We start from the raw sequence: 57,671 nt of genomic DNA, 5'->3' as shown, positions 1-57,671 counted from the left end.
GTCCGCGCCGTAGAGGGCCGCCCCGATCGGGACACCGCCCTCGGCGAGCCCGGCGCGCGCCTCCGCCACCGCGGTGGCGAGCCACTGCGCGTACGGGTCCGTGGCGGGCGGGGAGCCGGGGGCGGTCACGCGCGGGGCTTGTCCGGGTCGTCCTTGTCCACGGCCTCGCCCGCCGGGTCCGGACGGCCGTCGCGCCCGGTCCGGCCGTCGCCTGTGCCGGGCGCGCTGTCCTTCGGCGTGTCGCCGTCCGCGTCCGGGCCCCGGGCCGGGCGGTCCTGGCCGAGGGACTTCAGGAAGTCGGGGTTGTCGTCCGGAGCGACCCAGCGCTGCCGGCCGGCGGGCCGCTGGAGCGCTGCCCGGTCCTTGCCCACGATGAGCCAGGAGATCGACCCCACCAGCGGGAACAGCAGCACCAGGATCGCCCACAGGGGCTTCGGGATGTGCTTGATGTCCTTCTCGTCCGTGGTGATGCAGTCGATGAACGCGTAGATGCTGAGCGCCAGCGGCACCAGAATCATCAGCACCCGAAGCATGGACCGACCCCCTGCACACAGAGCTCGGGGCCGAGGTGACGGCCCCCGTGACAGCCCCAGCGTAGTGCGTACCGGATACTGGACCGCATGGCTTACGACGATCTTCGCTCCCTGCTGCGGGCCCTGGAGCGCGAGGGAGACCTCAAGCGCATCAAGGCCGAGGTCGATCCCCACCTGGAGGTCGGGGAGATCGTCGACCGGGTGAACAAGGCCGGCGGCCCCGCTCTCCTCTTCGAGAACGTGCGCGGCTCGTCCATGCCGCTCGCGATGAACGTCTTCGGCACCGACCGCCGCCTGCTGAAGGCCCTCGGCCTGAAGTCCTACGCGGAGATCGGCGAGAAGATCGGCGGCCTGCTCCGGCCGGAGCTGCCGCAGGGCTTCGTCGGCGTGCGCGAGGCCTTCGGCAAGCTGGGCTCGATGGTCCACGTGCCGCCGAAGAAGGTGAAGGACGCGCCCGTGCAGGAGGTCGTCCTCACCGGCGACGACGTCGACCTGGACGCCCTGCCCGCGCTGTTCACCTGGCCCGAGGACGGCGGCTCCTTCTTCAACCTGGGCCTGACCCACACCAAGGACCCCGAGACCGGCATCCGCAACCTCGGCCTCTACCGGCTCCAGCGGCACGACCGGCGCACCATCGGCATGCACTGGCAGATCCACAAGGACAGCCGCAACCACTACCAGGTCGCCGCCCGGCGCGGGGAGCGGCTGCCGGTGGCCATCGCCTTCGGCTGCCCGCCGGCCGTGACGTACGCCTCCACCGCGCCGCTGCCCGGTGACATCGACGAGTACCTCTTCGCCGGCTTCGTCGCGGGCAAGCGGACCGAGATGGTCGACTGCAAGACCGTGCCGCTCCAGGTCCCGGCCAACGCCGAAGTCGTCCTGGAGGGCTGGCTGGAGCCGGGGAAGATGCTCCCCGAGGGGCCGTTCGGCGACCACACGGGCTTCTACACGCCGCAGGAGCCGTTCCCCGCGCTGACCATCGACTGCGTCACCATGCGCAGGCGGCCGCTGCTCCAGTCGATCGTGGTGGGCCGGCCGCCCACCGAGGACGGACCGCTGGGCCGTGCCACCGAGCGCTTCTTCCTCCCCCTGCTGAAGATCATCATTCCGGACATCGTGGACTACCACCTGCCCGAGTCGGGCGGCTTCCACAACTGCGCGATCGTCTCGATCGACAAGAAGTACCCGAAGCACGCGCAGAAGGTGATGCACGCCATCTGGGGCGCGCACATGATGTCCCTGACCAAGCTGATCGTGGTCGTGGACGCCGACTGCGATGTGCACGACCTGCACGAGGTCTCCTGGCGCGCGCTCGGCAACACCGACTACGCCCGCGACCTCACCGTCGTCGAGGGTCCGGTCGACCATCTCGACCACGCCTCCTACCAGCAGTTCTGGGGCGGCAAGGCGGGCATCGACGCGACCCGGAAGCTGCCCGAGGAGGGCTACACCCGGGACGGCGGCTGGCCCGAGATGGTCCTCTCGGACCCGGAGACGGCGGCGAAGGTCGACCGCCGCTGGAAGGAGTACGGCCTGTGAGCCCCGCCGTGGGCGGACCGGCCCTCTTCATCGGCGGGGACGACGCCTATGTGGCCTTCGTCCGCCCCGAACTGGACCCGGCCGACCCGGGGGTGCGCCGGGCCGCCGAGGAGGCGGGCGTCGACCCGGAGGAGTTCGCGGGCCCCGGGGACCTCTGGGCGGTCCTGGTCGAGCAGGACGGCGCGGGCGACGGCTTCGAGCTGCCCGGGGTGCGCGACGCGGAGCCGGCCGGCTTCGCCGAGCGGCTGCGCGCCGGACTGGCCGGGGCGGCCGGGCCTTTCACGGTCGACGGGGGCGCGGTGCTGAGCCTGGCGGCCCGCCCGGCCGGGGAGGACGCCGTCGCCTTCACGGCGCATGTCACCCCGCCCGGCGACGAGGCCGTGCCCCTCGTGGTGGAGACCGGCCCGCTGTCCGTCGCCGCTCTGCTGGACGACCTCGACGCGTTCCTCGGGAGCCTCGCATGATGACGACCGCCGACGGGGTGGTGAGCCCGGGGCCGGCGCCCCGCCCGGCCGGGAAGGTGAGGGCCTTCCTGCGCCTGGTGATGATCGAGCACTCGGTCTTCGCGCTGCCCTTCGCGTACATCGCCGCGCTGACCGCGATGTTCCGGGCGGACGGGACCGTGCACTGGGTCGAGCTGCTGCTCGTCACGGTGGCGATGGTCGGCCTGCGCACCTTCGCGATGGCGTGCAACCGGATCATCGACCGGGAGATCGATGCGCGGAACCCGCGCACGGCCTCCCGCGAGCTGGTGACCGGCGCGGTCTCGGTGCGCTCGGCATGGACCGGCGCGGGGATCGCCCTGGTGGTCTTCCTCGGGGCCGCGGCCCTGCTCAACCCGCTGTGCCTGGCCCTGGCGCCGGTCGCCGTGGTGCCGATGGTGCTCTACCCCTACGGCAAGCGGTTCACGAACTACCCGCACGCGATCCTGGGCCTGGCACAGGCCATGGGGCCGGTCGGTGCGTGGATCGCGGTGACCGGGGCCTGGTCCTGGGAGGCCGTGATCCTGGGCCTCGCCGTCGGGGTGTGGATCGGCGGCTTCGACCTGATCTTCGCCTGCCAGGACGTCCGGGCGGACCGCGCCCACGGCGTGAAGTCGGTGCCGGCGCGCTTCGGCATCCCGGCCGCCCTGTACGGGGCGCGGGCCTGCCACGCCGTCACCATGGCGCTCTTCGTCTGGTACGCCCTCGCGACCGGCGCGGGCGTGCTGCTGTGGGTGGGTCTGGTGATCGTGGCGGCGGCCTTCCTCTACGAGCACTCGATCGTGCGCCCGCACGATCTGTCCCGGCTGAACCGGGCCTTCTTCACGGTGAACGGCTTCATCGGCATCGCGCTGTTCGTCTGCGCGCTGCTGGACCTGGTGATGCGGGGTCTGACGGTCTGACGACGGTCCGCGCGGCGGCCGGACGCGGCACCGGGCCCCGGCTCACCCGCGGACCCGGCCCGGCCCGCGGGACCGGAACCCCGCGGACCCGGCCCGGCCCGCGCACCCGGCCCACTCCGCGGCACCCGTACCCCGCCCGGCAGAGCCCGGCCCGGCAGCCCGGCCCGGCGCCCGGCAGCCCCGCCCGGCGCGTGCCGGTCAGACGCTCGCGCGCCCCCGCACCCGGAAGACGAAGGCCGCGGCCACACCCGCCAGCAGGCCGAAGAGATGGCCCTGCCAGCTCACGCCCGTCGCCGACGGGGAGAGGCCCGCGACGATCGACCCGCCCCACACCGCGGCTATCAGCAGACCCACCACCACGTCGACCGCCTTGCGCTCCACGAAGCCGCGTGCGACGAGGTAGCCGAACAGGCCGAAGACCAGGCCCGAGGCCCCCGCGGTGTTCGTCCCGGAGGGGGAGACCAGCCAGACGGCGACGCCGTCGACCACGACGATCAGCAGGGCCACGGCCAGGAACCTGCGTATCCCGCCGAGGGCGGCCAGGAAGCCCAGCACCAGCAGCGGGATCGTGTTCGACGCGACATGGCCGAAGCCGAAGTGGAGGAAGGCCGAGGGGACGACGTCGGCCAGCTCGGCGGGCTCGCGCGGCACGACCCCGTACGCGTCGAGCGCGTGGCCCGTGAGCACGTCGACCACTTCGAGCGCCCAGAGCAGGGCGACCCAGGCCAGCATGAGCTTGGCCGCGGACCGGACGCGGTCCGTGCCGCTCCGGTCGAGCTGGATGTCCGTCATCGCGGCCCCCCGATCTGTCGTGCCGCCGTCTTCGGCCCTGTGTCCGTCTTCGGTCCTGTGCCCGTCTGCTGCCCGTCTGCTGTCCGTCCGCCCGCGTCCGCCGGCAGAGGTGTCCGACATCGGGGGAACGTCCGGCACGCCCCGGCGGTTCCGCCCCGGCGTGTCGCGCCGCGGAAGGTGCTTCCGGAACGCGCAAAGGTGCTTCCGGAAGGTACGCCCGCGAGGGCCTTCCGGCCGCCGGATAGGCTCACGGGTGTGGAGCCGCAGGAAGTGAAGAGTCGCCGGCCGTGGGTCGTGGGGGTGTCGGGTGCCTCCGGCACGCCGTACGCCGCCGCCGTGCTGCGGGCGTTGCTCGCCGCCGGCGAGAGCGTGGACCTCGTCGTCAGCCGGGCCTCCCGGCTGACGCTGCTCGACGAGACGGGGATCGCGTTCCGTGACGCGCACTGGCGGGACGACCTGCGCCAGTGGCTGGCGCGGGGCGCCGACGGGAAGCCGGACACCTTCGAGGTCGACACCAGGACGGCGGACCTGCGCCACTGGGCGGCCGGGGACCTGGCGGCCGGGCCGTCCTCGGGGTCGTACCCCGTGAAGGGGATGCTGATCGTGCCCGCGTCCACCGCCTGTGTGGCGGGGGTGGCGCTCGGGCTGTCGAAGGACCTGCTCCAGCGGGTGGCGAGCGTCACGCTCAAGGAGCGCCGCCCGCTGGTGGTCGCGGTCCGGGAGACCCCGCTGAACGGCCAGACCCTGAAGCACCTGGTGGCGCTGGACGAGGCGGGCGCCGTGGTGCTGCCCGCCTCACCGGCGTTCTACGCGGGGGCGACGCACATCCAGGACCTGGTGGACTTCGTCGCGGGGCGGGTGCTCGACGCGGCGGGTGTGCCGCACCGGCTGTACCGCCGCTGGGAGGGGGAGCTGGGTGGCGGCTCCGCGGGGGACTAGCGCTTCTTGCCGCTGCGCGGGGCGCGGGCCCGGCCGGCCTTCTGCGCGGCGGAGGGCTGGTGGGCACGCGAGCGGTTGGCCAGCTCCTGGAGCTGTCGCATGTGGGCGTAGGCCATCTCGATCGTGTACACGGTGAGTGTCATCTCCTGTATGGATCGTGATCCTGTGGGATCAACTGTGATCGTTTGAGTGAATCGCAGGGTGTCGGCCCTGCATGCCTTAGATTCTACACGTAAACTTGCAGAATCGCTGAATAATGGAAGGCTCAGGCTTATGGACGCCGTGGATAGGCAGCTCATCCAGGCCCTTCGTGAGAACGGCAGGGCCTCGTACGCCGAGCTCGGCCGCCTGGTGGGGCTCTCCGGCCCCTCCGTGACCGACCGCATCAACCGCCTGGAGGCGGCCGGGGTGATCACCGGCTACCGCGCCACGGTGGACGCCGCCTCGCTCGGTCTCGGCGTCACCGCGCTCATCGGCATCTCGCTCTCCGACGCGGCCGACCACGAGGACGTGGCGCGCCGGCTGAAGGACCTGGCCGAGATCGAGGACTGCTGGTTCATCGCGGGCGACGACTCGTACATGCTCAAGGTCCGGGCCAACGACGTGGACGGCCTGGAGAAGACCATCCGCCGGCTCTCCGGCACCCGCGGGGTCTCCCGCACCCGCACCACCATCGTGCTCTCCACCAAGTGGGAGAACCGCGTCGGGGACCTCCCCGAGGAGGTCTGACCCTCCCCTCCCGGGCTCCGCCCGCCGCCGGGGCCCGGGAGAGCACCGTCCGCCCCGCCGGAGCGCGGCCGGGGCGCGCCATCCGCCCCGCCGGAGAGCACCGTCCGCCCCGCCGGAGCGCGGCCGGGGCGCGCCACCCGCCCCGCCGGTGAAGAGCCCGGGAGGCGGGGGAGTACCGTGGGCGGAGCCTGTTTACGTGGAGATCTGGGAGGCGGCCGCATGGACGCGGGGCTCAAGCGCGAGCTGGAGGAGAAGGTCCGGGCCGGTGAGCGGCTGACCCGCGAGGACGGCATCGCGCTCTACGCGTCGGACGACCTGGCCTGGCTCGGCGGCCTCGCCCACGAGGTCCGTACGCGCAAGAACGGCGACGTCGTCCACTTCAACGTCAACCGCCACCTCAACATGACCAACGTGTGCACGGCGTCGTGCGCCTACTGCTCGTTCCAGCGCAAGCCGGGCGAGAAGGACGCGTACACCATGCGCATCGAGGAGGCCGTCCGCCTCGCCAAGGCGATGGAGAACGAGAACCTCACCGAGCTGCACATCGTCAACGGCCTGCACCCCAACCTGCCGTGGCGCTACTACCCCCGCTCGCTCTCCGAGCTGAAGAAGGCCCTGCCGAACGTCTCCCTCAAGGCGTTCACCGCCACCGAGATCCACCACTTCGAGACGATCTCCGGGATGTCCGCCTCCGACATCCTCGACGAGCTGATCGAGGCCGGTCTCGAATCGCTGACCGGCGGCGGCGCGGAGATCTTCGACTGGGAGGTCCGCCAGCACATCGTCGACCACCGCACCCACTGGGAGGACTGGTCGCGCATCCACCGCCTGGCGCACTCCAAGGGCCTGAAGACCCCGAGCACCATGCTCTACGGGCACATCGAGGAGCCCCGCCACCGCGTCGACCACGTGCTGCGCCTGCGTGAACTCCAGGACGAGACCGGCGGTTTCCAGGTCTTCATCCCGCTGCGCTACCAGCACGACTTCGTGGACATGCAGGACGGCAAGGTCCGCAACCGCCTCCAGGCGCGTACCACCATGGCCACGGGCGCCGAGGCGCTCAAGACCTTCGCCGTCTCCCGGTTGCTGTTCGACAACGTCCCGCACGTCAAGGTCTTCTGGGTGATGCACGGCGTGCAGACCGCGCAGCTCGCCCTCCAGCACGGCGCGGACGACATGGACGGCTCGGTCGTCGAGTACAAGATCACGCACGACGCGGACAACTACGGCACCCCCAACAAGCTGTCCCGCGACGACCTGCTGGACCTCATCCGCGACGCCGGCTTCCGCCCGGTCGAGCGGAACACCCGCTACGAGGTCATCCGCGAGTACCCGGGCCCGGACCCGGACCGCCGCGAGTCGCCGCAGCCCATGCGCGTCTGACGCGGTACGGTCCGGCCCGGCCGACGCCGTTCGTACGCGCCCCCGGGGCCCTCCGCAGGGCCCCGGGGGCGCGCGTGCTTCACTGGACGGGAATGTCCGGTCACGGGCGCGCCCCGTCCGGGGCCCGTCCGCCCAGCACAGGAAGAAGGCCCGCCGTGTCCGCAGGAAAGTCGAGCGCCGCGATCCGGTACACCGCCATGCGGCTCGCCGTCTTCGTCGGCTGCCTCCTCGTCGTCGGCGGGCTCGTCCAGATCGGCGTGGTGCCCAAGGGGCTCGGGGACGCCAACTTCGCCTGGGTGATCCTCCTCGCACTGGTGCTCTCCGCGCCGCTCAGCTTCGTCCTGCTGCGCAAGCAGCGCGACGCCATGGCCGCGCAGATCGCCGGCAAGGTCGACCAGGCCAAGTCCCGTCTGGACGCGAACCGTTCGCGGGAGGACGCGGTCTGAGACGGCGCCCCCGGGGAAGCCCGGGGCGGGGACGGCGCGCGGGGCACCGCGCGCCGGACGGGACGCGTGACCGCCGAGGAAGACCGGAACGCGCCCTTGACCCAAAGGGGAGCTTTGAGGTTCTCAAAGTTCAAGTGTTAACGTGTCCGGCATGACGACAGCAGTGCGCCACCACGACGCCGCGAGCATCCCGCTCGTGGCGCGCCTGCATGTCGACCTGTGCCGCTGTACCTCCGCGGTCTGTTGTCGCTGAGCGGCGCGGTGCTCCCCGTGAGCGCGCCCCTCCGGTCCGACCCGGCACCCCTTGCAGCGGCGCCGCGCCACGCGCCGCATCCCGTCCCCGCCGTCCCCTGATACGCCCCACTGGAGTGCGTCCGTGTCCGCGAACACCGCGTCCACCCCTGCCGGAGAACAGTCCGGCAACGGAAGCCGGATATCCCTTCCCAAGGTCCCCTTCTGGGCCCAGATCGCCGCCGGTCTCGTCCTCGGCGTGCTGCTCGGCTGGCTCGCCCGCAGCCAGGACGTGTCCTGGCTGAAGGACACCCTCGACCAGATCGGCTCGATCTTCGTCCAGCTGCTGAAGCTGGCCGTCGCGCCGCTCGTCTTCTTCGCGATCCTGGTGTCCATCACCAATCTGCGGAAGGTCAACAACGCCGCCCGGCTGGCCGGCCGCACCCTGCTGTGGTTCCTGGTCACCTCCCTGATCGCGGTGGCCATCGGCATCACCATCGGCCTGGTCACCAACCCGGGCGCCGGCACCGGACTGACCCCGGCGGACGGCCGGAAGCCCGAGAACTCCGGCTCCTGGATCGACTTCCTCACCGGCATCGTCCCGACCGACGTCATCACGCCGTTCACCGAGCTGAACGTCCTCCAGATCGTCTTCATGGCCGCCGTCGCCGGTATCGCCGCCCTCAAGCTGGGCGATCGCGCCAAGCCGGTCCTGGCGCTGAGCGAGGCCGTCCTCGAACTGCTCCAGAAGGCCCTGTGGTGGGTCATCCGCCTCGCCCCGATCGGCACCGTCGGCCTCATCGGCTACGCGATCGCCGACTACGGCTGGGACCTGCTCGGCAAGTACGCGACCTTCACCGCCGACGTCTACATCGGCTGCGCCATCGTGCTGTTCGGCGTGTACCCGCTGCTGCTCGCCGTCGCCGCCAAGGTGAACCCGGTCCAGTTCTTCAAGGGCGCCTGGCCCGCGATCCAGCTGGCCTTCGTCTCCCGCTCCTCGGTCGGCACGATGCCGGTCACCCAGAAGGTCACCGAGCGCCTCGGCGTCCCGAAGGACTACACCAGCTTCGCCGTGCCGTTCGGCGCGACGACCAAGATGGACGGCTGCGCCGCGATCTACCCGGCGCTCGCCGCGATCTTCATCGCGCAGATCTTCGACGTGCAGCTCGGCGTCCAGGACTACCTGCTGATCGCCTTCGTCTCGGTCGTCGGCTCCGCGGCCACCGCCGGCCTCACCGGCGCCACCGTGATGCTGACCCTGACGCTGTCGACGCTGGGCCTCCCGCTGGAGGGCGTGGGCCTGCTGCTGGCGATCGACCCGATCCTGGACATGATCCGCACCGCCACCAACGTGGCCGGTCAGGCGCTGGTCCCGGTGATCGTCGCGGCCCGCGAGAACATCCTCGACCGGGACGCCTACGACCACGCCTCGGCCTCCCCGATCGACGACCTCGCGGACGCCGGTGACGCCGGTGCCGCCGACGCTGCGCAGGGCGGACGCGGCCGCGAGGCCGCCGTCCCCGCCTGACGGCCGCCGGGCATCTGCCGCCGTACCGCCGTACCGCCGTCGCGCCCCCGGGCCCCGAGAGGGTCCGGGGGCGGGGCGTGTCCCGGGCCGGTGCGGGCGGGCCGGACCTGCCCGGGCCGGTGCGGGCGGGCCCGGTGCGGGCGGGCCCGGGGTGGCGCGGGACGGGTTGCGCGCGGGCGCGCGGGGCCGGCCGCGCGCCGTACTCTTACCGCGGAGTAAGGGCACGGGGTGGGAGGACGTCGAGGATGAGTGCGGTGAAGGGCGTGCGGGCCAAGCGCATGCCGCGGGCGGTGCGCGAGCAGCAGATGATGGACGCGGCCGTGGAGACCTTCGGGCAGCGCGGCTACCGTGCCGCCTCCATGGACGAGATCGCGGAGCTCGCGGGCGTCTCCAAGCCGCTGGTGTACCTCTACCTGAACTCCAAGGAGGAGCTCTTCACCGCGTGCATCCGCCGTGAGGCGGCCCGCCTCACCGAGGCCGTGCAGGCGGCGATCGACCCGGGGCTGAGCGCCGACGGGCAGCTGTGGGCGGGGCTGGAGGCGTTCTTCCGGCACACGGCCGAGAACCCGGACGGCTGGTCGGTGCTGCACCGCCAGGCCCGGACGCACGGAGAGCCGTTCGCCGCCGAGGTCGCCACCATGCGGGAGGAGATCGTCGCCTTCGTGACCGTCCTGATCGGGGCGGCGGCGCGCGCGGGCGCTCCGCCGGCCCCTGGGACCGCGGGCGCGGGCCGGGGCGGGGAGCTGGCGGACCGGGACATCGAGGGCCTGGCCCAGGCACTGGTGGGGGCCGCCGAGTCGCTGGCCGGGTGGGCCAACGAGTCGGGCGCCCTGTCGGCGAAGGAGGCCGCGGCCACCCTGATGAACTTCGCGTGGACGGGCCTCGGCGGGCTCATGCGCGGGGAGCGCTGGTCTTCCCGCTGAGGTACCCGGACCCGGCCGGGCCCGGATTTCCGAGCTCCCCGTACCGCGCCTCGCCGTCCCCGGTCCGGGCCCCGTCCCGCTCCCCGTCTCCGTACCGCGCCTCGCCGTCGAGGTGGGTGCGCCCCTCGCCGGACCGCAGGGTGAACGCGGTGGCGCCGGGCCCGGTGTCGCGCAGGGCGCACCGGACGGTGCCGGGCAGCAGCACGGGGGCCCGGAACGCGGCCCGGGCCGCGACCGGCTGCCCGCCCCGGCCGTCCGGCCCGCCCTGCCCCTCCGTCTCGGCCAGGCAGCGCGCGAAGGTCCACATCCCGTGCGCGATGGCGCGGGGGAAGCCGAACAGGCGGGCCGTGAGCGGATGCAGATGGATCGGGTTCCGGTCCCCGGACGCGGCACCGTAGCGCCGCCCGAGCCCGCCCGGCAGCCGCCACTCGACGGCCCGCTCCGTACCGCCGCCCGTGGCCACGGGCTCGGCGGTCGCGGCTTCGGCGGTCGCGGGCGCCGAGCCGGGCGGGACCGGGTGGCGGGCCAGATAGCGGCTGCGGGACTCCCACACCGGCTCCCCGGCCAGCCGCGCCTCCGTGACCACCACCACCTCGGTGCCCCGCCGGTGCGGCACCAGGGCGGCCGCGTGGACGCGGAGTTCGGGCCGGTCGCCGGGCAGCAGCGGCGGACCGGGCCGGGTGACCTCGATCGCCGTGTGCACCAGACCCAGCACCGGCAGCGGGAACGCGGGCTCCGTCAGCACGCGCATGGCCAGGGGGAACGCCAGCACATGCGGGTACGGCAGCGGCAGCGGTACCTCCGGGCCGGGCTCGGGGAAGCCGCAGACCTCCGCGTACGCGGCCAGCCGGCGGGCGTCGATCCGGGCCGAGGGCAGGACCAGCCGTGTCCCGGGCAGGGCCGCGTCCGCGTGCGGGGAGCGCTTGAGGGGCGAGCGGAGGGCGCCGCGCAGCAGCAGGGGTCCGAGTGCCGGGGCTGCGGTGAGCGTGCGCACGGTCGTGGCGCCGGCCCCGCGCGACGCAGGGGTCGCGTTCGTGGTCACAACCCCAGCAGGCTCTGGCAGCGGACGCGCAGCACGTGCCCGAGGTCCGGCGCGTCGGGGGTCCGGCGCCGCAGCGGCGAGGGCCGGGGGAGGCCGGGCCGGCGGGTGAGGAGGCGGCCGGGGGCGGTGCCGGTGAAGGTCGGACAGCGGTCGGCCATTGTCCTGGCTCCTTGCTCGGTCGTAGATTTACCGAGGAGTAAGGTTACTCAAGAGTCAGGAGCTGGTCGAGATGTCGACGGTGTCCCGCAGGGCGGGGAGATCGGCGGGAGCCGTATCGCCCTGGCCCGGTCCGACGGTCCCCGCGCCACGGCGTGGCGTCCCACCGGGACCTCCCCGCGACCGGGCACCCCTTCGCCGCCACCGGGGCCGGATCGTCGCCACCCGGGCCACGCTGATCGCCGGACGCGAGGGCGCCCGCCCGGGCTGATCTCCGTCCGCGCGGCGGGCGGCCAGGGGGTGGCCGCCGTCCAGGTACGCGCCTGACACCGGGGCGACGGCCGTCAGCAGGGCGGTGTCCTCGCTGCCGGGTGCGAGCGCGTCGGCCGCGGCGCGGTCGGGAGCCGCCGGCCCCCGGCCGCGCCCCCACCGCGACCGGGCCGCCCGCCCGCCGGCCCGGCCCCGCCCCCGTCCGCCCCGCGCCCCGCCAACCGCCGGAACGACCCGAACGACCGGAACGACCCGAACGAACGGAACGACCCGAACGACCCGAACGACCGGAACGACCCGAACGACCCCCCTTCACAGAGGAGCCGCCCGTGTCCGTCGACCATGCCGGCAGCATGCCCAGCCCGCCGCCGCCGTCCGCCGCGCCCGTCCTGGTGGAGCCGCACAAGAAGCAGGTGAACGGCGTCGTCCGGGAGGTGGCCGTCCCGCCCCTGGTGCCGCCCGTCACCTCCGGGTCCCTCGCCGACATCCCCTTCGACAACGAGCGCGAGGCGCCCGCCGAGGCCGTACTCAGCCGCAAGGACGCGGACGGGCGGTGGCAGGACGTCACCGCCGCCCGGTTCGCCGAGGAGGTCCGCGCGGTCGCCAAGGGGCTGATCGCCCACGGGCTCAAGCCCGGCGACCGGCTCGCGATCATGGCCCGCACCACCTACGAGTGGACCCTGCTGGACTTCGCCGCCTGGGCCGCCGGGCTGGTCACCGTGCCCGTCTACCCGACCTCCTCCGCCTTCCAGGCCCGCTGGATCCTGGAGAACTCGGGGGCCGCCGCGTGCGTCGTGGAGAGCGCGGAGCAGGCCCGGCTGATCAGCCAGGAGCGCCGGCAGCTCCCCGGCCTGGAGCAGCTGTGGGTCCTCGACACCGGGGCCGTGGGCCGGCTGCGCCAGGCCGGGGAGCGGGCCCGTATCCCGGACGCCGTGGTGAGCGCCCGCCGCGAGGCGCTGACCCCGGACTCGATCGCGACCCTGATCTACACCTCGGGCACCACCGGCCGCCCCAAGGGCTGTGTGATCACCCACGGCAACTTCTTCGCCGAGGTCGACAACGCGATCGAGCTGCTGCACCCGGTCTTCACGTCGGTCAGCAAGGACCCCGCCGCCACCCTGCTGTTCCTGCCGCTCTCGCATGTCTTCGGCCGTATGGTCGCGATCGGCTGCCTGCGCGCCCGGGTCCGCCTCGGGCACGCGCCCTCGATCAGCACCGACGACCTCCTCGCCGACCTCGCGGGCTTCGCGCCCACCTTCCTGCTGGCGATCCCGTACGTCCTGGAGAAGGTGTTCAACACGGGACGGGCGACCGCCGAGAAGATGGGCCGGGCCGCCTCCTTCGACCGCGCCGCCCGGATCGCCCGGCGCTACGGGCAGGCCGTCGAGGCCGCCGAGCACGGCACCGGCCCCGGCCCGTCCCTGGGCCTGCGCGCCGCCCGGGCCCTCTACGACCCGCTGGTCTACCGCCGTATCCGCGCCGCCCTGGGCGGCCGGGTCCGCTACGCGATCTGCGGCGGCTCCCCGCTCGGCCGCCGGCTGGCCTCCTTCTACGCGGGCGCCGGCATCCAGATCTTCGAGGGCTACGGCCTCACCGAGACCACCGCCGCCTCCACCGTCACCCCGCCGCTGCGCCCGCGCCTCGGCACGGTCGGCTGGCCGCTGCCGGGCACGGCCGTGCGGATCGCGGACGACGGGGAGGTTCAGCTGAGCGGCGGCCATGTCTTCACCGGCTACTGGGACCCGGAGACGGAGTCCGCCGTCCCCGCCACCGGGGGCGGCTGGCTGCCGACCGGGGACCTGGGCGCCCTGGACGCGGACGGCTACCTCACGATCACCGGGCGGAAGAAGGACATCCTCATCACCTCGGGCGGCAAGAACGTCGCCCCGGCCCCGCTGGAGGACTGGCTGCGGGCGCATCCGCTCATCGGCCAGTGCATGGTCGTCGGCGACGACCGCCCGTACGTCACGGCGCTGCTCACCCTGGAGCCGGACGGGCTGGACCACTGGCGCCGGATGAAGAAGAAGGCGGGCCTGCCCCTCGCGGAGGTGGTCCGGGACGAGGACCTGCTCGACGCCCTCCAGCGCGCGGTGGACGAGGCGAACCGGCTGGTCTCCCGGGCCGAGTCGATCCGCCGCTTCCGGGTGCTGACAACCGACTTCACGGAGGAGAGCGGCCATCTGACCCCGTCCCTCAAGCTGAAGCGGGCGGACATCGCCCGGGACTTCGCGGCCGAGATCGACGCGCTGTACCGCTGAGCGGGCCCGCCCGCAGGGTTAGAGCCGGACCGGCCGGTCCGCGAGGGCGCGCGCCGGGCCGCTGAGCCCGTCCACGCCCGGCGCGCCGGGGCAAAAGGCAGGAGCCCTGTTCCGTACGGGCCGTACGGAACAGGGCTCCTTGGGTACTGCTAAGTCGTGCGCGATCGCCGACCCGGCCGCCCTTAGGCGGGGGTGACGTTCTCCGCCTGCGGGCCCTTCGGGCCCTGGGTGACGTCGAAGTTCACGACCTGGTTCTCCTCGAGGGAGCGGAAGCCGGTCGCGTTGATCGCGGAGTAGTGGACGAAGACATCCGGGCCGCCGCCGTCCTGGGCGATGAAGCCGAAGCCCTTTTCAGCGTTGAACCACTTGACGGTTCCGGTAGCCATAAGCCCTCCTTGGGCCAAAGGGTTGCCCTGCTCCAGAACCTGCAAGAAGTCTGAAAACGACAAGAGCCTGCGGGTTACATGCTCCGCAGGCTCTGTACTGCAAGGGAAACCAAACTGCAACTTGCGTCGAGCCTAGCACGCAGCGTGCGCGCCGCGGTAGAGGGAAAGATCACGTCACCCGTTTGTTTGGCCGGCGGTCTCCACGGTGACGCGGCAGGCCCCTGACGAGGGACGACGCGGGTCCGGGGCGGGTCGGCGGGCGCGTCGGCGGCCCCGGCGCCACAGCCCGGGGCCGGCGGGTCTAGCCTCACGATGTGGACAGTCACGGTGAAAGCACAGCAACCGACAACCGGCGCAGCCGCCCGCGTGTCGGCCACATCCAGTTCCTGAACTGTCTCCCTCTTTACTGGGGACTCGCCAGAACGGGAACGCTTCTCGACCTGGAACTGACCAAGGACACCCCCGAGAAGCTGAGCGAGAGCCTGGTCCGCGGCGATCTCGACATCGCGCCCGTCACCCTCGTGGAATTCCTGCGCAACGCGGACGAACTCGTCGCCTTCCCCGATCTGGCGGTCGGCTGCGACGGACCCGTGATGTCCTGTGTGATCGTCTCCCAGGTGCCGCTGGAGCGGCTGGACGGACAGCGGGTCGCCCTCGGCTCGACCTCCCGCACCTCGGTCCGGCTCGCGCAGCTGCTGCTGGCCGAGCAGTACGGCGTGGCGCCGGACTACTACACCTGCCCGCCCGACCTCGGCGTGATGATGCAGGAGGCCGAGGCGGCCGTGCTGATCGGCGACGCCGCGCTGCGCGCCTCCCTGCACGACGCGCCGCGCCTCGGGCTCCAGGTGCACGACCTCGGCCGGATGTGGAAGCAGTGGACCGGGCTGCCGTTCGTCTTCGCCGTCTGGGCGGCCCGCAAGGAGTACCTGGCCCGGGAGCCACTGGTGGTCCGCAAGGTGCACGAGGCCTTCCTCGCCTCCCGTGACGTGTCCCTGGAGGAGGTCGCCAAGGTCGCCGAGCAGGCGGCGCGCTGGGAGAGCTTCGACGCGGAGCTGCTGGAGCGCTACTTCACCACCCTCGACTTCCGGTTCGGGGCCGACCAGCTCGCGGGCGTCCGGGAGTTCGCCCGCCGGACCGGGCCGACGACGGGCTTCCCGGCGGACGTACGCGTGGAGCTGCTCGCCCCGGCGGCCTGAGCCCCCGCCGGCCCGGACACCGCCTAGGGTGTGGTGCCTGGGGAACGGGTGAGCGACCGGGGGAGCCGAGATGCAGCCGCTTGGACCGGGTGAGCCGCGTGCCATCGGGGCGTACCGGCTGCTCGGCCGGCTGGGCTCGGGCGGCATGGGCCGGGTCTACCTCGGGCGCAGCGCGGGCGGCCGCACCGTCGCCGTGAAGGCCGTCCATCCGCACTTCGCCCTCGACGACGAGTTCCGGGCCCGGTTCCGCCGGGAGGTCGCGGCCGCGCGCCGGGTCGGCGGGGAGTGGACGGCGCCGGTCCTGGACGCCGATCCGGACGCGCCCGTGCCGTGGGTCGCCACCGGCTATGTGGCGGGCCCGTCCCTCTCCCGGGCGGTCGCCGACGACGGGCCGCTGCCCCCGGACTCGGTCCGCGTTCTCGGCGCGGGCCTGGCCCGGGCCCTTGAGGCGGTGCACGCGCTGGACCTCGTCCACCGGGACGTGAAGCCGTCGAACGTGATGCTGACCCTGGAGGGGCCGCGGCTGATCGACTTCGGCATCTCGCGGGCCGTCGAGGGGACCGCCTCGCTGACCTCCACGGGCGTCTCGGTGGGCTCGCCCGGCTACATGGCGCCCGAGCAGGTACTCGGCCGCGGGGTCACCGGCGCGGCCGACGTCTTCTCCCTCGGGGCCGTCCTCGCCTACGCGGCGACGGGGCGGGGTCCGTTCTCCGGGGACTCGTCGGCCGCCCTGCTCTACAAGGTCGTCCACGAGGAGCCCGAACTCGGTTCGCTGGACGGCGCGTTGCGGGAGCTGGTGACCGGGTGCCTGGCCAAGGACCCGGCGGCCCGGCCCGCCCCGGCCGAGGTCGCCGAGCGGCTGGACGCCTCGGGCGCGGACACCGGGCCGGACGGCTGGCTGCCCGTGCCCGTGGTCAACCGGATCAGCCGCGCGGCCGTCGAACTGCTGCACCTGGAGTCCTTCCCGGACCCGGCCGGCCCCGCACGGGAGGCGGACCCGGCCGCCGCCCCGGGGCCCGGCCCGTTCACGCTCCCGCCGGCGGGGACCTTCGGCCCGCCGATCGCCCCGGCGGAGGCCGCGGCGGCGTGGGCGAAGCGGGCGGACGCACCCGCGGCGGGTCCCGGGTCCGGCGCAAGCGGCCCCGGTGGCGCGGCGGGTACGGGGCCCGGCCCCGGTGGCGCGGCGGGTCCCGGGTCCGGCGCAAGCGGCCCCGGTGCCGCCGCGGGGTCCGGTTCCAAGCCGGGGGACGGGCCGGGGGCCGGGTTCGGCCCTGCCGCGACCACCGGTGCGGGCGGCCCCGGGGGCGCGTCCGCCGGACCCGGCCCGGAACCCGGTGGGCTGTCCCTGACCGCGAGCGGCGGACCCCGGGGCCGCCGCGTGAGCTGCACCCTCGCCCTCACCGTCGCCGGGGCGCTCGCCGCCGTCACCCTCGGCGGCGCCTTCGTCCTCGACCTGCTGCCCGGCACCGGCGGGGGCGGCTCCGACGGTACCGACTCGGGCGCCGAGCCGCCCGCCGCCAGTGCCTCCGCCAACCCGGGGAAGCCGGGTGGCTCCGTCCCGGAGGAGTTCGTCGGCGCCTGGCAGGGCCCCATCACCGCCTCCGGCATCCCCGCCGGGACCATGAAGGTCACCCTCCGCCCGGCGGCCGTCGGTGAGGAGACGGGGACCGCCGCGCACACCGACCTCCTCGGCAACGTCATCTGCGAGGACCTGCTCACCGTCCGCAAGGCTCAGGGGCGCACCCTGGTCGTCGACTCCGAGGCGGGCCCCCGTTCCACGGCCGTCTGCACCAAGGGCGTCTCCACCCTCCGCCTCGAACTCCGCGACGGGCAGCTGCGCTACGCCTCCGAGGACGCCCGCGCGGGCCGCCCCGAGGGCAGCCTCAGCCGCCTCGACGAGGACGGCGGCGACCGCTGAACCCGCGGCCCACCGGCCTCGCCGGGACCCCGCCCCCGCCGCCGACCGGCCCCGCGCGGGCGCACCGGCCCCGTGGCGTAGCCTGGATCGGTCCGCAGAACCGCAGGAAACCGCCGAAGGGTGACGCCCGGTGACCGAGAAGGCCGACCTCCAGTCCGTGCTGGACCGCGCTGCCGAGGGCGGCCGGATCACGCCCGAAGAGGCGCTGGACCTGTACCGCTCCGCCCCGCTGCACGCCCTCGGCGCCGCCGCCGACGCCGTGCGCCGCCGCCGTTACGCGGGCACGGAGCACATCGCGACGTACATCATCGAACGCAACATCAACTACACCAACGTCTGCGTCACGGCCTGCAAGTTCTGCGCCTTCTACGCGCCCCCGAAGGCCACCGACAAGGCGTGGACCCGCGACCTCGACGACATCCTGCGCCGCTGCGCGGAGACCGTCGAACTGGGCGGCACCCAGATCATGTTCCAGGGCGGCCACCACCCGGACTACGGCGTCTCGTACTACGAGAAGCACTTCGCCGCGATCAAGAAGGACTTCCCGGACCTGGTGATCCACTCCCTCGGCGCGTCCGAGGTCGAGCACATGGCCCGGATCTCCGAGGTCTCCGTCGAGGAGGCGATCAAGCGCATCCACGCCGCCGGTCTGGACTCCTTCGCGGGCGCGGGCGCCGAACTGCTGCCCGCCCGGCCGCGCAAGGCGATCGCGCCGCTCAAGGAGTCCGGTGAGCGCTGGCTGGAGATCATGGAGCTCGCCCACAACCTGGGCGTCGAGTCCACCTCCACCATGCTGATGGGCACCGGCGAGACCAACGCGGAGCGCATCGAGCACCTGCGCATGATCCGCGAGGTGCAGGACCGCACCGGCGGCTTCCGCGCCTTCATCCCGTACACGTACCAGCCCGAGAACAACCACCTCAAGGGCCGGACCCAGGCGACCCTGTTCGAGTACCTGCGCATGATCGCCGTCGCGCGGCTCTTCCTCGACAACGTGGCCCATATCCAGGGCTCCTGGCTGACCACGGGCAAGGAGGTCGGCCAGCTCTCCCTGCACTACGGCGCGGACGACCTCGGCTCGATCATGCTGGAGGAGAACGTGGTCTCCTCGGCCGGCGCCAGGCACCGCTCCAACCGCCTGGAGATCATCGACCTGATCCGCAAGGCGGGCCGCGTCCCGGCGCAGCGCGCCACCACCTACGAGCACCTGCTGGTGCACGAGGACCCGGCGCTGGACCCGGTGGACGACCGCGTTGTCTCGCACATCTCCTCCACCGCGATCGAGGGCGGCACGGCGCACCCCGAGCTGAAGCTCCTCGACGCCAACTGACGGGCCCGACCGAGAAGAAGGGCCCACGTCGCGTGCCGACCCTCCATGTGGCCGAGGCGTCCCCCGAGGCCGCCGTCCTCGTCGAGGGCGCCCACCTGCTCGCCGTCGGCCCGTACGAGGAGCTGGCCGCGCGGCACCCCGAGGCGCGGGTGCGGCGCTGGCCGGGCATCCTCACGCCCGGTCTGCTCAACCCGTACGCGCCCGAACTGCTGGAGGCCGTCTACCACCCGGACCCGCGCGAGGCGGAGGAGTTCGGCACCGGGCCGGTCACCGGGGAGCGCGCCCGGGCCCTGTTCCGGGCCGAGCCCGCGCGGCTCGGCGCCAGCGCCCGGCGGGGTGTGCAGCGGCTGCTCGCCCACGGGACGGTCGCCGTCGCGGGGGAACTGCGCGGCCGGGCGGCCCAGGACGCGGTGCGCCGGGCCGGACTCGCGGTCGGACAGCGGCCCCCCGGCCTGCAGGGCCCGGCCTCCTTCTCGCCGTCGCCGCTGGTGCTGCTCCCGGGCCCGGCCGCCGGGGGCCCCGCACGCTTCGCCGTCTTCGACGTCCCTGACCGGGCCGCCCTGGTCCGCAGGGGCGCCTCGACCTGTGTGGCCACCGTCATCGGCGGCCGGCTGGTGTACCGGGCGCGGTAGTCGGCGCATCCCGGTCCGCGTCGTGCGGCGGGCCGCGTCGTGCGGCGGCCGCGCCCACCGGGTGACGCGGCGGCCGGACCTGCCCCGGGGCCGTCCGGGCCGTGCGCGGGCGACCGGGCCCGGCGGCCGGTGCCCCCGCGCGGCCCGTGTCCGCCGGGCCCGTCCGGGCCGCGCGGAGGCGGGCTGCTTGAATGGGCCCGTGACGCGAGCAACCCTGGACAAGCAGCCGCACGAAGTCGCCTCGATGTTCGACGACGTGGCGGCGAACTACGACCTCACCAACGACGTCCTCTCGCTCGGCCAGGACCGGCGCTGGCGCAAGGAGGTCGCCAGGGCGGTCGACGCCCGGCCCGCGCAGCGGATCCTCGACCTCGCCGCGGGCACCGGCACCTCCTCCCTGCCGTTCACCGAGACCGGCGCGTACGTGGTGCCCTGCGACTTCTCCCTCGGCATGCTGCGCGAGGGCAAGAAGCGCCACCCCTGGCTGCCGCTGACCGCGGGCGACGCCACCCGGCTCCCCTTCGCGGACGGCTCCTTCGACGCGGTGACCATCTCCTTCGGGCTGCGCAACGTCCAGGACACCGACCGGGCGCTGCGCGAGCTGTACCGGGTCACCAAGCCGGGCGGGCGCGTGGTCATCTGCGAGTTCTCGCACCCGACCTGGGCCCCGTTCCGCACCGTGTACGAGGAGTACCTGATGCGGGCGCTGCCGCCGATCGCCCGCGCGGTCTCCTCCAACCCGGACGCCTACGTCTACCTCGCCGAGTCCATCCAGGGCTGGCCCGACCAGCCCGAACTGGCCGCCCGCCTCCAGGGCGCCGGCTGGGGCAGGGTCGCCTGGCGCAACCTCTCCGGCGGGATCGTCGCCCTGCACCGCGGCACCAGGCCGCTGTAGCGGCGGCGCGGGGACGGTACGGACGGGCACGGCAGCAAGGCAAGGGAACGGGACGGGCACGCCATGGAACAGCAGGCCGTCGCGGTCGACTACCAGGCCGTGCTGGAGCAGATCGCCCGGGACGTGGCCCCGCTGGCCGGTGCCGGACGCCCGGCCGAGTACATCCCGGCCCTCGCCGGCGCCGACCCGCACCGCTTCGGCATGGCCGTCGCCGACCTCCAGGGGAACGTCTACGGCGTGGGCGACTGGCGCCACCCGTTCTCCGCGCAGTCGATCACCAAGGTCTTCACCCTGGCCCTGGTCCTCGCGGAGACCGGCGGCGGACTGTGGGAGCGGGTCGGCCGGGAGCCCTCCGGCAACCCGTTCAACTCCCTGGTGCAGCTGGAGTACGAGAACGGCGTCCCGCGGAACCCGTTCATCAACGCGGGCGCCCTCGTCGTCACCGACGTCCTCCAGACCCTCACCGGGGACGCCAGCAGCGAACTCCTGGACTTCCTGCGGGCGGAGAGCGGCAACAAGGAGCTCTCCTTCGACCCGGAGGTCGCCGCCTCCGAGGCCGCGCACGGCCACCGCAACGCGGCGCTCGCGCACTTCATGGCCTCGTACGGCAACATCACCGGCCCGGTCCCGGCCCTGCTCGACCACTACTTCTGGCAGTGCGCGATCGAGGCGAGCTGCGCCGATCTCACCCTCGCCGCACGGTTCCTGGCCCGGCACGGGGTACGCGCCGACGGCACCCGGCTGCTCACCCGCAGCCAGGCCAAGCAGATCAACGCGGTGATGCTCACCTGCGGTACGTACGACGCGGCGGGCGACTTCGCGCACCGCGTCGGGCTGCCCGGCAAGAGCGGGGTGGGCGGCGGGATCGTGGCCGTGGTGCCCGGACGCTGCACGCTCTGCGTGTGGAGCCCGGGCCTGGACGCGCACGGGAACTCGGTGGCGGGCGTCGCGGCGCTGGACCGGTTCACCACCCTGACCGGGCTGTCGGTGTTCTGACCCCGCCCGGCCGCCGGCCGGTGTTCTGGACCCGCCGGTTGAGACCCCGCCCGGTCGTGGCCCTGCCCGGTTCTGCCCCCGCCGGTTGAGACCCCGCCCGGCCGCCGGCCGCCCGGTGTGCCGGGGCCACGGACGCGCCCGCCGGCCGGGCGTACGCGGGCGTGATCAGGCGAGCTCCAGGCGGAAGCAGTAGCCCTTCCGCTCGGAGGCCGGCGTCATGAACGTCTCGGCCAGCTCCATGCCGAGCCGCCGCGCCACCGCGATCGAGCGCTCGTTGCGCGCGTCGACCATCGCGACCACGCTCCCGACGCCCGCGGCCCGTACCCGCTCCAGGGTGGTGCGCGCGGCGGCCGTGACATAGCCCCGGCCCCACGCGGGGCGGGCCAGCCGCCAGCCGATCTCGATCTCGCCGACCGGCCCGAAGTGCTGGTGCGGCCACGGCTGCGCGCCCGTGAAGCCGAGGACCTCGCCGTCCTCGCCGGTCATCGTCCAGAAGCAGAAGCCGTGTTCGGCGTCGTGGCGGCGCTGGCGGGCGGTGAGCTCCTCGTACACCGACAGCTCGGCGGCCTTTCCGCCGTGGAACTCCATGACCTCGGGGTCGGCGAAGGCCCGGTGCCAGGCGAAGGCGTCCTCGTCGGTGGGGACACGCAGGTTCACGACGGGGAGCGGCCTGCTGCTCATGGACGGAGCCCTTCAGTCGGCGGAAGCGTACGCCCCCATAGACTGCACATGTCCTGTGCCGTTCGGTACGCAATATCGAATCGAATTCCCGGGAGATCCCGCCGTGACCGACCACCTCACCGAGCACACCGCCGATGTGATCGTCGTCGGCGCGGGCCCGGCCGGCTCGACGACCGCGTACCACCTCGCCAAGGCGGGACTGGACGTGCTCCTCCTGGAGAAGACGGCCTTCCCGCGCGAGAAGGTGTGCGGCGACGGGCTCACCCCGCGCGCGACCAAGCAGCTCGTCGCGATGGGCATCGACATCTCCGAAGAGGCCGGCTGGCTGCGGAACAAGGGCCTGCGGATCATCGGCGGCGGCGTCCGCCTCCAGCTCGACTGGCCGGATCTCGCCTCCTTCCCGGACTACGGACTGGTCCGCAAGCGCGACGACTTCGACGAGCAGCTCGCCCGGCAGGCGCAGAAGGCCGGCGCCCGGCTGTACGAGCGGTGCAACGTGGGCGAGCCCGTCCTCGACGAGCGCACCGGCCGGATCACCGGAGTGCACGCCAAGCTGGGCGAGGAGAAGACGCCGGTCACCTTCCACGCGCCCCTGGTGGTGGCCGCCGACGGCAACTCCTCGCGCATCTCCCTCGCGATGGGCCTGCACCGCCGCGAGGACCGCCCCATGGGCGTCGCCGTGCGCACGTACTTCACCTCGCCCCGCCACGACGACGACTACCTGGAGTCCTGGCTGGAGCTGTGGGACCGGCGCGGCCCGGGCCCGGACCGGCTGCTGCCCGGCTACGGCTGGATCTTCGGCATGGGCGACGGCACCTCCAACGTCGGCCTCGGCGTCCTCAACACCTCCTCGTCCTTCAAGGAGCTGGACTGGCGCGAGATCCTCAAGGCGTGGTGTGCCTCGATGCCGGAGGAATGGGGCTACACCCCGGACAACATGACCGGCCCGATCCGCGGCGCGGCGCTCCCGATGGCCTTCAACCGGCAGCCGCACTACACCAAGGGCCTGCTGCTGGTCGGTGACGCGGGCGGGCTCGTCAACCCGTTCAACGGCGAGGGCATCGCCTATGCGATGGAATCCGGCCAGATCGCGGCGGACGTCATCGTCCAGGCCCACGCGCGCCGCACCCCGGCCCAGCGGGAGCTGGCTCTCCAGCGGTACCCGAAGGTCCTCAAGGACACCTACGGCGGCTACTACACGCTGGGCCGCGCCTTCGTGAAGCTCATCGGCAACCCGAAGGTCATGAAGATCGCCACGGAGCGGGGCCTGACGCACCCGATGCTGATGAAGTTCACCCTGAAGATGCTGGCGAACCTGACGGACCCCTCGGGCGGCGACGCGATGGACCGCATCATCAACGGGCTCTCGAAGGTGGCCCCGAAGGCCTGACGCCCGGCCCGCCGGGGCCCGTCCTCCGCACACGCGGCCGGGGGCCCGCTCGCCACTGCGAGCGGGCCCCCGCTTGCGTTGTGGCGTTGATCGGCGGGCGCGGCCGGGTCGCCCCCGCCTCCGTTCCAGTGGCCCAGGCGCGTGCCCCCCGAGTGGACCAGGGCCTGCGGCCCTGCGCTCACTAGGGTCGAGCCCGGCGGGCGGCGGGTGCCGTCGTCCCGTGGACGGGTACGAACGGGTACGGACGGGCGCGGAGGAGACGGACATGCGGATCGCGGTGGCGGGCGGGACCGGAGTGGCCGGGCGGCAGGTGGTGGCGGAGCTGACCGCCGCCGGTCACGAACCGGTGGTCCTCGCCCGGTCGGAGGGCGTGGACCTGATGACCGGCGCGGGCCTGGACGCGGCCCTCGCCGGGGTGGACGCGGTGATCGACACGGTCAACCTGTCCACCATGCGCCGGGCCAGGGCGGTGGCCTTCTTCGAGTCCGTGACGCGGAACCTGCTCGCGGCGGAGGAGCGGGCGGGCGTGGGGCACCACATCGCGTTGTCCATCGTCGGGATCGAGCGCGTCGGCCACGGCTACTACCAGGGCAAGATCGCGCAGGAGCGGGCGGTGGCCGCGGGCCCGGTGCCGTGGACGGTGCTGCGGGCGACGCAGTTCCACGAGTTCGCCGAGCAGATGCTCGACCTGATGCCGGGCCCGCTCGCCCCGATCCTGCCCATGCGCGTGCAGCCGGTGGCCGTCCGCGAGGTCGCCCGCCACCTGGTCGCCCTCGCGGCGGGCGCCCCGCAGGGCATGGCCCCCGAACTGGCGGGCCCGCGCGAGGAGTCCCTCACCGGCATGGTCCGCGCCCTCCTCCCCGTCCGCGGCGAACGCCGCCTCGTCCTCCCCCTCCGCCTCCCGGGCCGCCCCGGCCGCGCCATGGCCACCGGCGCCCTCCTCCCGACGGCCACGGGCCCGCGCGGCACCCAGACCTTCACGGAGTGGCTGGGGGAGCGGTCGGCGCGGGCGGGAGGCTGAGGGGCGGCTCCCGCCGCCCGGCGCGTGGTGGGCGGTGTGCCGTCGGCGGAACTCCGACGGCACTTTCCGGCGGCTCCGTCCCCTACCCGAGCGTTCTGGGACGGCTCCAGTCCGTTCCCTCACCGTCTGCGTTGATCACGAGACGCGCAGCGGCGTGCGAGCTGCGGCCTCCTGTGTACACATGCATGTCGCCGTTGGCCGCCTCAGCCCAGATGTCCGGTATCGAGTCGCCGTTGACATCCGGCGTCCCCATGAGAAGTGGCCGCTCGGCCGGACTCCAGCCCGTGCCGTACTCGGCATCGGTGCCGTTGCGGGAGGCCGCGGCTGTGGCGAGGGACAGCAGGTCCGTTCCGCTTCCGTCTGCCTTGCCCTCACGCAGGATCAGCCTTCCGCTGCCATGGGTGCGGTACACGAGATCCGCCGTCCCGTCGCCCGTGACGTCGTCCACGAGGACGATGTCACGCTCGTCCCATGCGGAGGCGGTCAGCTGGTGTGCCGTCGCGAAACTGGCGCCGGTGTAGCCGGAGATGGCCCACAGCTGCGGTCCGTAGCGGGCGAACAGGTCGGGCAGGCCGTCGCCGTCGGCGTCCCCGACGGAGAGAATCTGCGTCAGCTGGCTGGACGGCGGGACGTTCGACGGCAGGAGGATCTCCATGCGCCGTGCCACGTCGAATCCGCTGAAGCCGTCTCCCGGGTAGACGTACAGCTTCCCGTCCGGCATCCGGGCCACGAGGTCCTGCACGCCGTCGCCGTGGATCCAGTCTCCGTTGTGCGTGATGAGGGCGTTCTCCCAGTATTCGTCCGGTACCGGCTCCGGCTGCCCCGTTCCGGTGTCGTAGGACGCAGTGAAGCCGTCGTGCAGGTCCCCCGTGCTGTTGCCGGGATAGGCCCGGAGCCGGCCGGCTTCGTCGACCAGCAGGAGGTCGGGGTGCCCGTCCCCGGCGGTGTCGCCAGGAGCGTCCGGCTGGGTGCGCGGCGCCACGAGGAAGTGGTAGGAGGTGCGTGCGGAGCGGTTGCCCGCGCCGTCCACGGACTGCACGTACAGGACGTTGGGGCCGGCCTGCGGGGGTGCCACGGTGAGGGTGGCACTGCCGCCCGTCGCCGTGGCCTCGGACGGCAGCCGGGTGTCGTTGACGCCGTACTCGAACCGGGTCGCGCCGGTGGCACCGCTGAGGGTGAACTTCCCGGACTGCCCGAATCGGATGTCGGGCCAGTTCCCGTCACTCGCGTCGCTCTCGGGGAAGTCCTCGGACGACACGGCGGGGGCCTCGGGGGCCTTGAGGTCGGCGATGAAGCGGCAGGGCAGCGTGCCGGCCGGCGCGAAAGTGGAGACCGCTCCCTCGGTGTCCACCGAGCGGACGTCCCACGAATAGGTCGCTCCGTCGGTGAGGATGTTCCAGTTGACGTCGTGATGCGCGTACCCCTTGCTGTCGGGGGTCACGTTCTTGTCCACGAGCATCTTGGTCTGTCCGGTGATCCACAGCCTGAAGTTGAGGTATTTCAGGTTGCCGTCGGGGTCGGAGCCCTTTGCCCGGAAGGTCAGGGAGGACTTGCCGACCCGCTCGTAGGGGGAGGCGAGGTCGCAGTCGGGGCCCGGCGTCATTGTCTGAGAGGTCGGCAGGGCGGGAGCGCGGTTGTAGACGATCTCGAGGTAGGGAGAGCTCTCGCCGTTGGCGAGGAACTTCTTCCAGGCGTTGTGGTCACGCTCGTCAGCCGCCCTCAGCCCCATCGTGAGTGTCGACAGCTTCTTCGTCGCGCCGAGCTGTGCTGCCGACTTGACGTCGTGTGCGACCCACTTGTCGGGGCAGGTGCCTGCCTTGTACCCGTGTCCGTTGGTTCCGCTGGAGAGGTAGTCGATCACCCCGGGCTGGTTGGCCCAGGTGGTGGAGCTGGAGATCACCCCGGTGAGGTAGACGTGGTACTTGCGTGGGGCACAGCCCCACGAGTAGGTCTGCAGTGCCTGGAACTTGGCGGACTTGATGCTCGCCCCATGCAGCTTGGAGCTGAACTCGAAGGTGAACACCGATCGTGAGAGGCCTCCGGTGGTGGACTCGTAGCCCACGCGTGCCTCGTTGGTGCCGTCGTTGAAGTTCTGCCCGTTCCAGAAGCTGGAGGTTCGTGCCGACTCGTAGAGCAGGGTCCAGTTCTTCTTGCGGCCCTTGAACGACGGGTCCAGGAACAGCGGGTAGACCAGGTCCGGATCGGCGAGGGCTTTCGGGTCCGCCTCGATCGTGAGGGTGCCGTCCTTCGCGAGACCTGCTCCCAGTGGCCGGGAGTTCGTGCCGGGTTGCGGACCGGCCAGCCCGGGCAGCGTCAGCGCGGTCCCCTCGATGGCCGGGTCGGGAGACGCGGAAGCGGAGTCCTCCCCGAGGGTGACGGCGGGTTCGCCGGCGGAGTCCCAGAGATAGGGCGTCGGCGCTGCCGCCATCTCCCTGCCCTCGCTGTCCTGCGCACTCACACTGCTGGATGCTTCGTCGAGTTGGAAGGTGAGGCTCGCGGATTCCAGGAGGTAGCGGAGGTCCGACAGCAGGGGGTCCTGGGCGGCCTCGCGGGATTGCACGATCAGCACGTGGGAGAAGCCGCTGTCGCGGGCGGTGAGGAGGAGGTCGATGTCCGGCCGGATGTCCTCGTACAGGGCACGGGGGCCGGAGACGACGGGTTGAGGGAGCGGACCCGGCCAGCTCACCACCACGTCGTGTCCGCCGGTGCTCAGACGGACGAGTTCGCTCCACTCACCCTCCGTGGCGCCGGTCTTCGCCGCTCCCGCACGCACCTGAGCCGAGTTGGATGCCGAGGAGCCGAGTGCTGGGCGCACGAAGCCGCGTGAGGCCCGTTCGGCGCGGCCGGCCGAGCCGCTTCCCCCGCTGAACAGCAGGGGGTCGTTCACCGCACGGGGGGCGTAGCCGCCCTCGACCTCGCGCAGTGAGGTGTCGATGGGCTTCCAGCCCCCGTCCACACGGGCACGGACCGTGTCGCTGTAGGTACGCGTCCTCAACATGCCGTCAGGCTGAGCCCACGTCGTCGAGTTCGAGGTGTGCCACGCAGTGACCTGGACGTCCTTGCCCGACACTGCCGCCCGTCGGACCGCCTCGTCGACCCCGACCGGTCCGGGAGCCTTCTCGGACCGGGTGGCGGGGTCCCCGGGTGCCGAGTCACCACCGAGGACCACCAGCGAGGGAGTGGCTAGAGCGAGCGCGACCACAGCCACGAGAGCGATGGTCTTCCGGCGTCCGAGGCGTGTACGTCGGCCGCCCGGGAGAGCTGTGCCGCTGTTCTGCTTCGCCCCCGGTGGGAACTCGACGTCCCCGGCAGCCTTCGCGCTGTCCATCTCTCCCTCTCCCCCAGGAGCCGACCGCCGAACTGCCCGGTCGTCCTGGCTGATGTGCCGCTGTGCGCGTGCAGAGCATGGCTCATCTTCACGAATTCGTCACGGGCCTGCCGTCGGTCGCCCCGGTGCCACCGGATCGTAGGCAGGCGGCAGTCGGTGTCACCGGGTCCCGTCACGCCGGGTCGTCAGGTGTGCCCCGCTTCAGCCGGGGCGTAGGCGAAAGCATGCATACCGGCATGCACGGACCGTGCCGCCGGATGCTTCGAGGTGATCTCCAACGAAACCGGTGATCTTCGCACGTATACCCGAAGAGATCTCCTCTGGCATGGATCACCCCTGATGAGGGGCATGATCGCAAAGTCCGCCCATGTCCCTGTGATTGACGGCACATGAACCACACCTCTGTGGATATTGAGTGTCGACTCCCTGCACAATCACCGGGCTATTGATCGATCTTCCTGCACCCCGCCTGCGTTCCGAAGGACGGGCTCGCAGCGGAAGTGGGGGGGCCACATGTCCGCGCCCGTTTCAGGGACTTCGTCTCGCCTGCCCGGAAGACGTCCCCCGCGTCCGACCACCGCCGGACTCCGACGGGCGCGTGCCGTAGGGCTGTTGCTGTCCGGAGTCCTCGTCACCACCCTGCTTCCGACGCAGGCGTGGGCTGTACCTCCGGCCGGCCCGCGCAACGGCGTCTCACTGCCCGAGCTCCAGCAGGAAACCCCTTTGCCGCCCGACGAGGCGCGGATCGAGGAACTGAGCGACTGGTCCGGCGCGTCGTCCGAGCCGCTGCCCGAGTACAACCCGTCGGCGGTCTCCCCGCCCGCCGGGGGCACCGAGAGCGTCAGCCTGGAGACGGCAGCCGGCGAGTTGGTCCAGGCCGGTGACCTGCCGGTCCGTATCGGGCAGGCCTCCGCGACTCCCGAGGACCCGGAGCCCCCGGCGCCCGAAGGCGACTGGTCCGTCACCGTCGAGCCCCGACAGGCGACCGAGGCCGCCGCCGTCGACGGCGCGATCGTCACGGTCACGCCCCCCGCGAGCGGTTCCACACCGATCGACGTCGAACTGGACTACTCGGCGTTCAAGGACCTCTACGGCACCGAATGGGCCTCACGCCTCAAGCTCACCCAGCTCCCCGAATGCTTCCTGGACACCCCCGAGCTCGCCGAATGCACGACCCCCGTCGACATACCCAGCCAGAACGATCCGGCCACCGGGACGGTCCGTGCGACCGTCGATCCGGCTGACGGCCAGACGTCCGGGGTCGCGACCCAGTCCGGGGGCGGTCCGGCCGTCCTCGCCGCATCGGACTCCGGTGCGGGAGCGGGAGGAAACTACAAGGCGTCCCCGCTGTCCCCCTCCGGCACCTGGTCGGCGGGAGGCAGCAGCGGAGGATTCTCCTGGAGCTACCCGCTGGCTCTGCCCGCCCCGCCCGCCGGACCCGCCCCGAAGATCGCGTTCGGGTACTCCTCCCAGGCGGTGGACGGCCGCACGTCCGTCGCCAACGGCCAGGCGTCATGGATCGGGGACGGCTGGGACTACCACCCCGGCTTCGTGGAACGGCGCTACCGCACCTGCTCCGAGGACCGCAAGGACGATCCCAACAACGACAACGCCACGGACAAGAAGAAGTCCGACCTGTGCTGGGCGAGCGACAACCTCTCACTCTCCCTGAACGGTTCCACCACGGAGCTGGTCAGGGACGAGGACACCGGAGACTGGTTCACCGCCGACGGTGACGGCTCGCGCGTCGAGTACAAGGCCAAGGACGGAACGGCGAAGTCGGCTCAGACCGGGAAGTACGACGGCGAGTACTGGGTCCTGACCACACGGGACGGCACGCGCTACTGGTTCGGCAAGAACGCCCTGGACGGGCGGTCGGCCACCAACTCCGTCTTCACCGTCCCCGTCTTCGGCAACCACAGCGGCGAGCCCTGCCGCGCGACCGCGTTCGCCGACTCGTCCTGCACACAGGCATGGCGCTGGAATCTCGACTACGTCGAGGACGTCCACGGCAACGCCATGGTCGTCGACTGGGTCAGGGAAACAAACGACTACGCCAAGAACGGCAAGTTCAAGGAGCACGTCAGCTACGTCCGTGGCGGCTACCCCAAGCAGATCCTCTACGGTCTCCGCGCGGGTGCCCTGGACGGGCCGCCGGCCGGGAAGGTGACCTTCTCCGTCGCGCAGCGCTGCATCAAGGAAGGCACCGTCAGCTGCTCCGACGCCGAGTTCAACTCCAAGAACTACGAGGAGAAGCAGCCGTGGTGGGACACCCCCTCCACGCTGCACTGCAAGGCGGACGACAACGAGAAGTGCTATGTCACCGGGCCCACGTTCTGGAGCCGGGTACGTCTGGCCGAGGTGAGCTCGTACGGCCAGCGCACACCGGGGTCGACCGCGCTGTCCCTTGTCGACAAGTGGGCACTGGGGCAGTCGTTCCCCAAGCAGCGCACGGACACGCACCCGCCGCTCTGGCTCGACTCCATCACCAGAACCGGCTTCAGCACGGAGAAGGACGAGGACGGCAAACAGCTCAGTACAGCCCTCCCGCCCGTCGTCTTCCTGCCGAATGTCATCGACATGCCCAACCGCGTGTCGAAGGGCTCGAAGGACCACACCCCGGACTTCGACCGCCTGCGCGTCGAGACGATCCGTACCGACACCGGCGGCGAGATCCACGTCGACTACTCCGACCCCTGCCCGACGGGTACGTCCCACCCTGCTCCCGACGACAACGGCAGCCGCTGCTTCCCCGTGCACTGGTCGCCCGACCCGGACCTGGAGAAGCCCGAGCAGGAGTGGTTCAACAAGTACGTCGTCGACCGCGTGGTGGAGAAGGACCGCGTCGCCCGGCAGCCCGACGTCGTGACCGCCTACACCTACGTCGGGGACGCCGCCTGGGCGAAGGGCACGGACGAGTTCGCCAAACCCGAACTGCGCACCTACGACCAGTGGCGCGGATACGCCGAGGTCGTGGTCCGCAAGGGCGTCACCGCCGGCGCGGGCGGCCCCGAGGCGACGGAGAAGTCCAAGGCGGTCACACGCTACTTCCGTGGCATGTCGGGCGACGCCGGCCGTCCCCAGATCACCGTCAAGGACTCCACCGGCACCGTGGAACTGGGCAAGGACCTGCGCGCCTATCAAGGCAGGCCCGCCGAGACGCTCACGTACACCAAGGAGGGTGGCACCGTCGCCACCCGGGAGCTCAACTGGCCGACGGCCAAAGTGCTCGCCACCCGCCCCCGGCCGGGTCTGCCGGCCCTGGAGGCGGTGCGCACCGCCGTCGTCCGCACCGACCGCATCGAGACGATCAGCGGCGACCGGACGCGAACCGTCCGCACGCACAACGTCTACGACGCCACGTACGGACTGCCGACCGAGACCCACGGCTACACCCTCAGCCCGTCCGACGCGAGCACACGCACGGACGAGACCTGCACGACGACGACGTACGTCCACAACACCGACAAGCACCTGATCGGCTTCCCGGAGCGGCAGCGGACGACCGTCGGTGATTGCGCCGACGCCGCGTCGGCCACCGGAAACCGCGTGGTGTCCGACAGCCGCACGTCCTACGACAGGACGGCCGGCTTCGGCCAGACGCCGACCAAGGGACTGCCCTACCAGGTGGACTCCGTGGACGGCGCCGGCACCGGCTGGGTCACGTCCGCGCGGAGCACCTTCGACGCGCTCGGCCGCCCGACGAAGGTCACGGACGCCGCGGGCAACAGCACCACCACCGCCTACAGCCCCGCCACGGGCACGGTGTTCTCCGTGACCGCCACCAACCCGCTCGGTCACACGACGACCTCCACGATGGAACCGGGCCGCGGTTCGGTCCTGGCCACCACCGACGCGAACGGCCGGAAGACCACCAGCACGTACGACGCCTTCGGCAGGGTCACGGCGACGTGGTCCCCCTCCCACCAGGGCGGTGCCGCGACGGTCCGCTTCGGCTACCAGCTGGAGGACGACGAGCCGCCCGCGGTGACCACCCGCGTCCTGCGGGACAACGGCACCTACGAGGACTCGGTCACGATCTACGACGGTCTGCTGCGCGTACGCCAGACCCAGTCCGAAGCCGTCGGCGGCGGCCGGATCGTCACCGACACCCTGCACAACGCGAGCGGCGGAGTCCGCCAGACGAACAACGCCTACTACGCGAAGGACGAGCCGACCGCCGCCGAGATCTTCATTCCCGAGTCGGTCACCGAGGTGCCCAACTCCACGAAGACGGCGTACGACGGCCTCGGCCGCGCGGTACGCACCACCAGCCTGCACCGCGACGAGCCGCACCACTCGGCGACCAGCCGCTACGAGGGCGACTGGACACTGACCCGTACCGGCATGACGCCCGACGGGTCGACGCCGATGCCGGGCAGCCGGGCCGTCAAGACGTGGACGGACGCGCTGGGCCGCACCTCGCTGGTCCAGCACTACACGGCCACCGACCTGACCCGTCCCATCGACACGTCGTACACCTACGACGCGCGCGGCAAGCTGGCGACGGCGAAGGACGCCAAGGGCAACGCCTGGACGTACAGCTACGACGTCCGCGGCCGGCTTGTAGGCTCCACCGACCCGGACATGGGCGCGGCCCACTTCGGCTACAACTCCCTCGACCAGCAGGTCTGGTCGCAGGACACCCAGGGGCGCAAGCAGTACAAGACGTACGACGCGCTGGGGCGGCAGACAGAACTGCGGGACGATTCCGCGTCCGGTCCCCTGGTCGCCAAGTGGACGTTCGACTCGCTGCCGAACGCCAAGGGGCAGCCGGTGGCCTCCACCCGCTACTACGGCGGTGCGGCGTTCACGAGCGAGGTCACGGGATACGACACGGAGTACCGGCCGACGGGTTCCAAGGTCACGATCCCCAGCACTTCCCAGACCACCGGCCTGGCCGGCACCTACGCCTACAGCACGACCTACACGCGCACGGGCAAGGTGCAGTCGGCGCAGCTGCCGGCGACCCCCGGCGGCCTGGCGGCCGAGAGGCTGATCACCCGCCACAACGGGGAGGGCCTGCCGATCACGACCACCGGGCTCGTGAACTACACCGGCGACACCGTCTACAGCCCCTTCGGGGAGGTGCTGCGGACGGCGTCGGGCCAGGCACCCCGCCGGGTGTGGACGACCAGTGAGTTCGACGAGGAGACCGGGCGGCTCAACCGCTCGATCGCCGACCGTGAGACCGCGAGCCCGCACCGGGTCTCGGCCGTCTCCTACGGCTACGACACGGTCGGCAACATCCTGTCGATCACCACCACCGAATCGACCTCGGCCGTCGACCGCCAGTGCTTCGCCCACGACCCGATGGGCCGGCTCACCGAGGCGTGGACGGGCGTGGCCGGTTGCCCCCGCTCCTCGTCGGCGCAGGGCGCCGGCCCGGACCGGAGCAAGGTGGCGACGGGGCCCCAGGGATCCGGCTACTGGCAGTCGTACGCGTTCGACGAGATCGGCAACCGGACGTCGATGACCGTCCGCGACCTGGTGAATCCCGCGCTGGACGACGTCCACACCTACAGCTACGGCACCGCTGTCCAGGGATCCCAGCCGCCGGCCGTCACCCAGCCGCACACGCTGACCAAGGTCGCCGCGAAGGAGGTGACCGAGAGCGGCTCGGTCGAGTCCCTGTCCACGTACGGGTACGACAGTTCGGGCAACACCGTCAACCGGATGCTGGGCGGCGACACCCAGAACCTGAACTGGGACCGGCGCAACAAGCTCACCTCGGTCGACACGGACGACAACGGCTCCGCCGACGTCACCTACCTCTACGACGCTGCGGGCAACCGGCTCGTCGAGAACGACGGCACCACCCGCACGCTGTTCCTGGGCGAGTCCGAGGTGACGGTCAACGCGTCGGGACGGGCCGTCCAGGCCCAGCGGTACTACGGGCACCCGGGTGCGCCGACCACGGTGCGCACCACGGGCGGCAAGACGAGCGGGCACACGCTCACCGCCCTGCTCAGCGACCACCACAACACGGCCACCGCGTCCGTCTCCCTCGGCGTCGGCCAGCAGATCACCCACCGCCGCTTCGACCCGTACGGCAACCCGCGGGGCACCGAACCCTCCAACTGGCCGGGCCGCCGCACGTTCCTGGGCACCAGCGTCGACGATCCGAAGACCGGTCTCACCCACATCGGCGCCCGCGAATACGACGCGGCCACGGGCCGCTTCATCTCCGCGGACCCACTCCTGGACCTGACCGACCCCCTCCAGATGAACGGGTACACCTACGCCAACGGCAACCCGGTCATGCTCTCCGACCCGACGGGCCTCCGGCCGGAGGGGCGGTGCGGAGGCATCATCACCACGTGTGGGCGCTGGAATCCGGAGAAGATCGAGGAGACCTGGACACAGACCAGCAAGGGCTGGCACTGGGAAGGCAAGCGAACCGACAGGAAGGGCAACTACGTCCGCTACGGCGTCGGCGCGGTGGGCAAGGGATATCACTACGAGATTGTCCGGGAGCCGCCGGCGACGTGGAAGGAGACGTTCGAGGAGCTGGCTGAGACTCCCGTTCCTGTGGTCTCGATCCCGGCCAGCATCGTTTCAGCGGGAATGGACCTTGCGAATGGGGAGTTCAAGGCATCCGTCTGGAGCCTTGCGGGTGCCATACCCGCAGCCAAGAAGGCTTTCCAGATCGCCAAGCACCTCAAACCGTGCTTGAAGAACAGCTTTACGTCGGAGACGAAAGTTCTTCTTGCAGATGGCACGGCGAAGGCCATCAAGGACATCAAAACCGGTGACGAAGTCCTAGCGACAGACCCGGAGACCGGGGAGACCACCAGCGAGACGGTCACGGCGGAGATCAAGGGGAGCGGTCTCAAGAGTCTGGTCAGGGTATCTGTCGAGGGCGACGAGGCCGACGGCAAGCAGCCCGCCACGATCACCGCGACCGACGGGCACCCCTTCTGGGTTCCTGACCTGAAGAAGTGGGTCGACGCCGAAGACCTGAAGCCCGGCCAGTGGCTGCGCACGAGCGCGGGCACTTACGTCCAGATCACCGCAGTATCCAAACCGTCTGCTCAGCCCGCAACGGTTCACAACCTCACTGTCACCAATCACCACACGTACTATGTGCTGGCGGGCGAGACGCCGGTATTGGTGCACAATGCCGGAGGGGCATGTAAGGAAGTTGTCCTGGATAGCTTTGGCAGCTTCGAACAAGCCCGGAACAAGGCGCTCGACCTGCTGGGTGATATCGATCCGGCGACCCGGCAGCCGTACATTGGCCGCCTCGAATCTTCGCCGACGACCTATGGCAAGGTAGTGGGGTTCACCACTCGGGTGAACGGTGAATTCAAGAGGTTCAGGATGGACTATGACCCGGTGAAGGGGCCGCATATCAACGTGGAAGTCGGTAAAGGTGACTCTGCGCGTAAGTGGGCCGTGCCATGGAATGGCACAGAAGACGACTTCGCGAGAATGCTTGGCGGTAATTCGTGACGCTCGAAGGTGTATACGGAACCAGACCGGACCTTTTGCCTCGATCCATGGTCCGAGTGGTTCGTGCAGATCAGCAGGGTGATCGACGGCTGACTTGGGTTGGGCAGCCAGGGGTGCAGTTGCTGAGCCTGGTACAGCATCTCCAGTACGAGCGTGAAAGCCTTAGCCGTTACCCGCGCAACTCTGATGGTGGGATCGAATGGGGCGCAGTGGCTGATGATTTGGTGCTCTGCTCGATGGAGTCGGATTCCATCGAGCTGAGCACCGTAATTCAGCAGTTCGCCCCGAAAGCTGACAGCCTAATCTTCTTCTGGGAGAGCCTGGCAGTTCCGAGTGTGGAGATGGGGCTCGAATCCTCTATCTCTCACCTGCCAGAGATCACGGAATCTGTGCCGGAACTCTGGATCTATTCTCCCGGTGATCGGATTGTGGTGGAGGTTTCGTTCTCTGGCGTAGTGACTGCGGCGCGCGTGCCTGTGGACGCTGATGACCGGAGTTCTGCGTAACGTCTCGAGACGGCTGCCTTCTGTAAATTCTCTGAAGATATCGCGAGTTGGCAGGATGGTGTTATCGAGGACTGGAATTATGTCACTGGGTACTCAGTGGGTCGTGAATGGCAGGTGCGGAATGGATCATTGCCTCCTGGGCATCGACTCGTCCCCAGGATCCCTTTTTCGGTCGGTGGAGAATTCTCTTCCGATAACACGGTTCCCGTGGAGGCTGCGGCTGCAATGAGGTACTGGGGCGGGTTCGCGCTTGCGATCTCGGATTCGCAGGACGGTGATCAATTTAAATTCAATCCGAAAATGATCGAGAAGTTGAGGTGCGCGATTTGGTCACCGACGGGAGAATCTGTTTGTCGCTGCTTCGCGTGAATCTCGTCAGCCGCACACTCTGATCGGCCAAAATTTGTGTGAGATCCATCAGTCCTCATCGACAGTGAGGTCGACGATGAGGGCTCGGATTGCTTTTGAACGGCAGTAGTCGACGCTGTGCAACGTCAGCGGACGGGGATGCTCCGGTCGCGGACCGGCCGCCTACTCAGGTTGATTGCACGTCTTGTCGGGCAGTGGCGAGTGTTGCCGATGAGGTCAAGGGCAGGGCTCCCCGGCGAGTAGCTCCCCGGGGAGCGACGCGCCTCCGTCGACGTTGGTCGACAATAGCCGGAGAGGCAACTGGAGCGAGGGCCTCTTCGATGCCGGCCCGGTCACGGAGGCGACCCCCTCCGGTCAGGAGAAGCCGAGCATGCCCGGGGAGTTGATGTCGATCGCGACGCCCCCCAGCGGGTACCGGTCCTCGTCGCCGGTCAGCAGGATCGGCATGCCGGTGAACTCGGGTCGCGGCAGGGCGCAGTAGAGCGCGTGGCAGGTGTCCGCGCCGCCGTAGCCGTCCCGGACCATGGTGCCGACCGTGACCGAGGCGACGGTGTCCAGCGGTTCGACGACCACGGAGGAGAAGGCCAGGAGGCGTTGCGTCGCGTTGTCGTCCGCGGCTTCCGCCTGCAGGAGGCAGAGAGCCGGCACCCGCAGACTGTCGCCCGGCGTGCGGGCCATGTTGCCGGCGAGCAGGTTCAGGGTCTTGTGACCCGAGGCGAGGGCCCGGGCGGCCGCGGTGTCGAGAATGATCACGCGTCGGAGCCCGGTGCCTTGCGGGCCTTGGCGGCGGCCATCCGGTAGATGGTGCCGAGGACATCGGGGGCCTGGTCGAACGCCTCGTCGCTGAGGTCCAGACCGATGACCTGCCGGACCGTCTCGCCCGGTCCTTGGCCAGGCGCTCCGCCCGCTGGGCCGCGGTGGGCTGGGCCTCCGCGAGGGACTGGACCAACCGACCGATCGTGACGCCGCGTTCCTTCGCCAGTTCGGCGAGGTGGTCACGGGCTTCGCGCGGCACCTGGATCGTCGTCGTTGCCGTAGTGTCCGTATAACCCCGCTGTGGCGCGTGGGTCGTGGCTTCACCGGAGCGCTGAAGGGCCGCCGCCCCCGGGATTCACCACGGGGACGGCGGCCCTGTCGCAGACGAGGCGGTGCCGGGCCTCAGACCCGGCCGGGCCTCAGCGGCCGGGCTCGGAGGCGCGCCGTCTCAGAGGACGCGGACCGCGCCGCTCGCCGGGTAGCCGGAGAGGTCCTGGATCACGACGCCCTTGCTGGGGTTGGCCGCGTCGAGGTACTGGCCGTTACCGATGTAGACACCGGTGTGGTACGCGGAGCCCGCGCCGCCCCAGTACAGGATGTCGCCGACCTGGAGGTTGGACGTGCCGACCTGGGTGCCGGCCACCGACTGGTCCTGGGAGACGCGCGGCAGCTCGATGCCGACCTGGCGGAAGGCGGCCTGGACGAGGCTGGAGCAGTCCCAGGCGTTGGGGCCCGTGGCGCCCATGATGTACGCGTCGCCGAGCTGGGCCTTGAGGAAGGCGACCACCGTCGCGGCCGAGCCCGAGGCGGGGGCGGACGAGGCGGGCTTCGAAGCCGAAGCCGAGGCCGTGGAGAGCGCGGTGCGCTCGGAGCTGCGGGAGGCGCGCTCCTGGGCGGCCGCCTCGGCGGCGCGGGCCCGCTCCTCGGCCTTCTCGGCCTCGGCCTTGCGGTCGGCCTCGGCCTTGGCCTTCTTGGCGGCCTTCGCGGCCTTGGCCGCGGCGGCGTCCTCCTGCGCCCGCAGTTCCGCGTCGAGCGCGATCTCCTGCGTGGCGGCGGCGGACTGCGCGACATGGGCGGAGAGCCCGGAGAGGTCGGCCGAGGTGAGGACCGGCATCTCGACGGTCTCGGTCACCGGGTCGGCGTTCGCTGGCGCGGAGGCGCCGGCCACCGCGATGGTGCTGAGGAAGCCACCGGCAACTCCGGCGCGGATCGAGATTTTCGACGAGCCGCGGCGGGGCTTCCGGTGGCTCGGTATGTGAGCGGTCTGGGACATGAGAACAACCGCTATCAGGGCTCGCGGGTTCCCTTCAAGAAACGTGTGTTGCGCCACAGTTACGACCGGAACCTGTGAATCCGCTCCCGCCCGGGCCTTATTGACGCCGTATCGGACAAAACGGACGCAAGTGATCAGGGCTGTGATCATGGGCTTTGAATAAAAGGTCCGAATTGCCGGAGGCCTACCATCGGCGCCGACCGTTGGCCAAGCCCGCTTTTGTTGAACTCTCCAGCGAGTGGCGCAGGTCACAGAATGATGAAGATCGGATCGGGTGCCGGCTCGTGAATGCGTGCACGCGTCCACCGGCGTCCGGTTCGTCCCACGGTCGAGTGAGGGTCGCCTTCCTTATCACCGACAGCCCGTCCATCGCCAATTTGCCTGCGCCGCCCAGCCCTTGGTAGTGGCGAAACCGCCCCGACCAGCGGTAACGCCATCGGATGTCACGTCTGGTGATCATCCGTGAGCTTCGTGTATGAAGATCACCGCTCCGGTGGCTTCATGATCCTTCGTCGGGTGGTGGAGATCACAAACTCGATGCCGGACCCCGTGTCGCAGATCACAGACCGACGGGCATAGGATGCGGGGCAGTCGGGCTTGTGAACTGCCTCACATGTACACGATCTTCGAGGCGGCGATGTGGTTGCCCGGTGCGGTCCAACGGTCAAGGACGACTGGAAGGAGCGAGGAGGGTGAATGCGTACGCGCCCATCCTTGTGCTCGGCGCCCTCGGGGCAGGGTTTGCGATCTTCTCCGTGGTCATGGCCACGCTTATCGGCCCAAAGCGGTACAACAGGGCGAAACTTGAAGCCTACGAGTGCGGCATCGAGCCGACGCCGGTGCCGGCCGGAGGCGGCCGCTTCCCGATCAAGTACTACCTGACGGCGATGCTCTTCATCATTTTCGACATCGAGATCGTCTTCCTCTATCCCTGGGCGGTCAGCTTCGACGTCCTGGGGATCTTCGGGCTCGTGGAGATGCTGCTCTTCGTGCTCACCGTCTTCGTCGCCTACGCGTATGTGTGGCGCCGCGGCGGCCTGGAATGGGACTAGCGGGACGGGACGAAGGGGCACTCCCATGGGACTCGAAGAGAAGCTGCCGAGCGGCTTTCTGCTGACCACCGTCGAACAGGCCGCGGGATGGGTGCGCAAGTCGTCCGTCTTCCCGGCGACCTTCGGCCTCGCCTGCTGCGCGATCGAGATGATGACCACCGGCGCCGGACGGTACGACCTGGCCCGGTTCGGGATGGAGGTCTTCCGCGGATCACCGCGCCAGGCCGACCTGATGATCGTGGCCGGCCGGGTCAGCCAGAAGATGGCTCCCGTCCTGCGCCAGGTCTACGACCAGATGCCGAACCCCAAGTGGGTCATCTCCATGGGCGTCTGCGCGTCCTCGGGCGGCATGTTCAACAACTACGCGATCGTCCAGGGCGTCGACCACGTGGTCCCCGTCGACATCTACCTGCCCGGCTGCCCGCCGCGCCCCGAGATGCTGATGGACGCGATCCTCAAGCTCCACCAGAAGATCCAGTCCTCCAAGCTCGGCGTGAACGCGGAGGAGGCGGCCCGTGAGGCGGAGGAGGCGGCGCTCAAGGCCCTCCCCACGATCGAGATGAAGGGGCTGCTGCGATGAGCGACGAGCCGAACCCCGAGAAGGAACTCTCCGAGCAGAACCTCCCCGGCCAGCGCGGCGACCACGGCGAGGAGATCCGTGTCCAGCGCGGCATGTTCGGCGCCGGCGACGGAGGGGACACGTCCGGCTACGGCGGGCTGACCCGGTCCGTGCGCCTGCCCGGACCGGCGAGCCGGCCCTACGGCGGCTGGTTCGACGAGGTCGCCGACGAGCTGGAGGGCGCCCTGGAGGAGCAGGACCTCCTCCCGGAGAACGCCATCGAGAAGACGGTCGTCGACCGCGGCGAACTCACCTTCCACATCGCGCGCGAGCACCTGCTCACCGTCGCCCGCACCCTGCGCGACGACCCGGCCCTGCGCTTCGAGCTGTGCACCGGCGTCAGCGGTGTCCACTACCCGCACGACAAGGGCCGCGAGCTGCACGCCGTCTACCACCTGCGCTCGCTCACCCACGGCCGGCTGATCCGGCTGGAGGTCTGTGCCCCCGACCAGGACCCGCACGTCCCGTCCCTGGTCACGGTCTACCCGACCAACGACTGGCACGAGCGGGAGACCTACGACTTCTTCGGCCTCGTCTTCGACGGCCACCCCGCCCTCACCCGGATCATGATGCCGGACGACTGGCAGGGCTTCCCGCAGCGCAAGGACTACCCCCTCGGCGGCATCCCCGTCGAGTACAAGGGCGCCCAGATCCCGGCTCCCGACCAGCGGAGGTCGTACAGCTGATGAGCACCTCGGAAGCATCCTCCCGCGAGACCACCGAAGGGACCGTCTACACGGTCACCGGCGGGGACTGGGACGAGGTCGTCCAGTCCGCGGCGAAGGCGGACGACGAGCGGATCGTCGTCAACATGGGCCCGCAGCACCCCTCCACCCACGGTGTGCTCCGCCTGATCCTGGAGATCGAGGGCGAGACCGTCACCGAGGCCCGCTGCGGCATCGGCTACCTGCACACCGGCATCGAGAAGAACCTCGAGTACCGGACGTGGACGCAGGGCACCACCTTCGTGACGCGCATGGACTACCTGACGCCGTTCTTCAACGAGACGGCGTACTGCCTCGGCGTCGAGCGGCTGCTCGGCATCGAGGACCAGATCCCCGACCGGGCGAACGTCATCCGCGTCCTGCTGATGGAGCTCAACCGGCTCTCCTCGCACCTGGTGTGCATCGCCACCGGCGGTATGGAACTGGGCGCGACCACGATCATGATCTACGGCTTCCGTGATCGTGAACTGATTCTCGACATCTACGAGCTGATCACCGGTCTGCGCATGAACCACGCGTACATCCGGCCGGGCGGACTCGCCCAGGACCTGCCCCCGGGCGCGGTCGACCAGCTCCGCGAGTTCGTGAAGACCATGAAGAAGAACCTGCCGGAGTACGACAAGCTCGCCACCGGCAACCCGATCTTCAAGGCCCGGATGCAGGACATCGGGTACCTCGACCTCAGCGGCTGCATGGCCCTCGGCGCCACCGGACCGATCCTGCGCTCCGCGGGCCTCCCGCACGACCTGCGCAAGACCGACCCGTACTGCGGCTACGAGGACTACGACTTCGAGGTCCCCACCGCCGACACCTGCGACTCCTACGGCCGGTTCCTGATCCGGCTGGAGGAGATGCGCCAGTCGCTGCGGATCGTCGAGCAGTGCCTCGACCGGCTGGAGCCCGGTCCGGTGATGGTCGCCGACAAGAAGATCGCCTGGCCGGCCCAGCTCGCGCTCGGCCCCGACGGCCTCGGCAACTCCCTCGACCACATCAAGAAGATCATGGGCACCTCGATGGAGGCCCTGATCCACCACTTCAAGCTGGTCACCGAGGGCTTCCGGGTACCGGCCGGGCAGACCTACGCCGCGGTCGAGTCGCCCAAGGGCGAACTGGGCGTGCACGTCGTCTCCGACGGCGGCACCCGGCCCTTCCGGGTCCACTTCCGCGACCCCTCGTTCACCAATCTCCAGGCCATGGCGGCCATGTGCGAAGGCGGCCAGGTCGCCGACGTGATCGTCGCCGTCGCGTCCATCGACCCCGTGATGGGAGGCGTCGACCGATGACGGACGTATCGCTGGGCATGCCGCACCTGCCCGCACCGGACTACCCGGCCGATGTGCGCGCCCGGCTGGAGGCGGACGCCGGAAAGATCATCGCCCGCTACCCCGGCTCCCGTTCGGCGCTGCTGCCGCTGCTGCACCTGGTGCAGTCGGAGGAGGGGTACGTCTCCCGCACCGGTATGCGCTTCTGCGCGGAGATGCTGGAGCTGACCACCGCCGAGGTCACCGCCGTCGCCACCTTCTACTCCATGTACCGCCGCAAGCCCTCCGGCGAGTACCAGGTCGGCGTCTGCACCAACACCCTCTGCGCGGTCATGGGCGGCGACGCGATCTTCGAGGAGCTCAAGGAGCACCTCGGCGTCGGCAACAACGAGACCACCGAGGACGGCAAGGTCACGCTGGAGCACATCGAGTGCAACGCGGCCTGCGACTTCGCGCCCGTGGTGATGGTCAACTGGGAGTTCTTCGACAACCAGACGCCCGAGTCCGCGAAGCGGCTCGTCGACGACCTGCGGGCCGGCGAGGAGGTCCGCCCCACCCGCGGCGCCCCGCTCTGCGGATACAAGGAGACCTCCCGCATCCTGGCCGGCTTCCCCGACGAGCGCCCCGGTGCCGTCGAGGCCACCGGCGGCGCGGGCCCCGCCTCCCTCATCGGACTCCGCCTGGCGCGTGGCGAGGCCGCCCCCGCCCGCGTCGTCCACCCGCGCGGCGAGGCCCCCGGGGAGCGCCCGGAGCCCGGCGCCGGCGGACCTCAGGACCGGACCGCCGCGCCCCAGGACCGTCCGCAGCCCGGATCCGAGCACCTCAGCTCGCACGATGCACCGCAGAAGACCTCGGCGTCCGACCCGGAGAACCCGGCCGGACCCGTCGCCGAGGAGGGGGAGTGATGACCGTGTCCACCGAGTACGGGGGCAGGCCCGAGGCCGGCGGGGGAGCCAGCGCCGAGAAGCTGCTCGCCCCCGTCCTGTCGGCCTTCTGGGACCAGCCGGATTCCTGGACCCTGGAGACCTACCGCAGGCACGAGGGCTACGAGGGCCTGCGCAAGGCCCTCGCCATGACCCCCGACGACCTGATCGCCTACGTCAAGGACTCCGGCCTGCGCGGCCGCGGCGGCGCGGGCTTCCCCACCGGGATGAAGTGGCAGTTCATCCCGCAGGGCGACGGCAAGCCCCACTACCTCGTGGTCAACGCCGACGAGTCGGAGCCCGGGACCTGCAAGGACATCCCGCTCCTCTTCGCCAACCCGCACTCCCTCATCGAGGGCATCGTGATCGCCTGCTACGCGATCCGCTCCAGCCATGCCTTCATCTATCTGCGCGGCGAGGTCGTGCCCGTGCTGCGCAGGCTGCACGAGGCCGTCCGTGAGGCGTACGAGGCCGGCTACCTCGGCAAGGACGTCCTCGGCAGCGGGCTGGACGTCGAACTCACCGTGCACGCGGGCGCGGGCGCGTACATCTGCGGTGAGGAGACGGCCCTCCTCGACTCCCTGGAGGGACGGCGCGGCCAGCCCCGGCTGAGGCCCCCCTTCCCCGCGGTCGCCGGTCTGTACGCGTGTCCCACCGTGGTGAACAACGTCGAGTCCATCGCCTCGGTTCCCGCGATCCTCCACAAGGGCAAGGACTGGTTCAGGTCCATGGGCAGCGAGAAGTCCCCGGGCTTCACGCTCTACTCGCTCAGCGGCCATGTCGCCGGACCCGGCCAGTACGAGGCCCCCCTCGGCATCACCCTGCGCCAGCTCCTCGACATGAGCGGCGGCATGCGGCCCGGCCACCGGCTCAAGTTCTGGACCCCGGGCGGCTCCTCCACCCCGATGTTCACCGACGAGCACCTGGACGTCCCCCTCGACTACGAGGGCGTCGGCGCGGCCGGCTCCATGCTGGGCACCAAGGCCCTCCAGTGCTTCGACGAGACCACCTGCGTGGTCCGCGCCGTCACCCGCTGGACCGAGTTCTACGCCCACGAGTCCTGCGGCAAGTGCACCCCCTGCCGCGAAGGCACCTACTGGCTGGTCCAGTTGCTCCGCGACATCGAGGCCGGCAAGGGCGTCATGTCCGACCTCGACAAGCTGGGCGACATCGCCGACAACATCAACGGCAAGTCGTTCTGCGCCCTCGGCGACGGCGCCGCCTCGCCGATCTTCTCCTCGCTGAAGTACTTCCGCGAGGAGTACGAGCAGCACATCACGGGCAAGGGCTGCCCCTTCGACCCGGCGAAGTCCACGGCCTGGGCCGACTCCCCCTCGGAGGTGACCGCATGACCGTCACGACCGGCGCGCCCTCCGGCGGCGGACAGGCCGCCGTACCCCCGGAGGACCTCGTCACGCTGACGATCGACGGCATCGAGATCTCCGTCCCCAAGGGGACGCTGGTCATCCGCGCCGCCGAGCAGCTGGGCATCGAGATCCCCCGCTTCTGCGACCACCCCCTCCTCGACCCGGCCGGCGCCTGCCGCCAGTGCATCGTGGAGGTGGAGGGCCAGCGCAAGCCGATGGCCTCCTGCACCATCACCTGCACCGACGGCATGGTGGTCCGCTCCCAGCTCACCTCGCCCGTCGCCGAGAAGGCGCAGCAGGGCGTGATGGAGCTGCTGCTGATCAACCACCCGCTGGACTGCCCGGTCTGCGACAAGGGCGGCGAGTGCCCCCTGCAGAACCAGGCCGTCTCGCACGGGCAGGCCGAGTCCCGCTTCGAGGGGCGGAAACGGACCTACGAGAAGCCCGTCCCGATCTCCACCCAGGTGCTGCTGGACCGCGAGCGCTGTGTGCTCTGCGCGCGCTGCACCCGCTTCTCCAACCAGGTCGCGGGCGATCCGATGATCGAGCTGATCGAGCGCGGCGCCCTCCAGCAGGTCGGCACCGGCGAGGGCGACCCCTTCGAGTCGTACTTCTCCGGCAACACCATCCAGATCTGCCCGGTGGGCGCGCTGACCTCGGCCGCCTACCGGTTCCGCTCCCGGCCCTTCGACCTGGTGTCCTCGCCGTCCGTGTGCGAGCACTGCTCCGGCGGCTGCGCCACCCGCACCGACCACCGGCGCGGCAAGGTCATGCGCCGCCTGGCCGCCGAGGACCCGGAGGTCAACGAGGAGTGGATGTGCGACAAGGGGCGCTTCGGCTTCCGCTACGCCCAGCAGCGCGACCGCCTCACCACCCCGCTGGTCCGGGGCGCCGACGGCGTCCTGGCGCCGGCGAGCTGGCCCGAGGCCCTGGAGGCCGCGGCCGAGGGGCTGCGCGCGGCGCGCGGCCGGGCGGGCGTCCTGACCGGCGGCCGGCTGACCGTCGAGGACTCCTACGCCTACGCCAAGTTCGCCCGGGTCGTCCTGGACACCAATGACGTCGACTTCCGGGCCCGGGTGCACTCCGCCGAGGAGGCCGACTTCCTGGCCGCCGCCGTGGCGGGCCTCGGCCGGGACCTGTCCGGCACCGGGGTCACCTACGACGGGCTGGAGGACGCCCCGGCGGTCCTGCTCGCCGGGTTCGAGTCCGAGGAGGAGGCCCCCGGGGTCTTCCTGCGGCTGCGCAAGGCCCACCGCAAGCACGGTCTGCGCACCTTCGCCCTCGCCACCCACGCCACCCGCGGCCTCGCCAAGGCCGGCGGCACCCTGCTGCCCGCCGCCCCCGGCACCGAGACCGAGTGGCTGGACGCCCTCGCCTCCGGCACCGGACTGGACGAGGACGGCGCGGCGGCCGCCGAGGCGCTGCGCGCCGAGGGCGCGGTGATCGTCGTGGGCGAACGCCTCGCGGGCGTGCCGGGCGCGCTGACCGCCGTCCTGCGCACCGCCGCCGCCACGGGCGCCCGGCCGGTGTGGATCCCGCGCCGCGCCGGGGACCGGGGCGCGGTGGAGGCGGGCGCCCTGCCGTCGCTGCTGCCGGGCGGCCGGCCGGCCACCGACCCGCGGGCCCGCGAGGAGACCGCGCAGGCGTGGCGGGTCCGCGAACTCCCGCACGGCTACGGCCGGGACACCGGCCAGATCCTCCGGGCCGCGGCCACCGGCGAGATCGGCGCCCTGGTCGTCGCCGGCGTCGAGCTGCGGGACCTGCCGGACCCGGCCGGGGCCCGCGAGGCGCTGGACGCGGTCGGCTTCCTGGTCTCGCTGGAGCTGCGGCCGAGCGAGGTGACCGAGCGGGCGGACGTGGTCTTCCCGGTCGCCGCCGTCGCGGAGAAGGCCGGCACCTTCCTCAACTGGGAGGGCAGGGTGCGGATGTTCGAGGCCGCGCTCAAGCCCGAGCAGATGACCCGGCGGCTGGCGCCGTCCGACGCGCGGGTGCTGCACATGCTCGCCGACGCGCTCGACGTGCACTTCGCGCTGCCCGACCTGAAGGCCGTACGCGCGGAGATGGACCGCCTCGGGCGATGGGACGGCCCCCGGGCCGAGGCGCCCGCCGAGACCGCGCGTCCGCTGCCGCGGCCCGGTGAGGGCGAGGCCGTCCTCGCCGGTCACCGGCTCCTCCTCGACCAGGGCCTGCTCCAGCAGGGCGACGAGGCGCTGGCCGGCACCCGGCACGCGGCGGTCGCCCGGCTGTCGGCGGTCACGGCCGCCGAGACCGGGGTGAAGGACGGCGACGAGCTGGAGGTCTCCGGACCGGCCGGTGCCGTCCGGCTGCCGCTGCGGGTCACGGCGATGCCCGACCGGGTGGTGTGGCTGCCGCTCAACTCCGCGGGTGACGGCGTCCTTTCGGACACCGGTGCCCGGCCGGGCGAGCTGGTGCGCATCGCGCCCTCGGCGGTCGGCGCGGAGGCCTCCGGGGAGGTGCGGTCATGACCGCCCGCACCGCCGGGACGTGTGCCGCCCGCACCGCCGGGGCGTGTGCCGTCCGCTCCGCCGGGGCGTGCGCCGCGCGGCCCGGGGCAGAGCCCGAGTTCCCTGACGTCCCGCCGGCCGCCGTACCGGCCACCCCCGCACCGGAGGTGTGCGCATGACCATGCTGGCCCATGCCGCCGAAGCCCAGCGCAGCGTCCTCGCGCTGGAGGACCTGTCGATGTTCGGGCGGGACCCGTGGTGGCTCGTCGTCGTCAAGGCGGTGTTCTGCTTCGCGTTCCTGATGGTGACCGTGCTGTTCTCCATCGTCTGGGAGCGCAAGGTCGTCGCCTGGATGCAGCTGCGCATCGGCCCCAACCGGCACGGCCCCTGGGGGCTCCTCCAGTCGCTCGCCGACGGCATCAAGCTGATGCTCAAGGAGGACGTGGTCGTCAAGCGCGCGGACAAGGTGGTCTATGTCCTCGCGCCGATCGTGGCGGCGATCCCCGCGTTCATGGCGATCGCCGTGATCCCGTTCGGCCCGGCGGGCAACGAGGTCTCGATCTTCGGCCAGCGCACCACGATGCAGCTCACCGACCTGCCGATCGCGGTGCTCTACATCCTGGCCGTCGCCTCGGTCGGCATCTACGGCATGGTGCTCGCCGGCTGGTCCTCCGGCTCCACGTACCCGCTGCTGGGCGGGCTGCGCTCCTGTGCGCAGATGATCTCCTACGAGATCGCGATGGGCGCCGCGTTCGCCTCGGTCTTCCTCTACTCCGGGTCGATGTCGACCTCGGCGATCGTGGAGGCCCAGGCGGACCGCTGGTTCGTGCTGCTGCTGCCGGTGTCCTTCATCATCTACGTGGTCACCATGGTCGGCGAGGTCAACCGGGCCCCGTTCGACATGCCGGAGTCCGAGGGCGACCTCGTCGGCGGCTTCAACACCGAGTACAGCTCGATCAAGTTCGCGATGTTCATGCTGGCCGAGTACATCAACATGGTCACCGTCTCCGCGGTCGCCGTGACGCTGTTCCTCGGCGGCTGGCGGGCCCCGTACCCGGTCTCCACCTTCTGGGAGGGCGCGAACCACGGCTGGTGGCCGATGCTCTGGTTCGTCCTCAAGGTGCAGTTGCTGCTGTTCTTCTTCATCTGGCTGCGGGGCACGCTGCCGCGGGTCCGCTACGACCAGCTGATGAAGCTCGGCTGGAAGGTCCTCATTCCGGTCAGCGTGGTGTGGCTGATGCTGGTCGCCACCGTGCGCGCCCTGCGGAACGAGAACTACGACTTCCAGCAGGTCGTGCTCTATGTCGCCGGCGCCGTGATCGCGGTCCTGCTGCTGTCCCTGGTCGCGGACGTCTTCCGGGACCGCAGGGGCAGGCGGGCGGAGGCCGGGCGACCGGAGGACGGCCCGTTCGACCCGATGGCGGGCGGATTCCCGGTACCGCCGCTGCCCGGTCAGGAGTTGCCGCCGGTGCCGCGCAGGCGCCCGCGCCGGGACCGCGAACTGATTGTCAGTGGTGGACCCAATACTGACAGTGATGGTCCTCAGGACGGAAAGGAGGCTGACGGTGTCTGAGGAATCCGAGCGCTCGTTCCAGAACCCGGTCGCCGGCTTCGGCGTGACCTTCAAGGCCATGTTCAAGAAGCGGCTGACCGAGCAGTACCCGGAGCAGCCCAAGGTCACGGCCCCGCGCTTCCACGGCCGGCACCAGCTCAACCGCCACCCGGACGGCCTGGAGAAGTGCGTCGGCTGCGAGCTGTGCGCCTGGGCCTGTCCGGCCGACGCCATCTACGTGGAGGGCGCGGACAACACCGACGAGGAGCGCTACTCGCCGGGCGAGCGGTACGGCCGCGTCTACCAGATCAACTACGCCCGCTGCATCCTGTGCGGTCTGTGCATCGAGGCGTGCCCCACCCGCGCGCTGACCATGACCAACGACTTCGAACTGGCCGACAGCAGCCGGGAGAACCTCATCTACACCAAGGAGCAGCTGCTCGCCGGTCTGGACGAGGGCATGGTCGACTCCCCGCACGCGATCTTCCCGGGCGCCGACGAACAGGACTACTACCGGGGCCTGGTGACCGAGGCCGCGCCCGGCACGGTCCGTCAGACCCCCACCGCCGAGGGGGAGAAGGTCCAGGAGGGCGAGTCCACCTTCGGCGAGGCCGAGCCGGCCTCGGGGAAGGTGATCGGCGAATGAGCACGTCCCTCGCCTCCCTCGCCTCCCGCACCGGCGAGAGCGTCCTCGGCGCCGCCGGTCCCGAGCACTCCGCCGTCCTGGCGGCCTCGGCCACCTCCACCGGCGAGGCCGTCCAGTTCTGGATCCTCGGCACGGTCGCGGTGATCGGCGCCCTGTGCACCATCCTGATGCGGCGGGCGGTGCACAGCGCCCTCTGCCTCGCCGGAACCATGATCATTCTCGCGGTGTTCTACCTGGCCAACGGGGCCTACTTCCTGGGCGTCGTGCAGATCATCGTCTACACCGGCGCGATCATGATGCTCTTCCTCTTCGTCGTGATGCTGGTCGGCGTCACCGCGGCCGACTCGCTGACCGAGACCCTCAAGGGGCAGCGCTGGCTGGCCCTCCTGTGCGGCCTCGGCTTCGGCGTCCTGCTGATCGCCGGCATCGCCAACGCCTCCCTGCGGAGCTTCAACGGCCTCGGCGCCGCCAACGCGGCCCGCGGGGGCAATGTCGAGGGCCTCGCCGCGCTGATCTTCACCAGGTACGTCTTCGCCTTCGAGATCACCGGCGCGCTCCTCATCACCGCCTCGGTCGGCGCGATGGTCCTCACCCACCGGGAGCGGACCGAGCGGGCCCGCACCCAGCGCGAACTCGCCGAGCAGCGGGTCCGCGAGGGCAGGAACCTGCCGCCGCTGCCCGCCCCCGGCGTCTACGCCCGGCACAACGCGGTGGACATCCCCGGACTCCTGCCCGACGGCACCCCCTCCGACCTCACGGTCAGTGGGACCCTCCGCGAACGCGGCCAGATCCGGGACGTGTCGGGCCAGGCGCTGGACGACCTCAAGGCCCTGGAGCAGCGGTCCGAGGAGCGCCTCGGCCGTGACCGGGGCACGCAGGACCGGGACGGACAGGAGGCCACGCGGTGAATCCGGTCAACTACCTGTATCTGGCGGCGCTGCTGTTCACCATCGGCGCGGCCGGCGTGCTGATCCGGCGGAACGCCATCGTCGTCTTCATGTGCATCGAGCTGATGCTCAACGCCTGCAACCTCTCGCTGGTGGCCTTCTCCCGGATGCACGGCAACCTCGACGGCCAGATCATCGCGTTCTTCACGATGGTGGTCGCCGCGGCGGAGGTCGTGGTCGGACTCGCGATCATCGTGTCGCTCTTCCGCTCCCGCCACTCGGCCTCGGTCGACGACGCCAGCCTGATGAAGCTGTAAGGGGACGGACGAATCGTGGAGAACCTGATCGCGCTGCTCGTCGCGGCGCCCCTGCTCGGAGCGGCGGTCCTGCTCTGCGGCGGCCGCCGCCTCGACAAGACCGGCCACTGGATCGGCACGGCGCTCGCCGCCGCGTCCTTCGTCGTCGGCGTGGTGCTCTTCGCCCACATGCTCGGCCAGGACGCCGACGACCGCGCCCTGTACAGCACCCTGTTCAGCTGGATCCCGGTGGAGGGCTTCCAGGCCGACATCGCCTTCCAGCTCGACCAGTTGTCGATGACCTTCGTGCTGCTGATCACGGGCGTCGGCACCCTGATCCACATCTACTCCATCGGGTACATGGAGCACGACGAGCGGCGCCGCCGCTTCTTCGGCTATCTGAACCTGTTCCTCGCGGCGATGCTCGTCCTCGTCATCGCCGACAACTACCTGCTGCTGTACGTCGGCTGGGAGGGCGTGGGCCTCGCCTCGTACCTGCTCATCGGCTTCTGGCAGCACAAGCCCAGTGCGGCCACGGCCGCGAAGAAGGCGTTCCTGGTCAACCGCGTCGGTGACATCGGCCTTTCCATCGCGATCATGCTGATGTTCACCACCTTCGGCACCTTCGCCTTCGGCCCGGTCCTCGGCGCGGTGGGCGAGACCTCCGAGGGCACCCTCACCGCGATCGGCCTGATGCTCCTCCTCGCGGCCTGCGGCAAGTCGGCGCAGGTGCCGCTCCAGTCCTGGCTGGGGGACGCGATGGAGGGCCCGACCCCGGTCTCGGCCCTGATCCACGCGGCCACGATGGTGACCGCCGGCGTCTATCTGATCGTCCGTTCCGGCGCGATCTTCAACGCGGCGCCGGACGCCCAGCTCGCGGTCGTGATCGTCGGTGCCGTCACCCTCCTCTTCGGTGCGATCGTCGGTTGCGCCAAGGACGACATCAAGAAGGCGCTGGCCGGCTCGACGATGTCGCAGATCGGGTACATGGTGCTGGCGGCGGGCCTCGGCCCGATCGGCTACGCCTTCGCGATCATGCACCTGGTGACGCACGGCTTCTTCAAGGCCGGGCTGTTCCTCGGCGCGGGGTCCGTGATGCACGGCATGAACGACGAGGTCGACATGCGCAAGTACGGCGGCCTGCGGAAGTACATGCCGATCACCTTCGTCACCTTCGGTCTCGGCTATCTGGCCATCATCGGCTTCCCGGGGCTCTCCGGCTTCTGGTCCAAGGACAAGATCATCGAAGCGGCCTTCGCCTACGACGACGGCATCCGCGGCTGGATCTTCGGCGGGGTGGCCCTGCTCGGCGCCGGTATCACCGCGTTCTACATGACCCGCGTGATGATCCTGACCTTCTTCGGTGAGAAGCGCTGGCAGCCGGACGCCGAAGGCCACGAGCCCCACCCGCACGAGTCCCCGAAGTCCATGACGATCCCGATGATCGTGCTCGCCTTCGGCTCGGTCTTCGCCGGCGGCTTCTTCGCCATCGGCGACCGCTTCGCCAACTGGCTCGCCCCGGTGACCCAGTTCGAGCACCCGCACCCGGTGATCAGCGTCCCCGCCATCACCGCTTCCACGATCGTCGTGCTGCTGATCGGCGCCGCGATCGCCTGGGCGATGTACGGGCGCAGGCCGGTGCCGGTCGCCGCGCCGCGCGGCTCCCTGCTCACCCGGGCGGCCCGCCGCGACCTCTACCAGGACGACATCAACCACGTGGTCCTGGTCCGCGGCGGCGAACACCTCACCCGGTCCCTGGTGTACGTCGACCACACCCTGGTCGACGGAGTGGTCAACGGCACGGCCGCCGGCTTCGGCGGGCTCTCCGGCCGGCTGCGCAGACTGCAGAACGGCTACGCCCGCACCTACGCGGTCTCGATGTTCGGCGGTGCGGCGGTCCTCATCGCCGCGACCCTGCTGATGAGGGCGGTCTGACGATGTCCTTCCCGATCCTGACCGCCACGGCGGTCCTGCCCGCCGTCGGCGCCATCGCCACCGCGGCGGTGCCTGCCGGCCGGCGCACCGCCGCCAAGTGGCTGGCCCTGCTGTTCTCCCTGGCCACCCTGGTTCTCGCGGCGATCGTGCTGGTCCGCTTCGAGCCCGGGGGCGCCCGCTACCAGCTCACCGAGTCGCACGCCTGGATCGCCGACTTCGGCGTCCGCTACGAACTCGGCGTCGACGGCATCGGCGTGGTGATGGTGGCGCTGACCGCGCTGCTGATCCCGTTCGTGATCGTGGCCGGCTGGAACGACGCCGACCCCATGGAGACCACCTCCAAGCGGTGGCGTCCGACCCAGGGCTTCTTCGCCCTGATCCTCATGGTCGAGGCGATGGTGATCCTCTCCTTCGAGGCCACCGACGTCTTCCTCTTCTACATCCTGTTCGAAGCCATGCTGATCCCGATGTACTTCCTCGTCGGCGGCTTCGGCGACCGCGCCCACGCGGGCAGCGACGAGAAGGCGGCGGCCCAGCGGACGTACGCCGCGGTGAAGTTCCTCCTCTACAACCTGGTCGGCGGCCTGATCATGCTGGCCGCCGTCATCGGGCTGTACGTGGTCGCGGGCAGCTTCTCGCTCTCCGAGATCGCCGAGGCCCGCGCGAGCGGGCAGCTCGAGATGGCGACCAACACCGAACGGCTGCTCTTCCTGGGCTTCTTCTTCGCCTTCGCGGTGAAGGCCCCGCTCTGGCCGCTGCACACCTGGCTGCCGAACGCGATGGGGGAGGCGACCGCCCCGGTCGCCGTGCTGATCACCGCGGTGGTCGACAAGGTGGGCACCTTCGCGATGCTCCGCTTCTGCCTCCAGCTCTTCCCGGAGGCGTCCAAGTGGGCCACCCCGGCGATCATCGTCCTGGCGCTGGTCAGCATCGTGTACGGCGCCCTGCTCGCGGTCGGCCAGCGGGACATCAAGCGCCTGGTCGCCTACGCGTCCATCTCCCACTTCGGCTTCATCATCCTGGGCATCTTCGTGATGACCAGCCAGGGCCAGTCGGGCGCCACCCTCTACATGGTCAACCACGGCATCTCCACCGCGGCCCTGATGCTGGTGGCCGGCTTCCTGATCTCGCGGCGCGGCTCCCGGCTCATCGCCGACTACGGCGGGGTGCAGAAGGTGGCCCCGGTCCTCGCCGGCACCTTCCTGATCGGCGGTCTGGCGACCCTGTCGCTGCCCGGACTCGCCCCGTTCGTCAGCGAGTTCCTGGTCCTGGTCGGCACCTTCTCCGTCTACCCGGTGGCCGGGATCATCGCGACCTCCGGCATCGTCCTCGCCGCGCTCTACACCCTGGTGCTCTACCAGCGCACCATGACGGGCCCGGTGAAGGCCGAGGTCCAGGGGATGCCGGACCTCAAGGCACGTGAACTGGCCGTGGTGGCACCGCTGATCGCGCTGCTGATCCTCCTCGGCGTGTTCCCGAAGCCGGTCACCGAGATCGTCAACCCGGCCGTGGAGCACACGATGTCCGACGTACAGAAGAAGGACCCCCGGCCCGAGGTGGAGGCGTCCAAGTGAGCAGCACAGTCGTCCACAGTCTGTGGACACAGGTCGCGGAGGTGGAGCCGATGAGCAAGCTCCCCACCCCGCACATCGAGTACGCCCAGCTCGCGCCGGTGCTGATCGTGGTCGGCGCGGCCGTCCTCGGCATCCTGGTCGAGGCGTTCGTCCCGCGCCGGGCCCGCTACCACACCCAGGTGCTCCTCGCGGTGGCCGCGCTCGCGGCCTCCTTCGCGGCGGTGGTCGCCCTCGCCGCGGGCGGATACGCCACGACCGAGGCGCACATCGCGGCGATGGGCGCCATCGCGGTGGACGGCCCGGCGGTGTTCCTCCAGGGCACCATCCTGCTGTCGTCGGTCGTCGCCCTCTTCACCTTCGCGGAGCGGCGCCTCGACCCCTCGGCGCACGGCAAGCGGGTCGACTCCTTCGCCGCCGAGGCCGCCGCCGTGCCCGGCAGCGACCACGAGAAGGCGGCGGTGAAGGCCGGGTTCACCACCACCGAGGTCTTCCCGATCATGATGTTCGCGGTCGCCGGCCTGCTGGTCTTCCCGGCGGCCAACGACCTGCTGACCCTCTTCATCGCGCTGGAGGTCTTCTCCCTCCCGCTGTACCTGCTCTGCGCCCTGGCCCGCCGCAAGCGGCTCATGTCGCAGGAGGCCGCGGTGAAGTACTTCCTCCTCGGCGCCTTCGCCTCCGCGTTCCTCCTCTTCGGCATCGCCCTCCTCTACGGGTACGCGGGCTCGGTCTCCTACGCCCGGATCGCGGACGTGGTCGACGGCAGCGTCACCGGTATCGACCCGGCCCTCGCCGACACCATGGGGAACGACGCGCTGCTGCTCGTCGGCGGCGCGATGCTCCTGATGGGCCTGCTGTTCAAGGTGGGCGCGGTGCCGTTCCACATGTGGACCCCGGACGTCTACCAGGGCGCGCCCACCCCCGTCACCGGCTTCATGGCCGCGGCCACGAAGGTCGCCGCGTTCGGTGCGCTGCTGCGCCTGCTGTACGTGGTGCTGCCGGGCCTGGCCTGGGACTGGCGGCCGGTCATGTGGGGCGTCGCGATCGTCACCATGCTGGGCGGCGCGATCGTGGCCATCACCCAGACCGACATCAAGCGGCTGCTGGCCTACTCCTCGATCGCCCACGCGGGCTTCATCCTCGCCGGCGTGATCGCGACCAACCCCGAGGGCATCTCCTCGGTGCTGTTCTACCTCCTGGCGTACTCCTTCGTGACGATCGGCGCCTTCGCGGTCGTCACGCTGGTCCGCGACCCGGGCGGCGAGGCGACGCACCTGTCCAAGTGGGCGGGCCTCGGCCGGCGTTCCCCGCTGGTCGCCGCGGTCTTCGCGGTCTTCCTGCTCGCCTTCGCGGGCATCCCGCTGACCTCGGGCTTCGCCGGCAAGTTCGCCGTCTTCAAGGCGGCGGCGGAGGGTGGCGCGGGAGCGCTGGTCGTGGTCGGTGTGATCTCCTCGGCGATCGCCGCGTTCTTCTACATCCGGGTCATCGTGCTGATGTTCTTCAGCGAGCCCAAGCCGGAGGGCCCAACGGTCGCGGTGCCCTCCCCGCTGACGATGACCACCATCGGCGTGGGCGTCGCGGTGACCCTGGTCCTCGGCGTCGCCCCGCAGTACTTCCTGGACCTGGCGAGCCAGGCGGGCGTGTTCGTCCGCTGACTCCGCGGCCCGCGACGCGCGGAAGGTCCGGCGCCTCCTCGGGGGAGGGGCCGGACCTTCGGCATGCGCGGGGACGCCCGCCCGTGGTCGGCCCGGCTGCCCGCCCGCGTCCTCCGTCCCGCCGGGCACCCGGGTGGTGCCCGGCGGCTGACGCTCCTACGACGTGGACCGGGGGTGGCGGCGCTTGGCGGTGATCTGCGTGAGATCCAGCTCCACGGGGAACGGGACGTCGACCTTCAGCCGTTCACGGAAGACTCCGGCGGGTGTGTACGTGCCGGTGGACGGCTCCAGGCCGAAGACGTACACGACCGGTTTACCGGCCTCGTTCTCCACCCGCCAGTAGTGCGGAATCTTCGCACGGGCGTACTTGAGCGGCTTGGTCTCGCGGTCCCGGGTCAGGGACTCGGGGGACACCACCTCGATCGCCAGCAGCACGGTCTGCGCCGGGAAGCGGGTCTGCTCCGGGTCCTGGATCACATGCTCCGGGACGACGACGACATCCGGTTCCGGCCGGTTCTGGCGGTCGACGTCGATGGTGAACTCGCGGACGACCTCGAAGTTCTCGGGCGCCAGCGAGTGCAACTGCCAGGTGAAGAAGTCCACGGCGCGCGAGTGGAAGAGAGTCTGTGGACTCACGAAGACGAGGCTCCCGTCGATCAGCTCCGTGTGCGGAGGCAGGTTCGGAAGCGTGTCCAGGTCGTCGGCGGTCCAGCCGCCCACCGGCGGGACCGGCCACTCGGCCTGCTGTGCCGTCGGTTCCACGCTCATCAGTGCTCCCATGCGACGGAGTCTCGCGGCCCCGTCCAGCGTATCCGGATCAAAGGGATCAACACCCCACGCACGTGTGTACGGGTCACGTCCCGTTGACGGGCGGGAGGGCGGCGGTGTTCCGCCCGGCGGCCCCGCGTGGCAGGGTGACCGGCGCCGATTGGTCTGGACCGGAGCGAGGGCGCAGCGGCCCCCGCGCCCGGACCGGGAGCCGTGAAGGCCCCTGCGCCCGCACCGGGCCGGGGCCGTGGAGAGGAGAGGCGATGCGCGGCACGACCGTCCCGCCCGGAACCCCCTGCCCGACGCCCCCGGAGGGCGTCTGGCCGATGCACCGGCTGGAGGTGCCGATGCCGAACGCGGTGCCCTTCGCGATCGGCACCTTCGACACCATCGGGCCACTGTCCCGGGCCGACTTCCCGCACCGGCACACCTTCTGGGAGATCGTCCACGTCACGGGCGGCACCGGCGTCCACGTGGTCGACCTGGCCCGCTGGGAGCTGGACCCGCCCCACCTCGGGGTGATCGCGCCCGGCCAGGTCCACCACTGGGAGGACGCCCGCGGGCTGGACGGGACCGTGGTGCTGTTCACGGAGGACTTCCTGCTCGACCACCCCGGCGACCGGGACCTGCTGCGCGCCCTCGCCGGGCGCCCCTGGCGGACGCCGGACGCGGCGGCCGGCGTCGAGACCGCCCGGCTGCTGGCCGAGCTGGCGGCGGAGCACCGGCGCGGTGCCGAGGGCTTCGACTCGGTGCTGCGCGCCCTGCTGCACGTCCTCGTCGTACGGGCCGCCCGGGCGACGGGACCGGCGGACTCCGGCGCTGCGGCCGCACCGGTGTCCGGGCGCCCCGGCGCGGTCGCCGGGGAGTTCGTCCGTCTGGTCGCGGCCGGCGACCCCGCCCTGTGGTCGGTACGCGGCTGCGCCCGGCGTATCGGCGTCACCACCGGGTACCTCACCGAGGCAGTGAAGGCCGCCACCGGCCGCACACCGGGCCAGCTGGTCCGCGAGGCCCGCGTCCACGAGGCCAAACGGCTGCTGGCCCGGACCGGGCTGTCGGTCCGTCAGGTCGCGGCCCGGACCGGCTTCGCGGACCCGGCCTACTTCTGCCGCTTCTTCCGCCGCGAGACCGGGCTCAGCCCCGGCGAGTTCCGGCGTGGTGGCGAGGCGGTTGGCGAGGCGGTTGGCGAGGCGGGTGGCGGTGCGGGCGGTGCGGGCGGCGACGAGCCTGGCCAGGCGGGCCGGGGTGCGGACGGGCCGGGCGGCGACGAGGCCGGACAGGCGGGCCGGGGTGCGGGCGGGGCGGGCACGGGCGGTATTCACCACGTCCCCCGGGTTCCGTCCATCGATCGCCCGGGCGCGCCCGCCTAGGTTCGGTGCCGATCCCCGAAGCCCCCACAAGGAGCAGGCATGGACGGCGAGACCACCCCCGGCGGGACCACACCCAGTGCGGCGGCCACCCCCGGCGGCACCACCCCAGACCGGCGTCCCAGCCGCAAGACCGTGCTGCGCGCCGCGCTCGCCGCGTCGGTCGCGGCCCCGGCCGCCCTGATCGGCGTCCCGGCCCTGGCCCGCAACGCGCCGGACACGGGCACCGCCCTCGAACCCACCCCGCAGTGCGACGACGGCGACGACCCCACGCCGCCGCAGATGGAGGGCCCCTACTT

General features: G+C 71.3%; 49 protein-coding genes (2 of these 49 cut by a window edge). 37 read left to right on the top strand and 12 right to left on the bottom strand.

Annotation, left to right across the window (positions count from 1 at the left end; genetic code table 11):
• Together C593_RS0112480 and C593_RS29525 are read right to left on the bottom strand one after the other, a co-directional pair.
• Positions 1 to 129, bottom strand: partial view of a nucleoside deaminase gene (locus C593_RS0112480; protein ID WP_018847621.1) — the 5' end (the start) only. 360 nt of this gene lie to the left of the window's left edge; only the first 129 of its 489 coding nucleotides appear in the window; it begins with the start codon at positions 127 to 129; its stop codon lies off the left edge, out of view.
• Entirely contained in the window at positions 126 to 533 is a 408-nt protein-coding gene (locus tag C593_RS29525; RefSeq protein WP_037745489.1) for a PLD nuclease N-terminal domain-containing protein, read from the bottom strand. The genes C593_RS0112480 and C593_RS29525 overlap by 4 nt, the downstream gene beginning before the upstream one ends.
• 87 nt (positions 534 to 620) lie before the next feature.
• Here C593_RS29525 and C593_RS0112470 point away from each other — a divergent pair, with 87 nt between their 5' ends.
• The 3 genes from C593_RS0112470 to mqnP are packed head-to-tail and all read left to right on the top strand — an operon-like array spanning position 621 to position 3,456.
• Positions 621 to 2,072, top strand: coding sequence for a menaquinone biosynthesis decarboxylase (locus C593_RS0112470; protein ID WP_018847619.1), 1,452 nt, complete (start codon positions 621 to 623; stop codon positions 2,070 to 2,072).
• Positions 2,069 to 2,536 carry a hypothetical protein gene (locus C593_RS0112465; protein ID WP_018847618.1) on the top strand — a complete coding sequence of 156 codons (468 nt, stop codon included), beginning with the start codon at positions 2,069 to 2,071 and terminating at the stop codon, positions 2,534 to 2,536. The genes C593_RS0112470 and C593_RS0112465 overlap by 4 nt, the downstream gene beginning before the upstream one ends.
• Positions 2,533 to 3,456, top strand: coding sequence for a menaquinone biosynthesis prenyltransferase MqnP (mqnP, locus tag C593_RS0112460; protein WP_106434620.1), 924 nt, complete (start codon positions 2,533 to 2,535; stop codon positions 3,454 to 3,456). Before C593_RS0112465 ends, mqnP begins: the two co-directional genes overlap by 4 nt.
• Before the next feature lie 198 nt (positions 3,457 to 3,654).
• Here the strand turns inward: mqnP and C593_RS0112455 are convergent, their stop codons facing one another.
• Positions 3,655 to 4,248 (bottom strand): rhomboid family intramembrane serine protease, encoded by a 594-nt coding sequence (locus tag C593_RS0112455; protein WP_018847616.1) that lies wholly within the window; start codon positions 4,246 to 4,248, stop codon positions 3,655 to 3,657.
• Positions 4,249 to 4,503: 255 nt separating this feature from the next.
• On the opposite strand from C593_RS0112455, the gene C593_RS0112450 reads away from it, so the two are divergent.
• The gene (locus tag C593_RS0112450) at positions 4,504 to 5,187 is read left to right on the top strand and encodes a UbiX family flavin prenyltransferase (RefSeq protein ID WP_026277616.1); all 684 of its coding nucleotides are present in this window, start codon (positions 4,504 to 4,506) and stop codon (positions 5,185 to 5,187) included.
• Here the strand turns inward: C593_RS0112450 and C593_RS33325 are convergent.
• Positions 5,184 to 5,330 (bottom strand): hypothetical protein, encoded by a 147-nt coding sequence (locus tag C593_RS33325; protein WP_018847614.1) that lies wholly within the window; start codon positions 5,328 to 5,330, stop codon positions 5,184 to 5,186. The two genes, C593_RS0112450 and C593_RS33325, sit on opposite strands and share 4 nt — an antisense overlap.
• 130 nt (positions 5,331 to 5,460) lie before the next feature.
• Here C593_RS33325 and C593_RS0112440 point away from each other — a divergent pair, with 130 nt between their 5' ends.
• From C593_RS0112440 to C593_RS0112420, 6 genes are all read left to right on the top strand, one after another.
• The gene (locus C593_RS0112440) at positions 5,461 to 5,916 is read left to right on the top strand and encodes an Lrp/AsnC family transcriptional regulator (protein ID WP_018847613.1); all 456 of its coding nucleotides are present in this window, start codon (positions 5,461 to 5,463) and stop codon (positions 5,914 to 5,916) included.
• A gap of 219 nt (positions 5,917 to 6,135) precedes the next feature.
• Positions 6,136 to 7,299 carry an aminofutalosine synthase MqnE gene (mqnE, locus tag C593_RS0112435; protein ID WP_018847612.1) on the top strand — a complete coding sequence of 388 codons (1,164 nt, stop codon included), beginning with the start codon at positions 6,136 to 6,138 and terminating at the stop codon, positions 7,297 to 7,299.
• A 155-nt stretch (positions 7,300 to 7,454) separates the two neighbouring features.
• Positions 7,455 to 7,745, top strand: coding sequence for a DUF4229 domain-containing protein (locus C593_RS0112430; protein ID WP_018847611.1), 291 nt, complete (start codon positions 7,455 to 7,457; stop codon positions 7,743 to 7,745).
• Between the two features lie 151 nt (positions 7,746 to 7,896).
• Entirely contained in the window at positions 7,897 to 7,998 is a 102-nt protein-coding gene (locus tag C593_RS33725) for a putative leader peptide (RefSeq protein ID WP_359154275.1), read from the top strand.
• Between the two features lie 123 nt (positions 7,999 to 8,121).
• Positions 8,122 to 9,504, top strand: a complete 1,383-nt coding sequence (locus C593_RS0112425; RefSeq protein WP_018847610.1) for a dicarboxylate/amino acid:cation symporter — start codon at positions 8,122 to 8,124, stop codon at positions 9,502 to 9,504.
• A 245-nt stretch (positions 9,505 to 9,749) separates the two neighbouring features.
• Positions 9,750 to 10,427, top strand: coding sequence for a TetR/AcrR family transcriptional regulator (locus tag C593_RS0112420; protein ID WP_018847609.1), 678 nt, complete (start codon positions 9,750 to 9,752; stop codon positions 10,425 to 10,427).
• Here C593_RS0112420 and C593_RS29515 read toward each other — a convergent pair.
• Both C593_RS29515 and C593_RS33010 read right to left on the bottom strand, forming a co-directional pair.
• Positions 10,396 to 11,469 (bottom strand): MaoC/PaaZ C-terminal domain-containing protein, encoded by a 1,074-nt coding sequence (locus tag C593_RS29515; protein WP_018847608.1) that lies wholly within the window; start codon positions 11,467 to 11,469, stop codon positions 10,396 to 10,398. The genes C593_RS0112420 and C593_RS29515 overlap by 32 nt on opposite strands.
• Positions 11,466 to 11,627 carry an SDR family oxidoreductase gene (locus C593_RS33010; RefSeq protein ID WP_018847607.1) on the bottom strand — a complete coding sequence of 54 codons (162 nt, stop codon included), beginning with the start codon at positions 11,625 to 11,627 and terminating at the stop codon, positions 11,466 to 11,468. The genes C593_RS29515 and C593_RS33010 overlap by 4 nt, the downstream gene beginning before the upstream one ends.
• A gap of 621 nt (positions 11,628 to 12,248) precedes the next feature.
• Here C593_RS33010 and C593_RS0112405 point away from each other — a divergent pair.
• Positions 12,249 to 14,153: an AMP-dependent synthetase/ligase gene (locus C593_RS0112405; RefSeq protein ID WP_026277615.1), complete on the top strand. Its 1,905-nt coding sequence runs from the start codon at positions 12,249 to 12,251 to the stop codon at positions 14,151 to 14,153.
• 182 nt (positions 14,154 to 14,335) lie between these two features.
• Here the strand turns inward: C593_RS0112405 and C593_RS0112400 are convergent, their stop codons facing one another.
• Positions 14,336 to 14,539: a cold-shock protein gene (locus C593_RS0112400; protein WP_017948713.1), complete on the bottom strand. Its 204-nt coding sequence runs from the start codon at positions 14,537 to 14,539 to the stop codon at positions 14,336 to 14,338.
• A gap of 314 nt (positions 14,540 to 14,853) precedes the next feature.
• On the opposite strand from C593_RS0112400, the gene C593_RS0112395 reads away from it, so the two are divergent.
• The 6 genes from C593_RS0112395 to C593_RS0112370 all read left to right on the top strand — a co-directional run bounded on the left by C593_RS0112395 (position 14,854) and on the right by C593_RS0112370 (position 21,506).
• On the top strand, positions 14,854 to 15,735 hold the full coding sequence (locus C593_RS0112395; protein ID WP_018847605.1) for a menaquinone biosynthetic enzyme MqnA/MqnD family protein: 882 nt from the start codon (positions 14,854 to 14,856) through the stop codon (positions 15,733 to 15,735).
• A 70-nt stretch (positions 15,736 to 15,805) separates the two neighbouring features.
• Complete coding sequence (locus C593_RS0112390; protein ID WP_018847604.1) at positions 15,806 to 17,653, top strand: serine/threonine-protein kinase; 1,848 nt, start codon at positions 15,806 to 15,808, stop codon at positions 17,651 to 17,653.
• Positions 17,654 to 17,783: 130 nt separating this feature from the next.
• Complete coding sequence (gene mqnC, locus C593_RS0112385) at positions 17,784 to 18,983, top strand: cyclic dehypoxanthinyl futalosine synthase (protein ID WP_018847603.1); 1,200 nt, start codon at positions 17,784 to 17,786, stop codon at positions 18,981 to 18,983.
• A gap of 32 nt (positions 18,984 to 19,015) precedes the next feature.
• The gene (locus tag C593_RS0112380) at positions 19,016 to 19,615 is read left to right on the top strand and encodes an imidazolonepropionase-like domain-containing protein (protein WP_018847602.1); all 600 of its coding nucleotides are present in this window, start codon (positions 19,016 to 19,018) and stop codon (positions 19,613 to 19,615) included.
• Between the two features lie 199 nt (positions 19,616 to 19,814).
• A complete protein-coding gene (locus tag C593_RS0112375; protein WP_026277614.1) occupies positions 19,815 to 20,510 on the top strand; it encodes a demethylmenaquinone methyltransferase in 696 nt (231 codons plus the stop codon).
• A gap of 63 nt (positions 20,511 to 20,573) precedes the next feature.
• Positions 20,574 to 21,506, top strand: a complete 933-nt coding sequence (locus C593_RS0112370) for a glutaminase (protein WP_018847600.1) — start codon at positions 20,574 to 20,576, stop codon at positions 21,504 to 21,506.
• A gap of 165 nt (positions 21,507 to 21,671) precedes the next feature.
• Here C593_RS0112370 and C593_RS0112365 read toward each other — a convergent pair whose 3' ends face one another.
• On the bottom strand, positions 21,672 to 22,187 hold the full coding sequence (locus C593_RS0112365; RefSeq protein WP_026277613.1) for a GNAT family N-acetyltransferase: 516 nt from the start codon (positions 22,185 to 22,187) through the stop codon (positions 21,672 to 21,674).
• A gap of 103 nt (positions 22,188 to 22,290) precedes the next feature.
• Between C593_RS0112365 and C593_RS0112360 the strand changes: the two genes are divergently transcribed.
• Positions 22,291 to 23,577: a geranylgeranyl reductase family protein gene (locus C593_RS0112360; RefSeq protein ID WP_018847598.1), complete on the top strand. Its 1,287-nt coding sequence runs from the start codon at positions 22,291 to 22,293 to the stop codon at positions 23,575 to 23,577.
• A gap of 220 nt (positions 23,578 to 23,797) precedes the next feature.
• The gene (locus tag C593_RS0112355) at positions 23,798 to 24,598 is read left to right on the top strand and encodes an NAD(P)H-binding protein (RefSeq protein WP_018847597.1); all 801 of its coding nucleotides are present in this window, start codon (positions 23,798 to 23,800) and stop codon (positions 24,596 to 24,598) included.
• Positions 24,599 to 24,680: 82 nt separating this feature from the next.
• Here C593_RS0112355 and C593_RS29510 read toward each other — a convergent pair whose 3' ends face one another.
• Complete coding sequence (locus C593_RS29510) at positions 24,681 to 27,596, bottom strand: DNRLRE domain-containing protein (RefSeq protein ID WP_158686834.1); 2,916 nt, start codon at positions 27,594 to 27,596, stop codon at positions 24,681 to 24,683.
• 1,053 nt (positions 27,597 to 28,649) lie between these two features.
• Here C593_RS29510 and C593_RS0112345 point away from each other — a divergent pair.
• Both C593_RS0112345 and C593_RS0112340 read left to right on the top strand, forming a co-directional pair.
• On the top strand, positions 28,650 to 35,381 hold the full coding sequence (locus C593_RS0112345; protein WP_018847595.1) for a polymorphic toxin-type HINT domain-containing protein: 6,732 nt from the start codon (positions 28,650 to 28,652) through the stop codon (positions 35,379 to 35,381).
• Positions 35,382 to 35,500: 119 nt separating this feature from the next.
• Entirely contained in the window at positions 35,501 to 35,887 is a 387-nt protein-coding gene (locus tag C593_RS0112340) for a hypothetical protein (RefSeq protein ID WP_158686833.1), read from the top strand.
• Positions 35,888 to 36,610: 723 nt separating this feature from the next.
• Here the strand turns inward: C593_RS0112340 and C593_RS0112335 are convergent.
• Both C593_RS0112335 and C593_RS0112330 read right to left on the bottom strand, forming a co-directional pair.
• The gene (locus tag C593_RS0112335; RefSeq protein ID WP_018847593.1) at positions 36,611 to 37,009 is read right to left on the bottom strand and encodes a hypothetical protein; all 399 of its coding nucleotides are present in this window, start codon (positions 37,007 to 37,009) and stop codon (positions 36,611 to 36,613) included.
• 451 nt (positions 37,010 to 37,460) lie between these two features.
• A complete protein-coding gene (locus tag C593_RS0112330; protein WP_026277612.1) occupies positions 37,461 to 38,285 on the bottom strand; it encodes a C40 family peptidase in 825 nt (274 codons plus the stop codon).
• Positions 38,286 to 38,977: 692 nt separating this feature from the next.
• Here C593_RS0112330 and C593_RS0112325 point away from each other — a divergent pair.
• The 14 genes from C593_RS0112325 (at position 38,978) to nuoN (ending at position 55,240) form a co-directional block, all read left to right on the top strand.
• Positions 38,978 to 39,337, top strand: coding sequence for an NADH-quinone oxidoreductase subunit A (locus tag C593_RS0112325; protein ID WP_018847591.1), 360 nt, complete (start codon positions 38,978 to 38,980; stop codon positions 39,335 to 39,337).
• Positions 39,338 to 39,362: 25 nt separating this feature from the next.
• Entirely contained in the window at positions 39,363 to 39,917 is a 555-nt protein-coding gene (locus C593_RS0112320) for a NuoB/complex I 20 kDa subunit family protein (RefSeq protein ID WP_006133126.1), read from the top strand.
• Positions 39,914 to 40,642 (top strand): NADH-quinone oxidoreductase subunit C, encoded by a 729-nt coding sequence (locus tag C593_RS0112315; RefSeq protein ID WP_018847590.1) that lies wholly within the window; start codon positions 39,914 to 39,916, stop codon positions 40,640 to 40,642. Before C593_RS0112320 ends, C593_RS0112315 begins: the two co-directional genes overlap by 4 nt.
• A complete protein-coding gene (locus C593_RS0112310; RefSeq protein ID WP_018847589.1) occupies positions 40,642 to 41,964 on the top strand; it encodes an NADH-quinone oxidoreductase subunit D in 1,323 nt (440 codons plus the stop codon). Before C593_RS0112315 ends, C593_RS0112310 begins: the two co-directional genes overlap by 1 nt.
• The gene (gene nuoE / locus C593_RS0112305) at positions 41,961 to 42,848 is read left to right on the top strand and encodes an NADH-quinone oxidoreductase subunit NuoE (protein WP_026277611.1); all 888 of its coding nucleotides are present in this window, start codon (positions 41,961 to 41,963) and stop codon (positions 42,846 to 42,848) included. The genes C593_RS0112310 and nuoE overlap by 4 nt, the downstream gene beginning before the upstream one ends.
• Positions 42,848 to 44,218: an NADH-quinone oxidoreductase subunit NuoF gene (nuoF, locus tag C593_RS0112300; RefSeq protein ID WP_018847587.1), complete on the top strand. Its 1,371-nt coding sequence runs from the start codon at positions 42,848 to 42,850 to the stop codon at positions 44,216 to 44,218. The genes nuoE and nuoF overlap by 1 nt, the downstream gene beginning before the upstream one ends.
• Positions 44,215 to 46,719, top strand: a complete 2,505-nt coding sequence (locus C593_RS0112295) for an NADH-quinone oxidoreductase subunit G (RefSeq protein WP_018847586.1) — start codon at positions 44,215 to 44,217, stop codon at positions 46,717 to 46,719. Before nuoF ends, C593_RS0112295 begins: the two co-directional genes overlap by 4 nt.
• A 154-nt stretch (positions 46,720 to 46,873) precedes the next feature.
• Entirely contained in the window at positions 46,874 to 48,271 is a 1,398-nt protein-coding gene (gene nuoH / locus C593_RS0112290) for an NADH-quinone oxidoreductase subunit NuoH (RefSeq protein ID WP_018847585.1), read from the top strand.
• Complete coding sequence (gene nuoI / locus C593_RS0112285) at positions 48,234 to 48,896, top strand: NADH-quinone oxidoreductase subunit NuoI (RefSeq protein ID WP_051093671.1); 663 nt, start codon at positions 48,234 to 48,236, stop codon at positions 48,894 to 48,896. The genes nuoH and nuoI overlap by 38 nt, the downstream gene beginning before the upstream one ends.
• The gene (locus C593_RS0112280) at positions 48,893 to 49,804 is read left to right on the top strand and encodes an NADH-quinone oxidoreductase subunit J (protein WP_018847583.1); all 912 of its coding nucleotides are present in this window, start codon (positions 48,893 to 48,895) and stop codon (positions 49,802 to 49,804) included. The genes nuoI and C593_RS0112280 overlap by 4 nt, the downstream gene beginning before the upstream one ends.
• The gene (gene nuoK, locus C593_RS0112275) at positions 49,801 to 50,100 is read left to right on the top strand and encodes an NADH-quinone oxidoreductase subunit NuoK (protein WP_006347335.1); all 300 of its coding nucleotides are present in this window, start codon (positions 49,801 to 49,803) and stop codon (positions 50,098 to 50,100) included. Before C593_RS0112280 ends, nuoK begins: the two co-directional genes overlap by 4 nt.
• Positions 50,101 to 50,115: 15 nt before the next feature.
• Positions 50,116 to 52,014, top strand: a complete 1,899-nt coding sequence (nuoL, locus tag C593_RS0112270; RefSeq protein ID WP_018847582.1) for an NADH-quinone oxidoreductase subunit L — start codon at positions 50,116 to 50,118, stop codon at positions 52,012 to 52,014.
• Positions 52,015 to 52,016: 2 nt separating this feature from the next.
• Entirely contained in the window at positions 52,017 to 53,588 is a 1,572-nt protein-coding gene (locus C593_RS0112265; RefSeq protein ID WP_018847581.1) for an NADH-quinone oxidoreductase subunit M, read from the top strand.
• Entirely contained in the window at positions 53,585 to 55,240 is a 1,656-nt protein-coding gene (gene nuoN / locus C593_RS0112260) for an NADH-quinone oxidoreductase subunit NuoN (RefSeq protein WP_018847580.1), read from the top strand. Before C593_RS0112265 ends, nuoN begins: the two co-directional genes overlap by 4 nt.
• 156 nt (positions 55,241 to 55,396) lie before the next feature.
• Here the strand turns inward: nuoN and C593_RS0112250 are convergent, their stop codons facing one another.
• Complete coding sequence (locus C593_RS0112250; RefSeq protein WP_018847579.1) at positions 55,397 to 56,008, bottom strand: Uma2 family endonuclease; 612 nt, start codon at positions 56,006 to 56,008, stop codon at positions 55,397 to 55,399.
• 263 nt (positions 56,009 to 56,271) lie between these two features.
• On the opposite strand from C593_RS0112250, the gene C593_RS0112245 reads away from it, so the two are divergent.
• Together C593_RS0112245 and C593_RS0112240 are read left to right on the top strand one after the other, a co-directional pair.
• A complete protein-coding gene (locus tag C593_RS0112245; RefSeq protein ID WP_018847578.1) occupies positions 56,272 to 57,375 on the top strand; it encodes an AraC family transcriptional regulator in 1,104 nt (367 codons plus the stop codon).
• Positions 57,376 to 57,414: 39 nt separating this feature from the next.
• Positions 57,415 to 57,671, top strand: partial view of a dioxygenase family protein gene (locus C593_RS0112240; RefSeq protein ID WP_018847577.1) — the 5' portion only. 625 nt of this gene lie beyond the right edge of the window; only the first 257 of its 882 coding nucleotides appear in the window; its start codon is at positions 57,415 to 57,417; its stop codon lies beyond the right edge, outside the window.

Source organism: Streptomyces sp. CNT372, assembly GCF_000377145.1.
Note: the sequence above shows the minus strand (reverse complement) of the source record. Positions and strands in the feature narration are given on the sequence as shown.

Excerpts from the sequence above, each read along its gene's own strand:
- C593_RS29525 (WP_037745489.1), bottom strand. The coding sequence starts at position 533 with ATGCTTCGGGTGCTGATGATTCTGGTGCCGCTGGCGCTCAGCATCTAC.
- C593_RS0112470 (WP_018847619.1), top strand. The coding sequence starts at position 621 with ATGGCTTACGACGATCTTCGCTCCCTGCTGCGGGCCCTGGAGCGCGAG.
- mqnP (WP_106434620.1), top strand. The coding sequence starts at position 2,533 with ATGATGACGACCGCCGACGGGGTGGTGAGCCCGGGGCCGGCGCCCCGC.
- C593_RS0112455 (WP_018847616.1), bottom strand. The coding sequence starts at position 4,248 with ATGACGGACATCCAGCTCGACCGGAGCGGCACGGACCGCGTCCGGTCC.
- C593_RS33325 (WP_018847614.1), bottom strand. The coding sequence starts at position 5,330 with ATGACACTCACCGTGTACACGATCGAGATGGCCTACGCCCACATGCGA.
- C593_RS0112440 (WP_018847613.1), top strand. The coding sequence starts at position 5,461 with ATGGACGCCGTGGATAGGCAGCTCATCCAGGCCCTTCGTGAGAACGGC.
- mqnE (WP_018847612.1), top strand. The coding sequence starts at position 6,136 with ATGGACGCGGGGCTCAAGCGCGAGCTGGAGGAGAAGGTCCGGGCCGGT.
- C593_RS33725 (WP_359154275.1), top strand. The coding sequence starts at position 7,897 with ATGACGACAGCAGTGCGCCACCACGACGCCGCGAGCATCCCGCTCGTG.
- C593_RS0112420 (WP_018847609.1), top strand. The coding sequence starts at position 9,750 with ATGAGTGCGGTGAAGGGCGTGCGGGCCAAGCGCATGCCGCGGGCGGTG.
- C593_RS33010 (WP_018847607.1), bottom strand. The coding sequence starts at position 11,627 with ATGGCCGACCGCTGTCCGACCTTCACCGGCACCGCCCCCGGCCGCCTC.
- C593_RS0112405 (WP_026277615.1), top strand. The coding sequence starts at position 12,249 with ATGCCCAGCCCGCCGCCGCCGTCCGCCGCGCCCGTCCTGGTGGAGCCG.
- C593_RS0112400 (WP_017948713.1), bottom strand. The coding sequence starts at position 14,539 with ATGGCTACCGGAACCGTCAAGTGGTTCAACGCTGAAAAGGGCTTCGGC.
- C593_RS0112390 (WP_018847604.1), top strand. The coding sequence starts at position 15,806 with ATGCAGCCGCTTGGACCGGGTGAGCCGCGTGCCATCGGGGCGTACCGG.
- C593_RS0112370 (WP_018847600.1), top strand. The coding sequence starts at position 20,574 with ATGGAACAGCAGGCCGTCGCGGTCGACTACCAGGCCGTGCTGGAGCAG.
- C593_RS0112365 (WP_026277613.1), bottom strand. The coding sequence starts at position 22,187 with ATGAGCAGCAGGCCGCTCCCCGTCGTGAACCTGCGTGTCCCCACCGAC.
- C593_RS29510 (WP_158686834.1), bottom strand. The coding sequence starts at position 27,596 with ATGTTGAGGACGCGTACCTACAGCGACACGGTCCGTGCCCGTGTGGAC.
- C593_RS0112330 (WP_026277612.1), bottom strand. The coding sequence starts at position 38,285 with ATGTCCCAGACCGCTCACATACCGAGCCACCGGAAGCCCCGCCGCGGC.
- C593_RS0112320 (WP_006133126.1), top strand. The coding sequence starts at position 39,363 with ATGGGACTCGAAGAGAAGCTGCCGAGCGGCTTTCTGCTGACCACCGTC.
- C593_RS0112315 (WP_018847590.1), top strand. The coding sequence starts at position 39,914 with ATGAGCGACGAGCCGAACCCCGAGAAGGAACTCTCCGAGCAGAACCTC.
- C593_RS0112310 (WP_018847589.1), top strand. The coding sequence starts at position 40,642 with ATGAGCACCTCGGAAGCATCCTCCCGCGAGACCACCGAAGGGACCGTC.
- nuoE (WP_026277611.1), top strand. The coding sequence starts at position 41,961 with ATGACGGACGTATCGCTGGGCATGCCGCACCTGCCCGCACCGGACTAC.
- nuoF (WP_018847587.1), top strand. The coding sequence starts at position 42,848 with ATGACCGTGTCCACCGAGTACGGGGGCAGGCCCGAGGCCGGCGGGGGA.
- C593_RS0112295 (WP_018847586.1), top strand. The coding sequence starts at position 44,215 with ATGACCGTCACGACCGGCGCGCCCTCCGGCGGCGGACAGGCCGCCGTA.
- nuoH (WP_018847585.1), top strand. The coding sequence starts at position 46,874 with ATGACCATGCTGGCCCATGCCGCCGAAGCCCAGCGCAGCGTCCTCGCG.
- nuoI (WP_051093671.1), top strand. The coding sequence starts at position 48,234 with ATGGTCCTCAGGACGGAAAGGAGGCTGACGGTGTCTGAGGAATCCGAG.
- C593_RS0112280 (WP_018847583.1), top strand. The coding sequence starts at position 48,893 with ATGAGCACGTCCCTCGCCTCCCTCGCCTCCCGCACCGGCGAGAGCGTC.
- C593_RS0112265 (WP_018847581.1), top strand. The coding sequence starts at position 52,017 with ATGTCCTTCCCGATCCTGACCGCCACGGCGGTCCTGCCCGCCGTCGGC.
- C593_RS0112250 (WP_018847579.1), bottom strand. The coding sequence starts at position 56,008 with ATGAGCGTGGAACCGACGGCACAGCAGGCCGAGTGGCCGGTCCCGCCG.
- C593_RS0112245 (WP_018847578.1), top strand. The coding sequence starts at position 56,272 with ATGCGCGGCACGACCGTCCCGCCCGGAACCCCCTGCCCGACGCCCCCG.